Source organism: Paenibacillus sp. FSL L8-0644 (assembly GCF_038008165.1).
Lineage (GTDB): Bacteria > Bacillota > Bacilli > Paenibacillales > Paenibacillaceae > Paenibacillus > Paenibacillus polymyxa_D.
The window spans coordinates 4,338,186-4,395,856 of sequence record NZ_JBBOYN010000001.1 but is presented as its reverse complement, the minus strand read 5'-3'; the positions used below and the strand labels follow the sequence as shown (position 1 = coordinate 4,395,856).

Annotated in this window: 56 protein-coding genes and 2 riboswitches (2 of these 58 cut by a window edge); of the genes, 41 read left to right on the top strand and 15 right to left on the bottom strand. The window is 46.8% G+C overall.

The genetic code is table 11. The annotated features are described in order from the left end of the window. From NSS94_RS19980 to NSS94_RS19960, 5 genes are all read left to right on the top strand, one after another. Positions 1–164, top strand: partial view of a peptidoglycan D,D-transpeptidase FtsI family protein gene (locus NSS94_RS19980; RefSeq protein ID WP_341039981.1) — the 3' end only. Its footprint begins 1,921 nt before the window's first position; only the last 164 of its 2,085 coding nucleotides appear in the window; the start codon falls outside the window, past its left edge; its stop codon occupies positions 162–164. Between the two features lie 180 nt (positions 165–344). Continuing rightward, positions 345–2,423 (top strand): peptidoglycan D,D-transpeptidase FtsI family protein, encoded by a 2,079-nt coding sequence (locus NSS94_RS19975; protein WP_341039980.1) that lies wholly within the window; start codon positions 345–347, stop codon positions 2,421–2,423. 82 nt (positions 2,424–2,505) lie between these two features. Beyond that, entirely contained in the window at positions 2,506–3,255 is a 750-nt protein-coding gene (locus NSS94_RS19970) for a Cof-type HAD-IIB family hydrolase (protein ID WP_029518213.1), read from the top strand. A 51-nt stretch (positions 3,256–3,306) separates the two neighbouring features. Next, on the top strand, positions 3,307–3,786 hold the full coding sequence (locus NSS94_RS19965; protein WP_318627993.1) for a DUF456 domain-containing protein: 480 nt from the start codon (positions 3,307–3,309) through the stop codon (positions 3,784–3,786). A gap of 138 nt (positions 3,787–3,924) precedes the next feature. Further along, a complete protein-coding gene (locus tag NSS94_RS19960) occupies positions 3,925–5,553 on the top strand; it encodes a putative polysaccharide biosynthesis protein (protein ID WP_341039979.1) in 1,629 nt (542 codons plus the stop codon). Between the two features lie 23 nt (positions 5,554–5,576). Here the strand turns inward: NSS94_RS19960 and NSS94_RS19955 are convergent, their stop codons facing one another. Next, positions 5,577–6,866, bottom strand: coding sequence for a DUF2515 family protein (locus tag NSS94_RS19955; RefSeq protein ID WP_341039977.1), 1,290 nt, complete (start codon positions 6,864–6,866; stop codon positions 5,577–5,579). Between the two features lie 239 nt (positions 6,867–7,105). Between NSS94_RS19955 and NSS94_RS19950 the strand changes: the two genes are divergently transcribed. The 8 genes from NSS94_RS19950 (at position 7,106) to NSS94_RS19915 (ending at position 15,186) form a co-directional block, all read left to right on the top strand. Further along, positions 7,106–7,450 (top strand): thioredoxin family protein, encoded by a 345-nt coding sequence (locus NSS94_RS19950; RefSeq protein ID WP_029518216.1) that lies wholly within the window; start codon positions 7,106–7,108, stop codon positions 7,448–7,450. Between the two features lie 219 nt (positions 7,451–7,669). Further along, positions 7,670–8,599, top strand: coding sequence for a COX15/CtaA family protein (locus NSS94_RS19945; protein ID WP_029518217.1), 930 nt, complete (start codon positions 7,670–7,672; stop codon positions 8,597–8,599). A gap of 130 nt (positions 8,600–8,729) precedes the next feature. Then, entirely contained in the window at positions 8,730–10,496 is a 1,767-nt protein-coding gene (locus NSS94_RS19940) for a UbiD family decarboxylase (RefSeq protein WP_341039976.1), read from the top strand. Positions 10,497–10,547: 51 nt separating this feature from the next. Continuing rightward, positions 10,548–11,273 carry a Cthe_2314 family HEPN domain-containing protein gene (locus NSS94_RS19935; RefSeq protein ID WP_029518219.1) on the top strand — a complete coding sequence of 242 codons (726 nt, stop codon included), beginning with the start codon at positions 10,548–10,550 and terminating at the stop codon, positions 11,271–11,273. Between the two features lie 125 nt (positions 11,274–11,398). Continuing rightward, positions 11,399–11,538, top strand: a riboswitch (SAM riboswitch). A 136-nt stretch (positions 11,539–11,674) separates the two neighbouring features. Continuing rightward, positions 11,675–12,697: a methionine ABC transporter ATP-binding protein gene (locus NSS94_RS19930; protein WP_029518220.1), complete on the top strand. Its 1,023-nt coding sequence runs from the start codon at positions 11,675–11,677 to the stop codon at positions 12,695–12,697. After that, positions 12,694–13,362, top strand: coding sequence for a methionine ABC transporter permease (locus tag NSS94_RS19925; protein ID WP_069012611.1), 669 nt, complete (start codon positions 12,694–12,696; stop codon positions 13,360–13,362). The genes NSS94_RS19930 and NSS94_RS19925 overlap by 4 nt, the downstream gene beginning before the upstream one ends. Before the next feature lie 74 nt (positions 13,363–13,436). Then, positions 13,437–14,279, top strand: a complete 843-nt coding sequence (locus tag NSS94_RS19920) for a MetQ/NlpA family ABC transporter substrate-binding protein (protein WP_029518221.1) — start codon at positions 13,437–13,439, stop codon at positions 14,277–14,279. 142 nt (positions 14,280–14,421) lie between these two features. Further along, a complete protein-coding gene (locus tag NSS94_RS19915) occupies positions 14,422–15,186 on the top strand; it encodes an SDR family oxidoreductase (protein WP_029518222.1) in 765 nt (254 codons plus the stop codon). Between the two features lie 91 nt (positions 15,187–15,277). On the opposite strand, the gene NSS94_RS19910 is transcribed toward NSS94_RS19915, so the two are convergent. Next, positions 15,278–15,523, bottom strand: coding sequence for a NifU family protein (locus NSS94_RS19910; protein WP_013311836.1), 246 nt, complete (start codon positions 15,521–15,523; stop codon positions 15,278–15,280). Between the two features lie 87 nt (positions 15,524–15,610). Here NSS94_RS19910 and NSS94_RS19905 point away from each other — a divergent pair, with 87 nt between their 5' ends. Beyond that, the gene (locus NSS94_RS19905; protein WP_341039973.1) at positions 15,611–15,868 is read left to right on the top strand and encodes a YuzB family protein; all 258 of its coding nucleotides are present in this window, start codon (positions 15,611–15,613) and stop codon (positions 15,866–15,868) included. Between the two features lie 84 nt (positions 15,869–15,952). On the opposite strand, the gene NSS94_RS19900 is transcribed toward NSS94_RS19905, so the two are convergent. Next, positions 15,953–17,020: an NAD(P)/FAD-dependent oxidoreductase gene (locus tag NSS94_RS19900; RefSeq protein WP_029518224.1), complete on the bottom strand. Its 1,068-nt coding sequence runs from the start codon at positions 17,018–17,020 to the stop codon at positions 15,953–15,955. A gap of 204 nt (positions 17,021–17,224) precedes the next feature. Continuing rightward, complete coding sequence (gene mqnE / locus NSS94_RS19895) at positions 17,225–18,331, bottom strand: aminofutalosine synthase MqnE (protein ID WP_029518225.1); 1,107 nt, start codon at positions 18,329–18,331, stop codon at positions 17,225–17,227. 371 nt (positions 18,332–18,702) lie between these two features. Between mqnE and NSS94_RS19890 the strand changes: the two genes are divergently transcribed. After that, positions 18,703–19,062: a HesB/IscA family protein gene (locus NSS94_RS19890; RefSeq protein ID WP_013311832.1), complete on the top strand. Its 360-nt coding sequence runs from the start codon at positions 18,703–18,705 to the stop codon at positions 19,060–19,062. 149 nt (positions 19,063–19,211) lie between these two features. Here NSS94_RS19890 and NSS94_RS19885 read toward each other — a convergent pair whose 3' ends face one another. Beyond that, a complete protein-coding gene (locus tag NSS94_RS19885) occupies positions 19,212–19,412 on the bottom strand; it encodes a hypothetical protein (RefSeq protein ID WP_029518226.1) in 201 nt (66 codons plus the stop codon). A 261-nt stretch (positions 19,413–19,673) separates the two neighbouring features. On the opposite strand from NSS94_RS19885, the gene NSS94_RS19880 reads away from it, so the two are divergent. The 3 genes from NSS94_RS19880 to NSS94_RS19870 all read left to right on the top strand — a co-directional run bounded on the left by NSS94_RS19880 (position 19,674) and on the right by NSS94_RS19870 (position 22,286). Further along, the gene (locus NSS94_RS19880; RefSeq protein WP_165148504.1) at positions 19,674–20,039 is read left to right on the top strand and encodes a hypothetical protein; all 366 of its coding nucleotides are present in this window, start codon (positions 19,674–19,676) and stop codon (positions 20,037–20,039) included. A 94-nt stretch (positions 20,040–20,133) separates the two neighbouring features. Then, the gene (locus NSS94_RS19875) at positions 20,134–21,708 is read left to right on the top strand and encodes a sigma-70 family RNA polymerase sigma factor (RefSeq protein WP_340933093.1); all 1,575 of its coding nucleotides are present in this window, start codon (positions 20,134–20,136) and stop codon (positions 21,706–21,708) included. 134 nt (positions 21,709–21,842) lie between these two features. Continuing rightward, entirely contained in the window at positions 21,843–22,286 is a 444-nt protein-coding gene (locus NSS94_RS19870) for a ferritin-like domain-containing protein (RefSeq protein WP_069012664.1), read from the top strand. Positions 22,287–22,306: 20 nt separating this feature from the next. On the opposite strand, the gene NSS94_RS19865 is transcribed toward NSS94_RS19870, so the two are convergent. Both NSS94_RS19865 and NSS94_RS19860 read right to left on the bottom strand, forming a co-directional pair. Next, a complete protein-coding gene (locus NSS94_RS19865; protein ID WP_069012613.1) occupies positions 22,307–23,014 on the bottom strand; it encodes a DUF421 domain-containing protein in 708 nt (235 codons plus the stop codon). Between the two features lie 193 nt (positions 23,015–23,207). Beyond that, positions 23,208–24,086, bottom strand: a complete 879-nt coding sequence (locus NSS94_RS19860) for a LysR family transcriptional regulator (RefSeq protein ID WP_029518230.1) — start codon at positions 24,084–24,086, stop codon at positions 23,208–23,210. Positions 24,087–24,235: 149 nt separating this feature from the next. Between NSS94_RS19860 and NSS94_RS19855 the strand changes: the two genes are divergently transcribed. From NSS94_RS19855 to NSS94_RS19835, 5 genes are all read left to right on the top strand, one after another. Then, positions 24,236–25,165: a DMT family transporter gene (locus tag NSS94_RS19855; RefSeq protein ID WP_341039972.1), complete on the top strand. Its 930-nt coding sequence runs from the start codon at positions 24,236–24,238 to the stop codon at positions 25,163–25,165. Between the two features lie 84 nt (positions 25,166–25,249). Continuing rightward, positions 25,250–25,864 carry a hypothetical protein gene (locus NSS94_RS19850; RefSeq protein WP_039272697.1) on the top strand — a complete coding sequence of 205 codons (615 nt, stop codon included), beginning with the start codon at positions 25,250–25,252 and terminating at the stop codon, positions 25,862–25,864. Positions 25,865–25,921: 57 nt separating this feature from the next. Beyond that, complete coding sequence (locus NSS94_RS19845; RefSeq protein ID WP_039272696.1) at positions 25,922–26,248, top strand: hypothetical protein; 327 nt, start codon at positions 25,922–25,924, stop codon at positions 26,246–26,248. An 18-nt stretch (positions 26,249–26,266) separates the two neighbouring features. After that, positions 26,267–26,557, top strand: a complete 291-nt coding sequence (locus NSS94_RS19840) for a hypothetical protein (RefSeq protein WP_069012616.1) — start codon at positions 26,267–26,269, stop codon at positions 26,555–26,557. 313 nt (positions 26,558–26,870) lie between these two features. After that, positions 26,871–27,191, top strand: coding sequence for a hypothetical protein (locus NSS94_RS19835; RefSeq protein WP_023990165.1), 321 nt, complete (start codon positions 26,871–26,873; stop codon positions 27,189–27,191). A 156-nt stretch (positions 27,192–27,347) separates the two neighbouring features. Here the strand turns inward: NSS94_RS19835 and NSS94_RS19830 are convergent, their stop codons facing one another. The 3 genes from NSS94_RS19830 to NSS94_RS19820 all read right to left on the bottom strand — a co-directional run bounded on the left by NSS94_RS19830 (position 27,348) and on the right by NSS94_RS19820 (position 29,314). Next, entirely contained in the window at positions 27,348–28,205 is an 858-nt protein-coding gene (locus tag NSS94_RS19830; RefSeq protein ID WP_029518234.1) for a 1,4-dihydroxy-6-naphthoate synthase, read from the bottom strand. Further along, complete coding sequence (locus NSS94_RS19825) at positions 28,206–28,868, bottom strand: futalosine hydrolase (RefSeq protein ID WP_341040424.1); 663 nt, start codon at positions 28,866–28,868, stop codon at positions 28,206–28,208. A 200-nt stretch (positions 28,869–29,068) separates the two neighbouring features. Further along, entirely contained in the window at positions 29,069–29,314 is a 246-nt protein-coding gene (locus NSS94_RS19820; protein ID WP_029518236.1) for a hypothetical protein, read from the bottom strand. Positions 29,315–29,621: 307 nt separating this feature from the next. On the opposite strand from NSS94_RS19820, the gene ppk1 reads away from it, so the two are divergent. Further along, a complete protein-coding gene (ppk1, locus tag NSS94_RS19815; protein ID WP_341039971.1) occupies positions 29,622–31,730 on the top strand; it encodes a polyphosphate kinase 1 in 2,109 nt (702 codons plus the stop codon). On the opposite strand, the gene NSS94_RS19810 is transcribed toward ppk1, so the two are convergent. Next, on the bottom strand, positions 31,690–33,225 hold the full coding sequence (locus NSS94_RS19810; protein ID WP_029518238.1) for a Ppx/GppA phosphatase family protein: 1,536 nt from the start codon (positions 33,223–33,225) through the stop codon (positions 31,690–31,692). The genes ppk1 and NSS94_RS19810 overlap by 41 nt on opposite strands. A gap of 216 nt (positions 33,226–33,441) precedes the next feature. Here NSS94_RS19810 and NSS94_RS19805 point away from each other — a divergent pair, with 216 nt between their 5' ends. Together NSS94_RS19805 and NSS94_RS19800 are read left to right on the top strand one after the other, a co-directional pair. Then, positions 33,442–34,098, top strand: coding sequence for a YheC/YheD family protein (locus tag NSS94_RS19805; protein WP_341039970.1), 657 nt, complete (start codon positions 33,442–33,444; stop codon positions 34,096–34,098). Between the two features lie 282 nt (positions 34,099–34,380). Then, positions 34,381–34,524, top strand: coding sequence for a sporulation histidine kinase inhibitor Sda (locus tag NSS94_RS19800; protein WP_007431918.1), 144 nt, complete (start codon positions 34,381–34,383; stop codon positions 34,522–34,524). Positions 34,525–34,684: 160 nt separating this feature from the next. On the opposite strand, the gene NSS94_RS19795 is transcribed toward NSS94_RS19800, so the two are convergent. Further along, positions 34,685–35,689: an NAD(P)/FAD-dependent oxidoreductase gene (locus NSS94_RS19795; protein ID WP_165148522.1), complete on the bottom strand. Its 1,005-nt coding sequence runs from the start codon at positions 35,687–35,689 to the stop codon at positions 34,685–34,687. A gap of 231 nt (positions 35,690–35,920) precedes the next feature. On the opposite strand from NSS94_RS19795, the gene NSS94_RS19790 reads away from it, so the two are divergent. The 4 genes from NSS94_RS19790 to NSS94_RS19775 all read left to right on the top strand — a co-directional run bounded on the left by NSS94_RS19790 (position 35,921) and on the right by NSS94_RS19775 (position 40,367). After that, positions 35,921–37,111, top strand: a complete 1,191-nt coding sequence (locus NSS94_RS19790) for an NAD(P)/FAD-dependent oxidoreductase (RefSeq protein WP_341039969.1) — start codon at positions 35,921–35,923, stop codon at positions 37,109–37,111. A 134-nt stretch (positions 37,112–37,245) separates the two neighbouring features. Then, positions 37,246–37,752, top strand: a complete 507-nt coding sequence (locus NSS94_RS19785; RefSeq protein WP_318628002.1) for a MarR family winged helix-turn-helix transcriptional regulator — start codon at positions 37,246–37,248, stop codon at positions 37,750–37,752. Positions 37,753–37,866: 114 nt separating this feature from the next. Beyond that, positions 37,867–39,204, top strand: coding sequence for an HlyD family secretion protein (locus NSS94_RS19780; RefSeq protein WP_039272689.1), 1,338 nt, complete (start codon positions 37,867–37,869; stop codon positions 39,202–39,204). Then, positions 39,201–40,367, top strand: a complete 1,167-nt coding sequence (locus NSS94_RS19775) for an ABC transporter permease (protein WP_341039968.1) — start codon at positions 39,201–39,203, stop codon at positions 40,365–40,367. Before NSS94_RS19780 ends, NSS94_RS19775 begins: the two co-directional genes overlap by 4 nt. An 81-nt stretch (positions 40,368–40,448) precedes the next feature. On the opposite strand, the gene hemQ is transcribed toward NSS94_RS19775, so the two are convergent. Further along, positions 40,449–41,228 carry a hydrogen peroxide-dependent heme synthase gene (hemQ, locus tag NSS94_RS19770; protein WP_051718004.1) on the bottom strand — a complete coding sequence of 260 codons (780 nt, stop codon included), beginning with the start codon at positions 41,226–41,228 and terminating at the stop codon, positions 40,449–40,451. Positions 41,229–41,573: 345 nt separating this feature from the next. Between hemQ and NSS94_RS19765 the strand changes: the two genes are divergently transcribed. The 4 genes from NSS94_RS19765 (at position 41,574) to uvrC (ending at position 46,780) form a co-directional block, all read left to right on the top strand. Next, positions 41,574–43,091, top strand: a complete 1,518-nt coding sequence (locus NSS94_RS19765) for a DnaD domain protein (RefSeq protein WP_069012623.1) — start codon at positions 41,574–41,576, stop codon at positions 43,089–43,091. Between the two features lie 53 nt (positions 43,092–43,144). Further along, a complete protein-coding gene (dnaI, locus tag NSS94_RS19760) occupies positions 43,145–44,092 on the top strand; it encodes a primosomal protein DnaI (RefSeq protein ID WP_341039967.1) in 948 nt (315 codons plus the stop codon). 125 nt (positions 44,093–44,217) lie between these two features. Beyond that, on the top strand, positions 44,218–44,535 hold the full coding sequence (gene trxA / locus NSS94_RS19755) for a thioredoxin (protein ID WP_010347861.1): 318 nt from the start codon (positions 44,218–44,220) through the stop codon (positions 44,533–44,535). 160 nt (positions 44,536–44,695) lie between these two features. Further along, a complete protein-coding gene (gene uvrC, locus NSS94_RS19750) occupies positions 44,696–46,780 on the top strand; it encodes an excinuclease ABC subunit UvrC (protein ID WP_318628006.1) in 2,085 nt (694 codons plus the stop codon). Here the strand turns inward: uvrC and NSS94_RS19745 are convergent. Then, on the bottom strand, positions 46,749–48,479 hold the full coding sequence (locus tag NSS94_RS19745) for a CPBP family intramembrane glutamic endopeptidase (RefSeq protein ID WP_318628007.1): 1,731 nt from the start codon (positions 48,477–48,479) through the stop codon (positions 46,749–46,751). The genes uvrC and NSS94_RS19745 overlap by 32 nt on opposite strands. A gap of 261 nt (positions 48,480–48,740) precedes the next feature. Next, a riboswitch (cyclic di-AMP (ydaO/yuaA leader) is annotated at positions 48,741–48,894 on the top strand. Positions 48,895–49,307: 413 nt separating this feature from the next. Between NSS94_RS19745 and NSS94_RS19740 the strand changes: the two genes are divergently transcribed. Beyond that, positions 49,308–50,648, top strand: a complete 1,341-nt coding sequence (locus NSS94_RS19740; protein WP_029518249.1) for a TrkH family potassium uptake protein — start codon at positions 49,308–49,310, stop codon at positions 50,646–50,648. A gap of 18 nt (positions 50,649–50,666) precedes the next feature. Continuing rightward, a complete protein-coding gene (locus NSS94_RS19735) occupies positions 50,667–51,344 on the top strand; it encodes a potassium channel family protein (protein ID WP_023990146.1) in 678 nt (225 codons plus the stop codon). 5 nt (positions 51,345–51,349) lie between these two features. On the opposite strand, the gene NSS94_RS19730 is transcribed toward NSS94_RS19735, so the two are convergent. Continuing rightward, complete coding sequence (locus tag NSS94_RS19730) at positions 51,350–52,255, bottom strand: LysR family transcriptional regulator (RefSeq protein ID WP_341039966.1); 906 nt, start codon at positions 52,253–52,255, stop codon at positions 51,350–51,352. A gap of 226 nt (positions 52,256–52,481) precedes the next feature. On the opposite strand from NSS94_RS19730, the gene NSS94_RS19725 reads away from it, so the two are divergent. The 5 genes from NSS94_RS19725 to NSS94_RS19705 all read left to right on the top strand — a co-directional run. Continuing rightward, a complete protein-coding gene (locus NSS94_RS19725) occupies positions 52,482–53,156 on the top strand; it encodes a succinate dehydrogenase cytochrome b558 subunit (protein ID WP_069012627.1) in 675 nt (224 codons plus the stop codon). 94 nt (positions 53,157–53,250) lie between these two features. Next, positions 53,251–54,996, top strand: coding sequence for a succinate dehydrogenase flavoprotein subunit (gene sdhA / locus NSS94_RS19720; protein WP_039272682.1), 1,746 nt, complete (start codon positions 53,251–53,253; stop codon positions 54,994–54,996). A gap of 18 nt (positions 54,997–55,014) precedes the next feature. After that, entirely contained in the window at positions 55,015–55,782 is a 768-nt protein-coding gene (sdhB, locus tag NSS94_RS19715) for a succinate dehydrogenase iron-sulfur subunit (RefSeq protein ID WP_013311795.1), read from the top strand. 171 nt (positions 55,783–55,953) lie between these two features. After that, positions 55,954–56,763 (top strand): aminoglycoside N(3)-acetyltransferase, encoded by an 810-nt coding sequence (locus tag NSS94_RS19710; protein ID WP_069012665.1) that lies wholly within the window; start codon positions 55,954–55,956, stop codon positions 56,761–56,763. A gap of 64 nt (positions 56,764–56,827) precedes the next feature. Further along, positions 56,828–57,671: the 5' portion of a metallophosphoesterase gene (locus NSS94_RS19705; protein WP_069012628.1), read on the top strand. It continues 101 nt past the right edge of the window; 844 of the gene's 945 nt are visible here — the first part of the coding sequence; the start codon lies at positions 56,828–56,830; its stop codon lies off the right edge, out of view.

The following is a 57,671-nucleotide window of genomic DNA, read 5'->3' as shown; positions in this document are numbered from 1 at the left end:
TTGCAGTAGCGGTTGTTATTCCTGAGGGGGGCTTCGGGGCATGGAGCGCCGGACCTGTGGCACGTAAAATCTTTGATGCCTACGACGAAGTTTATGGATTGGACGGGGTGCCTAAGAAAAAGGATGCCACAGCAACCGATCCTAACACTACCAAACAGCCATAATCATTTTATACGATATCATTTCATAAAAGCTTCTCTTAGCCTTTGGGCTGCGGGAAGCTTTTTATGCTTTTTCTACGTTTTCTTACAAAATTGTCATCTGGGAATTCATCGTTTATGGCTTTGGATATGGTAGGATCAGGAATATAAAAACCTAACTGAAAGGAGTAATGACCAGCTAATATGGACAGAGGAAGTTTGGATAAAAAGTTTTCATTTAAAAAGAAAAATGTTGAAGAGAATGAAGGGTCGCGAAAAAAACAGACGGTTTTACGAACCAACCTACTGTTTTTTGGTGCTTTTGTGCTGTTTGCCCTGATCATTACCAGACTAGCTGTATTGCAGTTTGTACAATCGGAGGAGCTGAAAGGGCAGCAGCAATCCGTAAATACGAAAAATGTCCCGTTAGCCCCGAGTCGCGGCACGATTTATGACTCTACAGGTACGGTTAAGCTGGCGTATTCGACTTCAGTACAGTCCTTGTATGTAACTTTATCTAAGGATTATAGCAAACGTACGGAGAAAGATCGCAAGCCGGGGGAAAAGCTGCTCCCTGAGCTCGATGCTTTTGCTACCAGACTTGCTGCCAAATTAAACGAACTGGGGCATACCGAAGGGGAGCAGCTTAATGCAGAGAAAATAAAAAAGCGACTGGACCCGGACTATAATCAATATAGGGGATTTACCCCGCGATTGGTCAAATCCGACTTGAGTCGGGAGGAAATCGCTTATTTTCTGGAACATCGGACAGAGTTCCCTGGTGTAGAGGTTGTAGAAGAAAGTGTACGCCATTATGACCCGGATCGGGTGGCGGTACAAACGATTGGATATATGTACAAGTTCAAAGGAGCTCGAACGAACCGGCCCAAATATAAAGAGCTCTATGAAGCGAATTCAGAGGTTTTAAAACCGGCACAGGTTTATTCGGAAAGTGAAACGGTCGGATATGATGGCTTGGAGCTTCAGTACCAGGACGAGCTGAGAGGGAAAAACGGATATAAAACGGTAGAGGTCAATCCTCGCAGCATGCCGGAGGGCATTGAATCCATTACTCCTCCTGAAAAAGGACATCATTTATATTCCACCATCAACAAGGAAATTCAGCAGAAAACCGAACAGGCCATTATGGATCAGCTTCGCTGGCTTCATACTCATGCCGTATCGGGGAAGCTTCATCAAGACGCAACCACTGGCTTCGCTGTAGCGATGGAGGTAGAGACCGGAAATATCGTGGCAATGGCCAGTATGCCGGATTATGACTCTAATGTATGGAAAAGTGGGAGTACCCCACCTTCGGTATATGACGAAATTCAGCATAAAATGGGAAACGGAACCATTAAATCCGTCCCTAGCGGTAAAGCAGGTCCACATCCAGAATCCTCGGTACTTCTGGGTTCAACCATTAAACCACTGACCGTGCTGATCGGGTTGAAGGAAAACTTTTTTTCTCCCGGACAAACTTATCTGGATACGGGAAGTGCGTACTACGGCAAAAATCGCTCCAGCCGGGTTGGGAACTCTAGCGGACATGTGTATGGTTCTTTGACACCTAGCAGGGCAATTGAGGTCTCGTCAAATACGTTTATGGTGGATATGATCGGCAAGCCGCTATATGGCAAATACGGAAGTAATGCAGGGGTGCATCAGGGAATTGACGTATGGGACAAGTATATGAAGGAATTTGGATTAGGCGTACCGACTGAAGTTGATCTGCCGGGCGAGTGGGCAGGCAGACTCGAGTATACGAGCAAAAAGGAAAGTGCGTTGACACGTTTGGTACAGGCATCCTTTGGTCAGCAGGGAAAGTATACAGCCATGCAACTAGCCCAGTATACGACTGTACTGGCAACAAAGGGCAAGCGTATGCAACCTCATTTGGTCAGCAAAATTGTAGATGATCAGGGGAATCTTGTACGTGAATTTAAGCCGAAGGTGCTGAATGAGGTCGCTTTTTCAGATACGCACTGGAATACAGTGATTCGAGGTATGGCTACGGATGTTAAAGCCTTTAATGGATTTCCTTATGATTATGCCCGTAAAACGGGGACTTCCGAGCAGGTGGTGGGACGTACGGTTAAAGATAACGGGGTGTTCATCGCTTTTGCTCCACGTCAAAATCCGAAGCTGGCAGTAGCGGTCATCATTCCTGAAGGGGGCTTTGGTGCGACGAGCGCGGGACCGGTTGCGCGTAAAATATTTGATGCGTATGACGAAGTATATGGGCTAGATGGTACTCCTAAAAAGCCTCTGGCAGCAAAGTGAGGACTTGAATTTTTTTGTGGGCTTCTCTTTTTCATGGTAAAATGTCGTTGGACATAAGGGACATACAGGAGGAAGAGACACTATGGGAGAGAACCAATATAAATACAAACTGCTTGCGCTCGACATGGATGGAACTTTACTGAATGATAATCATGAAATTTCCTTGGAAACGATTAACTGGATTAACAAGGCGATACAGGAAGGGATCCATGTATGCTTGTCCACCGGACGTGCAGCGATGCATGCTCTGCCTTACGGTCAGCAACTCGGCCTGGAGACGCCAATGGTAACCGTAAACGGCAGTGAGGTGTGGAAATCACCCCACGAGTTGTGGCGTCGTTATTTACTTGATAAGGAGCTCGTTCGTAAGATGCACCAGATTGCTGTAGAAACAGGCTCCTGGTTCTGGGCTTACTCAACGGAGGAATTATATAACAGAGATCGTTGGCCGAATACATTGGACACACAGGAATGGCTTAAATTCGGTTATAATACGGAAAATGACGAAATTCGCCACCAAATTTTGCTGAAGCTTCAGGACATGGGTGGACTTGAAATCTCCAATTCTTCAATGACGAATCTGGAAATTAACCCAGCTGGTATATCCAAGGCCAGTGGAATCGCTGAAGTGTGCGACCTGCTTGGCATTACTCTGGAGCAGGTGGTTGCCGTTGGCGACAGTCTGAATGACCTGGCTGTGATTCAAGCGGTTGGACTGGGCGTAGCAATGGGGAATGCTCAGGATACAGTAAAAGAAGCCGCTGATGTGGTCGTGGCTTCGAACAATGACGACGGCATTGTAGAAGTGATCCGCGATTATGTGCTTGTGTAATAAAACGAATGATGCAGCAAGCAGAATAAATGGACGAGAAGGAGGAGGCCCATGGACATTGTAGGCTGGATTGTTGTCATTGTGCTGTTCATTGTGGGCATGGCGGGGGCGGTATATCCCGTATTGCCGGGGGCGCTCGCCATCTATTTTGCGTTTTTTGTGTACGGCTGGTTTTTCTCGTTTGCTTCATATAATAAATTGTTCTGGATCATTCAGACGCTAATCGTCGTTGCCCTTTTTATCGCGGATTACGCTGTGAATGCCTGGGGAGTCAAACGATTTGGTGGCTCGCGCCTGTCAGCGATACTGAGTACTATCGGGATTATTATTGGCCCCTTTGTTATTCCGGCATTTGGCCTGATTTTGGGACCATTTATTGGCGCTGTGCTAGGTGAGCTGATAAGCAAAGCCCCGCTGGACCGAGCTATTAAAGTGGGCTTTGGCTCTGTGTTAGGCCTTTTTACCAGCACCGTGATGAAAGTGATTTTGCAGCTTGCCATGATTATTGTATTCTTAATTTGGGTGTTATAACCCGAGATTCATTTTCGTTTATTATGATTTGCAGAGACAGAATCGACATGCGGCTCCGCACCGGTGATGGCTCAGGCCATGACAGTTTGTGCGGGGCTTTTGCATGCGTGTGAACAGCAAGAAAGAAGGGAACGCATTTTGTCCAATAAAGAAACATTCCTTAAAGGTACGCTTATTTTAGCCGCTGCCGCCTTGGTGGCCAGAGTGCTTGGTCTGGTACAGCGTGTTCCACTGGAGCATCTGCTCGGTTCCGTCGGGAACGCCTCGTTTACCATTGCGAACAACGCTTACTTGATGCTGCTCACGGTGGCTACGGCCGGCATTCCAAGCACATTGAGCAAAATGGTTTCAGAACGTTATGCACTGGACCGACCTTCGGAAGCGCGACGTGTGTATCATGCGGCTTTGATATTCGCGGCTGCGGCAGGCATTATCATTACAGCGCTGCTGTATTTTGGAGCGCCTTATTTTGCCGAGCATGTAGCAGGGGTTCCGCAATCCGCTTTGGCCATTCAGGCTTTGGCGCCAGCATTACTGCTGTTCCCTGCCATTGCTATGATGCGTGGATACTTCCAAGGGCGCGGTAATATGACCGCAGGCGGTATTTCACAAATTGTGGAGCAGGTTGCACGGGTAGCGACCGCTATTATACTCGCTTTTATTATTTTGAAGCTGGGTTATGGAGATCGCGAGGTTGCAGCTGGGGCCTCCTTTGGGGGTGTCATGGGAAGTCTTGGCGCTCTGGCGGTCATGTTGTACTACACGGTAAAATTGCGTCGTCAGGATCGACAGGATCGTCAAGATCAATTCCAAGAGGAAAGCTCCGCGCTACCGATGATGCGCATTTACAAAGATATTTTCAAGCTTTCCATTCCAATTGTATTGTCGTCTCTGACGGTTCCGGCGGTCAACTTTATTGATACGTCGATTGTGGTGAGACTGCTATCTGGTCAAGTGGGATTGGATCAGGCGACTACTCAGTTGGGTTATCTAGGCTCTCGGGCACAGAGTGTGGCGGGAATTCCGCCGATTTTGGCCATTGCGCTCAGTCAATCGCTTATTCCGATCATTTCAGCGGCATTTGCCCGTAAGGATGAGCAGCATTTACAAAATCAGATGACGCTGGCTTTGCGTATCTCTATTTTGACTGGAATGCCGATTGTGCTGGCTTTATGTGTGACCGCTTATTCTATTAATGGTTTACTGTTCAGCTCGCTTGGAGGCAGTGGTATCATCGCTGTTCTGACACTCGGAACGATATTCCAGATTACGATGATGACTTCTAATTCAATACTGATCGGTATGGGCAAGCCGCGTATTTCAATGGTTAATGTCATGGTCGGTATCGTCGTTAAGTTTGCAGCGAGCTGGCTGCTGGCTGGTTGGCTTGGGATTTACGGGATCATTGCCGCAACCGGATTATGTTTCCTCGTGATCACATTGCTGAATTTGCGTGTGCTTAAAGGGATCGTCTCCTTTTCCATCATGGGCCGTCGCTGGGCAGGGTTCTTAACCGCAGTCGTCGTCTCGGGAGCTGTCGGATACGGTGTAAATGAAGCCTGTATTCTGCTGGTGCATCTGATGCCTGCGCGTGTGGCCTTCTTGATCGCGTGCTGTATTGCCGGGGCAGCTGTACTGGTATGCTACTTGGTGTTGCTGGTTGTATTGCGCGTATTGCGCAGGGACGAGCTGGGCAACTACCCACGTATGTTGCAAAAGGTACTACGTCCGTTAATGCGCCTACAGCGTGAGTCCACAGGACAGTGAGGCTAAAAGAGCTCTCCAGTCTTTCAGTGGAAAGGTTGCAAGCTGTTATGGGCAACGTGGGCCATTGCTGTTTTTTGTATGCCATGGCGATGCTCGTGGCGCATGGCAAATAACAGCGGTCGCCTTGGTTCGCTGAGATGCCCAAGTGTGGAGCCGTCCTGAAACCAGTCATACCGGGGGATTGGATCATAAGTTGTATCGGACCAGACGGCGTTCAGCTCCGGGCTGTACAGACGTTGTCCTGGCGGTAGCCATTCATGTGCTAAAAGCGTTGCACTTTCATCTGGAGAGTGCAACGCTTTTTGTTCATTCGGGGTGAATAGTCCAGGCCAATAGTCGCTGCGTGAACCCGTATGCGGCACACTGTTAGCGAATGCTGATGCCTGGTCCAGCACCTGCTGATGGCCGAAGAGCATAGCATAGAGACTTTTGCCAAAGCCGATCCGCTCGTCCAAATGGCCGAAACGCTCCATCACTAGTCCAGCAAGCCCACCGTTTAGCCCAAGTGGAAATATAACCTGATTAAGCTGGAGCCAGTCATGCAAATAAAAGCCCGGCTTGTGTGTCACAAATTTTTGAAAATACGGATCTTTTACCACACGTCCTTCAATATAGTTTTGTTCATTAATGATGAGCGCCACAGTCAACAGAGAGCTATCACGCCATGCCCAGAAACGTTCCCAAAAGGGCTTCATGAATGGCGAAACGTGAAAATAAGGCAACAAATGAAAGCAACTCCGACCTAAATGACGGCTGTGCATGTAAAGTTGCAACTGCGGATAAGCGTCTTGAAAAATAAGGGCGTTACAGCGCTCCAGTAGCCGATACAGCCATTCCTTTTCCTGTTCGCCGAACAGCTTGCCAATCAGCCCCCCTTTCAGATCGGTCATATGATAGCCGCCATTACGAGAAACCAGGTGGGCCAGTAATGCCCAGTGTAACTCCGGGTAGCCACGATAGCATTCAAGGTAAGCGGCAGTGCGGGTGACGTTGCTGCGATTCTCCTGTGCTGTATCATTCTTGATCCGCTCCAGCAGCTCACAGTCTGTTTCGCATAAGGGCATATTCAGAGAAGAGGGACGCGTAGCGGGTCCGTTCACCAACATTAACGCTTCAGCTTCATTCATAGCGGCCTGTGCCGTATGATAATCCCACGCTAGTTCACGCAAGGGGTAGCGTAATTTGCGGGATTCGGTCCAGGCTGCCCGTTTGCCTTCCCAAGCTTCCTCAGCAACACGGGGAACGGAACCCAGTAACTTTAGCCCTCCCTGAAGCTGTCGAGATGCCGTATGGAGCCATTCGGTAAGAGACATGACTAAATAACCTCCTTTCCAACTGCAAGCATCCCCGTATCCTGCCAAGTAAGTTGGGTATGCTGTTAGGATGTCGTCGTTTATGTGGTGGATTCTTAAGTATATCTTTAGTATGCCTCAATGAGAGGGCTTCCAATCGGCATGTGAGCAGAATGGGGGAGTGTGCAAAAGCTTCACTTGGCGTTACAATAGAAAGTGCAATCTTTTCAGTATAAAAAGAATTTAAGGAGGAATCATCCATGCAAAAAATCGTCTCTCATGAAGACTTTAATAAGGCAATATCCACTCCGGGCGTAACGGTGGCTGTATTTAAGGCGGACTGGTGTGGGGATTGTCATTTCATTGATCCGTTCATGCCTGATGTGGAACAACAATATGCAGATAAGCTTACATTAATTGAGATTGATGTAGAACAGGCCGAAAGCGTCAGTCAAGAGCAGAATGTATTGGGGATTCCTAGCTTTATCGCTTACAGTGAAGGGCGAGAACTGGTACGTCTGGTGAACAGACTGCGCAAATCCCGCGAGGAGATTGAGCAATTTTTGGATCGGGCTGTTGAAGTCCATACGAGCTTGGCAAAATAATGAATGCTGTACATGCATACATGAAGGTTCCAAATTGAATTTTAAACATCAAGACATTCAGAAAGCCGCTTCCTTTCAAGGGGGCGGCTTTCTCACGAACACGTTCACATTTTGTCAACAAAGCTCGTATGTCAAGGAACGATATATCAGTTATAATTACTATAAGTGATCATTTCACAACATATAAAGTGAATAAATATTATATTTGGAAGGATACGGGTGAATTTGAATAACAAAATTAGAATATTAAAATGGCTGGCACTCGTAACATGTATTGTCATGTTTTTGGCTACCTTCGGTGGAGGTGTTGTGACGCGGACGGATTCGGGTCTGGGCTGTGGCCGGGAATTCCCGCTATGCAATGGTAAGCTGGTTCCGGCACATACGATCGCATCCCTTATTGAGTTCTCTCACCGCTCCGTCAGTGCCATGGCCGGGATTCTTTCTATCGCCTCATTTGTTGGCTTTTTGCTGTTTATGAAGCATCGAAAGGATTTACAGCTATTCTCGCTGCTCACGCTCTTGTTTGTGATCATACAAGGTGCAATGGGGGCGTTGGCTGTCATATTCTCCCAATCAGCTGCGGTCATGGGACTGCATTTTGGCTTTGCGCTTATCGCTTTTGCCAGTGCGACTATGATGACGCTGGGGGCCTGGCAGGAGCATGCGGACTCACGCCACACTCCGCGTCTGATTCCTGGGCCTGTCAGTCGGGGCTTTCGTAATTTTATATGGCTATCGACGATCTATACCTATATTGCTGTCTATTCAGGGGCGTTGCTTAGTCACTCGGTCATCCAGAAGGTTGTAAATATTGGAGGCTTCATATCTCCACTGTTGCTTCATCAGATTTCAGCCGGTCTGCTGTTCGTCATTATCTTGGCTGTGGGTCACTACGCATACCGTTATCACCCGAATCACCGGGACATCCGTATATTGGGTGTTGTATCGGTCTTGTTAATCCTGCTTCAAGTGGTGATTGGAATTATCTTGCTGTACGTCAACAGACCTGAAATCTACATGTTTATCGTGCTGGGGCATATGCTGGTGATTGCATCGTTGTTCTCCATCTTGGCTTATCTGAGCTATCGTGTATGGCAATTGTCACCGGATCGCAAGCTTGTTCCGACCCAAGCACAACGTACCTAAGCATTTCATAGATCATAGTGAAGCGGATTTTTTGCCCAAGTGGCGTTTAAACACGTATAATAGCATATAAGAAACAAACCAGGCCCACGAGTTTCTCGAGGGCTTGATTTGCTTAGGAGGAATCGTCCAGTTGATCTACCAGAATTTGCGCCAATTTATTGAAGCACTGCGTAAAGAAAATCATCTTAAAATTATAGAGGCACCTGTCGATCCTTACTTGGAGCTGGCTGAGATTCATCGAAGAGTCATTGAGGAAGAAGGGCCGGCACTGCTGTTCACGAATGTAAAAGGAACTCCGTTTCCTGTAGCCAGTAATCTGTTTGGCACGAATCGCCGTGTGGACATGGCTTTTGGCCCGCGCCCAGAGCAACTGATGGATGCGATTGTAGGAGCAACCAAAACATTGTTTCCACCTACACCCAAAGCATTGTGGAATGAACGTGGCCTGATTAAGGACATGCTAAAAGTAGGCCTAAAAACAGTATCTCATAGCGAGGCTCCTGTATTGGGAGTTCGCCGTACAGAGGCTCCGCTGGCACCACTGCCTAAAGTGACCAGTTGGCATGAGGATGGAGGACCGTTTATTACCCTTCCACTCGTGTATACCGAGAAGCCAGGTCAGCCCAAGGATCATAATCTGGGGATGTACCGCATTCAGATTTATGATGATCAGACGACGGGCATTCACTGGCAAATTCATAAAGGCGGCGGTTTCCATTATCATGAAGCGGAGCTGCGTAATGAGCCGTTGCCTACGACGATTATCATCGGTGGCCCGCCTGCTCTGATTGCGTCTGCCATTGCTCCAGCACCGGAAAACTTGCCTGAGCTGTTGCTGGCTTCGCTTATTATGGGAGGCAAGCTGCCCATGACAGAGGACCCGCTTGGGGGTCATCGGATTCCAGCAGAAGCAGAATTTGCAATCAGCGGTTATGTGCCACCTCATGAACGCCGTCCGGAAGGCCCGTTTGGCGATCATTTTGGATATTATTCATTACAGCATGATTTCCCTGTATTTCATGTCAAACATATGCATCACCGCAAGGATGCCATTTATCCGGCAACCATTGTAGGTAAGCCTCGGCAAGAAGACTACTACCTCGGTGAGTTTTTGCAACGTCTGCTGTCGCCTGCCTATCCGCTTGTGATGCCTTCCGTCAAGTCCCTGTGGGCGTATGCGGAAACGGGCGTACATGCGCTGGCAGCGGCAGTCGTACGTGAAAGCTACTCCCGTGAAGCGCTTGTATCCGGTTTTACCATTTTGGGTCAAGGTCAATTGTCATTGACCAAGTTCCTGATGCTGACAGATCGAGTCATTGATTTATCTGACTTTAACCTGCTGTTAGAAACCATTCTGGAGCGATTTAATCCAGCAAGGGATTTATTTATTTTCAATCACACGTCACACGATACACTCGATTACACAGGCCGCAAGCTGAATCATGGCAGTAAGGCGATCCTGATGGGAATAGGTGAGCCTGTACGTGAATTGCCTCGTGCTTATGAGGGAGGCGATCTGCCGGGCATTCGTGAAATTGAGCCCTATTGCGGAGGGTGCCTCGTTGTGTCCGGCTCTTCCTTTGAGCAGGAGCCTGAACTCGCTGCGCGTGTATTGGAGCGATTAGCTGCGGGTGAGCAAGAGTGGCCGCTCGTTTTCATTGTGGACGATGCCAAGGAAGTCGTTCGCTCTCAAGCCTCGTTCCTGTGGACGGTATTCACTCGCTTTAACCCGGCTACGGATATGTACGCGGACAGCGAAGTGCGTTTGCATCATCTGAACTATAAGCTGCCGATTGTAGTGGATGCGCGTATGAAGCCGGGGTATCCGGATGAGGTGTTACCGCGTGGGGATATTGTTAAGCTTGTAGATCAACGATGGACAAGTTATTTCGCTTGACGCCCTAATTAAACCTACAGCCGGATTTTATATTTATAAGGAGGCGTAAGCATGATACGCAAGCTACTGGGTGAGCCGCCGCGTGTGAACAAGGGCATCCTGCTAGATGCCATGAATAGCATGTCAGATATGTTGAACCTGCTGGAACGGCAAATTCAGGCTGGTGGAGATCCGACCCACGATTTTCGGAAGGCGGATATTTTGACACGCGGTCTAATGTCATCTCTGGATGAACTGGAGCAGAGCCATCATGCTGCCGCCTTTTTCCGTATGAAAGTGAAAGCCGGATATGCTGAAGATATGAGTGAGGATGAAAAATCCGACTATGCATTGTATGTTTTCTTTTATAAAGATGGGTTTGTGAGGGTATTTTCCATTCTGGATAAGCTGGGCAACTGGCTGAATGATCTGTATGATTTAAAAACAGGACAGTATAAGGCGCATTATTCGTATTTTACCGTGTTGCGGCAGCTCAAGTATCTCAAAATGCATCCTGTATTGACCGATAATTTATATGATATCAAGGATACATACAACGATGCGATCAATCGGCTGCGTAAGCGGCGAAATACGGAGATACACTATATGAATACAGAAATGCAGGATGATCTCTGGCAACGACACCGAGCTTTGTATGGAAAAATCCAACTGGAGGACCTTGATCACCATTTGGAAGATTTGCAGCAGGGCTTGGAAATGGTGTGTCGGTCGTTGTCAATCGCCTTTACTTATACTGCGAAACAATGGAAGAACCGGGCAGTACGCCCAAAAATATGATAGAAAATATCCTTTGACAAAGCAATGTAAACTATCTATACTGAAACCTAGTTTCAGAAAAATGCTTGAATTATGTTTTTTTATATAAACTTAACGGACAGCTAAAGCTGGAGTTTAACATATTTTTCTTATCCAGAGAGGTGGAGGGACTGGCCCGATGAAGCCCGGCAACCCGTTTTTTCCCGGTGTAATACACTGGGAGGGAACATGATGGTGCTAATTCCTACAAAACCGCTAGAGTTATAGCGATTTTGGCAGATGAGAAAAGGATCGCAAGGTGGGGCCCTTTTCATTCTGTGAAAGGGGCTCTTTTTTGTATAAATAAATAGCGATTTTATACAATCCTGAGAGATGACAACTGGTAAAAAGGGTAAGGAAGAAGTGAAGGGGGTCGCAGCACGTTGATAGAGCTTAAGCAGTTAACCAAGCATTATGGCAAAGGCAACCGACGCGTAAATGCGCTGTCTGGGTTGAATCTTTCTATAAAGCGTGGAGAAATATTCGGAGTGATTGGTCACTCCGGGGCAGGGAAAAGTACATTGATCCGCTGTATTAATTTATTGGAACGCCCTACTTCAGGTGAAGTATGGGTAGACGGGGTAAACCTCACTACTGTGAGTCAATCCCAGTTACAAATGCAGCGCCGAAAAATCGGAATGATTTTTCAGCATTTTAATTTGTTGTCTTCGGCGACGGTATATGACAATATTGCATTTCCGTTGCGGCTGGTAAACACGCCCAAGCAGAAGTTGGACCAGAAGGTCCGTGAACTGCTGGAACTGGTGGGTCTCGAAGAGCACAGTGGAAAATATCCGTCACAGCTCTCAGGTGGACAGAAACAGCGGGTAGGAATTGCGCGGGCGTTGGCTAGTGATCCTCATGTATTGCTGTGTGACGAAGCGACTTCTGCGCTTGATCCGCAGACGACGGGGTCTATCCTGAAATTGCTGCTGGATATTAATCAGCGATTTAATTTAACCATCGTGCTGATTACACATGAAATGCATGTCATTCAAAGCATCTGTGATAAAGTTGGCGTCATTCATCAGGGTGACATCGTGGAGCAAGGTCCGGTGGCGGAAGTATTTTTGAAGCCACAGCACCAGGTAACCAAGGACTTTATCCAGCGGGAGTCAGAACATCCCGAGGAGTTGCAAGCAGCGATTGCGGCAGCAGGTGAGGGCGAGTCGGCACAGGTGGTGCGTATCTCCTTTTTGGGCAGCAAAACATATGATGCGATTCTGTCGCGTACGGCTCGAAGCACTGGGGTTGATTTTGCGATCTTGCAGGGAACCATATCTACGATTAAAAATGTACCCTATGGTCAGCTAATCGTTCGTTTTGAAGGAAATCATGAGGATATAGAGCATACGCTGCGCGAAGTGTCTGGGCAAGGACTTGATGTGGAGGTGATCGGACAATGAGCGAACTTGATTTTTCACAAGTGAGTTGGGAAGAGCTAGGGAATTCTACTATGGAAACCCTTCAGATGCTCGGTGCATCCGCATTGTTCACCCTCATTATTGGTTTGCCGCTCGGCATATTATTGTTTCTGGCGAGCCGCTCCTCGTTGACTCTGATGAAGGTGATATACATTGTATTATCATTCATCGTTAACATTTTACGTTCCGTGCCATTTATCATTTTGATCGTTGCACTTATTCCTTTTACACGATCGCTGGTAGGTACCTCGACCGGGGTGTTGGGAACCATCCCACCATTGGTTATCGGGGCTGCCCCATTCTTCGCACGTCTTGTCGAAACGTCTCTGCGTGAAGTGGACAAGGGTGTCATTGAAGCCGCACAAGCAATGGGGGCCTCGACAGGACAAATTATCCGGCGTGTGCTGTTACGTGAGGCACTTCCGGGACTGCTAGCCGCATTAACCATTACCGTCGTTACACTCGTATCCTACACGGCAATGTCCGGGATGATCGGGGGCGGTGGACTGGGTACACTGGCTATCAACTACGGCTATTATCGTTATGAAACGGCTGTAATGATCGTTGCGGTCGTGCTGATGGTCGTATTGGTTCAATTGCTGCAAATGGCGGGAGACCGTCTCGTGCGGCATTATACTCGAAAATAGGGAAAACATATAGATATCCTTATTGATCAGGACGTCTGCTCCTGAATATTACAAATTATTGGAGGGGTAATAACATGAAGAAATGGGTATTGGCTGTATTAAGCTTGACATTAATTGCGGTGCTGGCTGCTTGCGGCACAAAGAGCACAACATCGGATACAAATAATGCGGCCGAAAATACAGGCGGATCACCACGTGAAGTGGAGCTGAAAGTTGGAGCTTCTCCTGTGCCGCATGCGGAAATTTTGGAAGCAATCAAACCTCAGTTGGAAAAAGAAGGGGTTCGTCTTCAAGTCGTTCAGTTTAACGACTATGTACAGCCGAACGTTCAATTGTTTGACAAGCAGTTGGATGCTAACTTCTATCAACATGTACCTTACTTGAATGTTATGAACAAAGAGCGCAAAATGAATTTGGTTTCTGTGGGCGCGGTTCACCTGGAGCCTTTCGGCATCTACTCCCAAAAATATAAAAAGCTTGATGAACTCCCAGATGGCGCAACGGTAGCCATTCCGAACGATGCAACAAACGGAGGCCGTGCATTGTTGTTGTTGGAAAAACAAGGTCTGATCAAGCTGAAAGACGCAAGCAACATTGAAGCTACGGTAAAAGATATTACTGAAAACAAGAAAAACCTGAAATTCAAGGAGCTGGAAGCGGCTATGCTGCCACGTCAGTTGCCTGAAGTGGACATTGCGTTGATCAACACGAACTACGCTCTGGAAGCTAAGCTGAACCCGACGAAGGATGCACTGGCACTGGAAGATAAAGATTCTCCATATGCTAACGTTCTGGTAGCTCGTCCTGATAATAAAGATTCTGAAGCGATTCAGAAGCTGCTTAAAGCTTTGCAATCCCCAGAAACTAAAAAATTCATTGAAGATAAATACCAAGGCGCAATTATCCCGGCATTTTAAGTAGGGAACGAGAACACATTGCACGCAAACCCCAGATTCTCTTGAACAAGAGGACTGGGGTTTCTTTTGGATAGAGTTGTAGGGGAAGCTTAAATATTTTATACTTGGGGGTGACCGTTCTCTGTGAACAGGAGGAAAATTGTTGAGAGATAAAGTCGCATTCATAACGGGTAGTGCCAAAGGTTTAGGTAAAACGACCGCTCTGCGTCTGGCGAATGAAGGCTGTAATATTGCGCTGAATTATGTGCATAGCCAAGCAGAAGCCGAAGCGCTTAAGCGGGTGATTGAGTCTAAGGGAGTACGCTGCCTGTCTTTACAAGGGGATATCACTGTTCAGAAAGATATCACGAGGCTGATTGGTGAAGTCCAGGATCGGCTAGGCGGAGTCGATATTATGGTGAACAATGCTGGACCGTTCATCCGGGAACGCCGCCTGTTTGCGGATTACAGTGTAGCTGAGATTCATACCATGATACAAGGGAATCTGGTCGGTACCATGTTGCTGGATCATTTGGTATTGCCTCACATGCGTAGCCAGCAATGGGGACGTATTATTCATTTTGGCTTTGGTCATGCTGGAGAAGCGAGGGCTTGGCCGCATCGCGCCGTCTACGCAGCCGCCAAGGTGGGGCTGGTATCTTTTACGAAGTCACTGGCTGTGGAGGAGGCTCCTTATGGCATCACGGTCAATATGATCTGTCCAGGGGATATTCGAGGAGCAAATAAGGAAATGTCAATCGCCGATGTCATCGGCATGCAGGATAAAGAGACACCGCGTGGGCGTCCGGGGAGCGGAGAGGACATTGCGCGAGTGATCGCCTATTTGTGTGAGGAGCATTCGGATTTTATAACAGGCAATATTATGGATGTATCGGGAGGATTGGACCCCATTCGGCCAACCATATAAGCTTGAGTGATCCCTCAGACGCTGTAACACAAAAAAGAGTCTTGAGCTTCGTTACCGAAGTCAAGACTCTCATGATCTTATGCATCAAGCATTAGAATACTTGTACCACTTCTTGGACGCCGTCGACTTCTTCGAGAAGAGCGCGTTCAATCCCTGCTTTCAGCGTGATTGTGGAACTTGGGCAACTGCCGCAAGCGCCTACCAGCTTCAGCTTAACGATGCCGTCTTCTACGTCAACCAGCTCAACGTCGCCGCCATCGCGTTGCAGGAACGGACGGAGCTTATCCAGTACATCTGCTACTTCATCATACATTTGAACGCTTTGTGTTTCGCTCATTAGAATTCAACTCCTTTCCTATACCTTTATTATTATATTACAAAGCGGGCCAAATTAAAATGCCCGTCATCCAAAGCAGGTGAAAAAATGTTAAGAACTATTATTGAGTTTTGCACCAGTAATATGCATTGGGGCACTGATGAAATCATGTCCAAGCTGGAACAGAATCCAGATTATGATGTGATTGAATACGGCTGCCTAAGCAATTGCGGTCAGTGTAACGCGGAACCCTATGCGATGGTCAATGGTGAGATTGTATCCGCAGATTCAGCAGAGCTTCTGTACGAAGTGATTATGAACAAAATTAAGGAAGCTGAAGCATGGGATAACCTAGACTTGGATTGAAATATAATGCTCTGTTAGCCCATACACGCAATATACAAAGAAGACCTGCTTTGGGAGCGGGTCTTCTTTGTTTGTTTAGCATGATCAGCCAAAATGGCGTTTGGACTTCCAGAGCACACCGCTTTTAAGCAGGCGTGGTACACGGCCGCGCAATGAAGTGCTGCCCATAAAGCCATAGCCGAACCCGGCCTTCTTGCCAAGTGCGCCTAATGTACCGCGCAGCTTTAAAGGATGCGGGTGAGGCGTTTGACCTTTCCATAGATCACGTACAATATGTGCGATTTGTTCCCCTTGCACCTCTGCTGCCTGAGCGCTTGGAGAGTAGGGAAGGCTCGCACAGTCTCCGACCACATATACCTCTGGATGATCTGGTATTTGGTAGTAATCGTTGAGCACGATACGACCCTGAGGGTCTTTAGGGACAGCTAAATCCTGCACGATTTTTACTGGCTGAATCCCGGCCGTCCATACCACTGCATCCGTTACAATTTGCTCGTCACGGTTATAAATAGCCCCCGGCTCAATACGAGAAACCGCAACATGGTTCAGGGCATTAACCTGATGCTCCTTGAACCAAGCATGTACATAGGCAGACAAACGTTGCGGGAATGCTGACAGCACCCGCTCGCCCCGATCCATAATGGTAATATTCAAATCCGTGCGGCTTTCACGTAACTCCGCTGCAATCTCAACACCGCTAAGACCGCCGCCTACAATATGGACATGTCCATATGGCTTGATTTCGTTCAAGCGCAGATAGGTTTGGCGGGTATGGTTAAACGACTGGATCGTACAGCTGTGTTCTTCAGCCCCCGGTGTATTGTGAAAGCGGTCGGTACAACCCAACGCAATGACAAGCTGATCATAGGGCAAGGGTTCACCGTCTTGAAAATGGACCATTTTATTCTCCAGATCCATCGAGGTGACCTCTCCGTATTTGCGAATAAGACGTTGCTCATCTGGAAAATGCACCCGCAAATCAAAATCAGAAACCGTACCTGCTGCGAGGGCATAGTACTCTGTTTTCAAGCCCTGAAAGGGCATTCGATCCACTAAAATAACTTGAACATCGTCGGGAATGTGTTTATCCAGCAATTCTTTGGCAATGGTAAGGCCGCCATAGCCGCCCCCCAGAATAACGAAATTTTTCATCAAAATCCGCCTTCCTTTCGCTACCGTGTCCCCGGCAAATGGTCTGGTGTCTCGTCGATCTAACACAAGTTTTTGTTGTTATAAAACCCGAGAATCGGGCCTGCCTGTGGCAGACAGACCAGCGTATTCCGGGGCAGCATGATGCTGCATGATGTGAGTAATGGGGATGATATGCTCGCGGGAAATCTGAATCCGATATTACATTTATTCGAAAACTTCAATTTCGTTATAGAAGGTGTCTCGTTCTACAGGTATGCGTCCTGCACCTTTGACCAGCCAGATCAGCTCTTTACGGGTCAATCCGGCAGGGGTCAACGCACCTGCGGCATGGCTGATCTGCTCGCGCACAATCGTGCCATGGACGTCTGATGCGCCAAAGGTGAGAGCGACCTGCGTCAATTGCGGGCCAATATTAATGAAGTAAGCTTTGACATGGTCGATATTGTCCAGCATCAGGCGGCTGATCGCAATGGTTTTGAGATCTTCGTAAGCGGAGTTACGACGCATAATGTTGGCGTTTTTGCTTTTCGGCTGCATGGACAGTGGAATAAATACCATAAATCCGTTCGTTTCGTCCTGCAATTCGCGAATTTGCAGCATATGTTCAATACGATCCTGATACGATTCGACCGAACCGTACAGCATAGTCGTATGAGTTTTCATGCCGAGATTGTGGGCCGTGCGATGTACTTCGAGATAGCGGTCCACGTTGGCTTTGGTAACACGCATCTTCTTGCGATATTCGTCGGACAAGATTTCTGCGCCACCACCAGTCAGGGATTGAAGTCCAGCCTTTTGCAGCTCCTCAAGCACTTCTTTAATACTCAAGCCGCTTATGCGTGTGAAAAAGTCAATTTCCGCTGCTGTGTAGGCTTTCAGTGTAACGTGGGGATATTTTTCATTCAGCGCCTTCAATGAGTCTACATAGTATTGGAAAGGCACATGATTATTATGACCACCGACGATATGAAATTCTCTTACCCCCGGATGGATGTGTTGCTCTACATAATCAATCATTTCCTGCCCGGACAACGTATAAGAGCCGTCCTCCCCCTGATCCTTGCGGAAATTGCAGAACGCGCAGCGCGCTTCGCATACATTGGTGAAGTACAGGCTCATGTTTTCGATAAAATAAACCTTTTTTCCGTTCTTGCGTAAATTAGCTTCGTTAGCCAACTGACCCAGTGTGAGGATATCGTCAGTTTCATACAAATATATACCATCTTCGAGGTTCAAACGAATCCCGTTCTGTACCTTTTCTACAATTTCCGCCATTCTGCGGTCTGTAAAAGGTGTAACTAATGTGGACATGCCTATTCCTCCTTCAAGTTGCTCTGTGCGAGGCTGTCCGCCAAATCAGCGGCACAAGCGCTTGATGCGCACAGGATGTCCCGTTCCGTCGGTAAAATCCGGCAGCGCGGATATACGATATGTGAAAAATGTTACAATGCCAGGCTACAATGATGAATATCTCAAAATATCGCCTTTGAAATGACAAATTTCCGACAGTTTCTTTTACACACTCTTCACCTATTATAAACCTCACACCACCGGTGTTCAATACAAACGAATAGAAAAACAGGTCTTGAAGCCTGTAAGGGAAGGACATTCCATGACTTGAGCACCTGCAAATAGTGGAGTATACTGAAGGAGAACATGAAGTAAAAGAGGAGGATGGAGCTATGATTAACATCACCGATTCCGCTGCTGAGCGTTTGAAGGATATGCTGGAGCAGCAGGAAACGCCGAATATGTTTTTACGTCTGGGTGTTACGCCAGGTGGTTGCACCGGATTCTCGTATGCAATGGGCTTTGACGACAACGAGACGGATCAGGATATATATATGAACGTACAGGATATGAAGATTGTAGTGGAAAAGGAAAGCATCCGCTACCTGGACGGTCTGGAAATCGACTTTGAAGAGTCTGGAATGTCAGGCGGCTTCACGATTCATAACCCGAATGCTGTAGCTACATGCGGCTGTGGTTCAAGCTTCCGTACGGCTACGGATGCCGGGAAACCGAACGAAGAGCCTTGTTAAGGTAGTTTAAAAGGGTACAATGAAATGAATTGTCTGCAAACCTGCATGATGGGGTGTTAACAATTCGAAAATGTAAATCAAGACCTCCAGAACGGTATAGTCACGTACTATATTCGTCCTGGAGGTCTTTTTTAATATGTAGAGATTACTTACTTAGGATCATTATCACTACGTGTGGATTGGACAAATTTACTCAGGGCATTAAAAAAGGCAAATGCAACTGTAAAAAGCAAAAGAGCTACGGGTTTAATTTCAATCTTAGAAAAAACACTATATAAAACTAAAAATGCAAAAAAGAGTACTGAGCTATTTACGTTTTGTTTTGTATAAATAGATTTTATAAAATTCATTGTATCACTCTCCAATTTGATTATAAGAATTCAAAACATATAGTATAAGTACCTCATTAACAAAATAGAAGTTAACTTGGTATATATACCATATTGCGAATGTATTCAATGAACGACTTCTTATACATAAATTACAGTATTGCATACAAACATTCAGGACTTATCAAATAAAAAATTCACATTATTTTAATTAGAGTTTTACTTCACTAGAATTTCAGTATAGGAACTTACAATTTGAATTCTGAGGGAGTGAAAGAATATATGAGCAATCCAGTTAGTTTAAAAATGGCTACCATGACATATGGACTTGATGATGATCCTCATATGTATGAATTATTTGAGGGAGTTCTGTATGATCGTAGTTATTTCTTTTATCTTGAACATGGGATACTGTGTCTGCGACATGTAAGAAAGGTAGAACAACCGGACCATCCACATCTTTATGTGGATGGGGAAAGTGGGGGCCTCCAACTAGCGAAGAATGTACAGCGTGGGATTATGGAAGTCGTTACAGAACTGATCGAGCGTTTGCGTAGTAAGGATGGATTGACGTTTTTACTGGACGAACTGCTATGGCTACATGGTCGAAGTCATATTGAACTTAACCTCGTAAAAAATAAAGGATGATATATTTCTGTTGAGAAACTAGCTGATTTGTAACCTTCCTCCACGGAGTTGGCACTTAAGACTAAGAACACGAGAGAAAAGAGGCTAGGGATGTATGAAGGAGTGGGTTGAAAAGGCACGGCAGGGGGATGAAGAAGCGTTCGGGCAGCTAATGCTGCATTTTCGCGGGATGGCCTATGCGGTGTCCTATGACATGCTGAAGGATGTTCATCTCGCGGAAGATGCCGTGCAGGATGCGCTCATAGAAGCTTATCAGAATCTGGAGAAGCTGCAGAACGCGTCCGCTTTTCCAGGCTGGTTCAAGACCATTGTCGTAAGACAGTGCCAGCGAATGCTGCGGCGCAAGCATCATTCGATGCTTCCTCTGGATGAGGCTATGCAGATATCGGGAGGAGTACCGGGTGTAGCAGAAATTGCGGAGCGTAGGGAGGAGAGCCAAGTTCTGCAACAATCGGTGAAGGCACTGTCTGCCAAGCTGCGCGTGCCTCTGCGGCTGTTTTATTTTTACGGCTATTCTCTTCAGGAAATTTCCGATTATCTGGGCACTCCGGTCCCGACGCTTAAGAAGCGGTTGCACGATGCTCGCCGAAAGCTGAAAGGTACACTCCCGGTAGCTGATCTCGTTTCTGTGTTCAATCATTTGTATGAGGGAGGGCAAAACATGCTACATATTGTTAACGGTGATGTTGTAGGCGAGATGTTGAAGCAGGGTGTTGTACAGGGTGATGTGCTTGTATGGAGAGAGGTATATCCGGCAGGACCGATATTTTTAAATCCAGCGGGGGCGGAAGAACGGGCATTGCGGGCCAGGGTCCTAGAAGAATCGATGGGTATTCCGACCAGCGAATATATTACGGGTTGTGAGGAACAGGAGCAGAAACTTCGTGAGTTTATTAAGTATGATGAAGTCGTATTGTGGTTTGAGCATGACCTGTTTGATCAGAGCATGCTCGCCTATCTGCTCCACTGGTTCAAAAGACAGAAACTGGGCCGCACGAAGCTGAGCCTGCTCTGCATTGGGGAGTTTCCGGGAATCGAACGCTTTCATGGCTTGGGACAGCTCACTCCGGCACAGCTTCAGACATTATCCGGTACCTGGCGGACTATTGGGCGGCAAGAAATGGAACTCGGAAGCGAGCTTTGGCAGGCGTATGCTTCTCCTGATCCTGTACAAATGGCTAATCTGCTGGAAAACAAGAAGACAGAATTGGCAGCATCCGGCCTGACTTTTGCCTATGAAGCTTTCACAGCGCATCTCAAGCGGCTGCCCTCGGAGCAGAATGGTCTTGGCATTGTGGAACAGACCACGCTTCAGGCCGTTCATAATGAAGTGAATACGGCATTGGAATTGTTTCGTCAGGTAACTGACGTTCTGCATGTGCTTGGCATGGGTGATCTCGAATACTGGAAATTTATTCGTGCTTTGGCGCAAGGCGAACATCCTTTGCTGATCATTGACGGGATTGAGGCGGGCTTGGATTTCAGACAAATTCCGGATTTTCTGAACCGAAAGGTAATTCTGACAGAGTTGGGTAAAGAGGTACTGAATGGATCAGCGGACCGCATTGCAGTTCAAGGGATCGATGAGTGGTTTGGGGGGCTGCATCTCCATGGACATGAGGTTTCTTGGCGCTGGGATGATGTAGCTGGAGGTTTGATCCGACATTGAAGGATAGCTATCATCAGTATATTCTCCTAATGTTAGGAACCGACATGGGCAGATGCGCATATACTTTCTAAAAACTAACATTAGGAGGAATAAACTTGTATCAAGTACCTTCTTACTGGGGAAATTCATACTATATGCGGGCCGATTTTGTACCGATCTGGAACACAGGATTTCCGAAAGCAGTACAAATGATAAAGGAAGCGGTACAAGGGGAGCGTAACGATGAGTTGTTCTACGATGAATTGATCAATTTGGCACCCTCACAAGAGCAGGTGGCTATTATTGAAAGCATCCGTAATGATGAGCGCGGTCACAATAAAATGTTCAGAGAGATGTATCGGGCTTTGACAGGACAGGAAATTGCAGGCATCAGTAGTGAGCAATATGAGAGGGTGCAATCTTATACAGAAGGTCTACAGCGCGCCTTGATGGGAGAGTTGGGGGCGGTGGAACGATATCGCAACATCTGGTTTGGTTTGCCTGCCGGTATCTATAAGGACACGGTGTACGGTATCATTTTGGATGAGCTTAAGCACGCTGCCAAATACAATTATCTGATTACGTTGAATCTCAGGTAACTATTGACCGAAAGTCAATACTACTCCACATCAATTGGATGCTGGATTTTATCCTTATATTCATCCACATAGAGTTGGCCGTTGCTGCCTTTAACGGCATAGAATACGTCCTCTAACTTTTTGTCGCGGGCCTTCAGTTGAGACAGCAGCCATGATTCGGGAATATGATTGGAGTTTAAATTGCCATGCAAAAGCTGTCCGTCGATTACAAGCTCAATTGGGAACTGTGTGGCATTACCTGCATTCAACTGCAGGTCTTTTAATGTCACGGCTTGCAGTTCCTTTTTCTTTTGAACAGATAGTTTTCCGTTAATCTCAAGGAGGGCGTACTGCACTTCTTCTATATTAAAAATTTCTTTCTGGCGAAGTTGTTGGTTTAAAGAATCCAATGTCATATTATTTTTTTTTAGGTTATCTTCGAGAATGAACCCTCCTTCTATGAGAACGGTGGGTGCTCCCTCTGTCCACATCTTAAAGTTTCTGAATTTCAAAAAAAACTTGGATAAAACATAAGAAGTAATTGTAAAAACAGACAGGGCTATTAATAGGTGGACAACTTCTATTTTTTGGTTAAATGCAAAATTAGCAGCCATAGCTCCTAATATAACTGCCGTTACGAATTCGTGAAAGTTCATATTGGAAAGGGTTTGCTTCCCCAATATTCTCCCAATTAGCATGAGGATAACGAATGCAGAAAAACTTCTGATCAAAATAACGAGATGATCCATGCAAAACCCTCCTAGTTTGAAAATTGCAGGTATTCAGCATATAGGTTACCCGCTGGGATGGGATAATATACCAATGTAATTAATGCATTATATGTGATGTATAAGCTTATAGGTTAGAAATTTAGCTATTTGGTCGAATGATTTGATTTCTCTGCATATGAATAGACCTCCTTATGTTCATAATCCAATGCTTCTACTGCTTCATATCCGTAAACAGCTCCTGCGCAGTACGCACAAATAACTGTACAGCCAGAGAAGCATTGTGCAGGGATGGTACAGCGATACCGATTTGACGTGTGATCAGAGGTGAAGTCTCCTTGACGGTCAGATCATGGGGGAACGTGGACAAGGCGAGTGAAGAAACAATGCCCATACCCAGTCCTTGTCGAACCATGCTGACCAAGGTGCTGACATTGTGAGTAATGAATTGTGCCTGCAACTGACTTTGTTCGCGTTCAAAACCTTCCATAATGGCGACCTCATGTCCACCTTTACAAAAGATCATATCCTGCTCATTCAAGTCACGGATGGCAATTTTATTGTGCGATTGTAGAGGGTGACCGTCTGGCAGGAGAATAACCATGTCATCCTGACATAATGGGATGATATCTACCTGAGGGTCTGGTAACAGGATGATACCGACTTCGATTTCTCTGGTATGCACCCACTCCTTGACTTCATTCGTGGAGCCTTCATGTAGATCGAAAACAAGGTTCGGATAATGCTGACGAATATGATGAATAATCGGGGGCAGAAAATAGGCTGAGGCAGAAGGAAAGGCACCGATCGTGATCGTGCCCACGTCTAGACCTTTTTCAGCAGCCACCTGCTGCTGTACCTTTTCCATGCTTTGCAGCATCATACGGAATTGCAGCAGTACCTTGTGCCCGATATTTGTCAGCAGCACTCCTTTTTTTCGGTCGCGCAGCAATAGCTGGACACCCAGCTCGTTTTCGATGCTGGCGATGGCATGGCTGACCGCGGGCTGCGTCATATGCAGCTCATGGGCAGTTTGGGTGAAGTTTAGCGTTTCAGCTACACGAACGAAGATCATAATCTGAGTAATGGTCATAAGTGAAAAGTTATCTCCCTTATTGAAAACATTCATTTTATTTATTAGTGACCACAGTATACGCTAGTAAAGCAAAACTTTGCAAACGGCTATTCAGATTTTAGTCGGTAGCAATGAGCGATGAAAAATCTAAGGGAGAGAAGACATCTATGAAAAAATTAACACCTAAAGCTACGTTGTGGCTTGTCTTGATATTAGTGATGGTATGGGGGATCAACTGGCCGTTGACCAAGCTGGCTTTGCCAGATACGCCGCCGATATTTTTTTCAGGAATCCGTACCCTGCTGGGTGGTGTGATTCTGCTATTGTTCGCTATACGTCACCGGGAAACCTTGCGTTTTAGACAGAATGCGTGGACTTATCTTGTGCTGTCCATATTTAATATTGCAGGCTACTATGGCTTGCAGACGGTAGGGCTGCGTTATTTGTCTGCTGGGTTATTTTCCACTTTAGTATTCCTTCAGCCGATCCTGTTGGGATTATTCTCCTGGATGTGGTTAGGGGAGCGCATGTTTCCCCTGAAGGTCATTGGACTGGTACTGGGTTTTGGCGGGGTGATCGTGATTAGCTCTGGTGGAATGGCAGGGCATTTATCGGTACTGGGTATTGTGTTGGGGCTAGCTTCAGGATTGTGCTGGGCGCTCGGAACGATTTATATGAAGAAAAAAAGTCAGCGGCTGGACTCCATTTGGGCGGTGACGATGCAGCTCGTATTGGGAGGGATTATACTCAATGGGATTGGATTTACGACCGAGAAATGGAGCGATATTCACTGGACGACCTCCTTTGTCGCAATTCTATTGTTTATTTCGATATTCGTGATTGCGATGGGCTGGATAATTTATTTTAAACTGATCGACAATGGAGATGCAGGAACCGTCGGCTCATATACGTTTATGATTCCGGTGTTGTCCACAGTCTTTAGTATGGTAATGCTCAAGGAATCGCTTACTTTGACGTTTGTTGTGGGGCTGGTGCTGATTGCAGGCAGTGTGTATCTGGTAAATACAGCATCTCCTAGAAAACGAAAGAACCGAAACTCCAGGGCTGATGAAACGAATTCCTGTACAAATGCATAGAAATATGGAATTAGGAAAAATATACTAGATTATCAGAGGAGGGAATAGTAAAATATGACTATATAAGTAGAGAGGAAGTTTGGTATGGGAGAATTAAGCAGTCATGCTCAGTCTGTGGAGCCGCAAGCACATTCTGTTCGTAAGCTCGCAGTTGTAGCAACAGTCATTTCAGGAGTAGCTGTACTAGGATGTATAGCCTTGGCGGTGTGGAATTATAATCTGAATACGAAGGTCAATACTTTAACTAGTGCGAACGCTTCACTAAATAAAACAACACAAGCGTTAACGAAGCAACACAACGATACAGAGGCGCTACTGGGACGAGTTAGATTAACAGCTAACCTGTCAGCCATAACGCATATGTTAGAGCAGACATCTGTCGTTACCGATGATTTTGTATTGGAAAAAGTGACTTTTGATGTAACAGAGGATGGCACGTTGAAGGGTGTGCTACTGAATGTGAACAATCAACCTAATCTTGGTTTTGGCGGTGCTTATCAAGGTTATGGTAAATATAATATGTCCTCAGCTGTATTGACGAAGAAGGCGGAGGAAGTCATAAACATAGCTATGAAAGAGTACGGTACATCTGACAAGCTTCCGGTATGGGATAAGAATACGAGGGTGGAAATGACGGTTCAAAATTATCCGCTTGGGAAGCGGGAAGGCGGCACTTTTAAACTCACCGGTCAGCAGTAGGAGGAACCTAATGTATTCCGATGTTGGGTTTTGCAGATGAAGCGGGGGAGTTAAGGAATGGACAGATATACACCTACAGCGAGGGAACGCTGGCAGATGAAACAGAGCGAGCCGCAGCAGCAGGGATGGCTGCTCGCTTTCTTTGGCTGGATTTTTGCAGGTTTGGGGTTCATATTTAGTTTTTTTGTCTTTGGAGGATTGTTGGGTGTCTTAGGTTTGGTTTTTGGAATTTTGACGAAACGAATGGAACAAAGAAACACGCAGGGCATCTTCATTATTGTAATCAGCTCCGTTGCTATTGGCATCGGTCTATTGATTTTTATGATTTTTTTTACGCAAGGTTTTGTAGAGGGTCTGAGAGAAGGGTATAATGAGCATTATTAGGTCAGGGAGGTAACAGCATTGAGCGTCATTATTTCGCAGCAAATCTCGGCAACGGGCGTGAAGGAATATACGAAGGTGATGAAAACATTTGATTCTCCGTTTACACCTTTAGTTGGACAGAAGATCAGGGACACGGCATTTGGCGATATGCAATATTACGATGTCGAGGACGTATTTATTGATCTAGCGGAGAATGAATATTGGGTTATTCTACCTGCCGTTTTGCTGCATACTGATGATATTGAGGATATACGAGACGCTGTGCGTGAGTATCGTTCACATGGTTGGGAATGTACGAAACCTCTGTAAATGCATACCACTTAGGCATCTATACGGAAACGTCTTTCTTTTGCGAGATAGGCGTTTTTTTGTGTATTTGTGTAGGGGATATTCCTAATGATTGGCATGAAAGGAAAGAATTTATGCTGAAAATGCGCAAATTTTATCATTTTTTATCATAAAACGACAAGTTGGGAAATGAAAACGGCCTTAATGTGTTATACTTAGTATATCAAAGGACAAGAGTCTAAAACGACCGGTAAGGCCCTTTCTTTGAAGAGCCTCTGAAAGGTTCAACGTTTATCCAAAATAAATGGTCAAAAGGAAAAGGGGAAATGCTAACGTGAGAGTGAATTTGAAATTTACCAACAAAGGGCAAGTTGCAGTTGAGAAGTTCAACAATGAGGAGCTTATCGAAATCTTTACCCGCTACATTAAAACGTTAAGCAAGAAGTATGATATCTCGGTTACCGTACCGGAGGATCTGAATGAGCAGATCTTGGAGGAGGGTACCGTGAAGGTCGTGTTGGATAAGATTAATTGTGACATGGACGCTTTTTTCAAGGAGCTGAGCCGGGATATCAAGGTGCCGCTGGTCAAAAGATTGGGTACCAAACTGGATAACGTATTTAAGACCGAGGTTGTGGAGCAGGAACAGAACTAAGTATAGGGATCAAGCGAGTCGAATGAAGATTCGCCATATGAAATGATAAAACCTCCCGAATGGGGCGCATGGCTAGGCCATGTGCTCGTTCGGGAGGTTTTATATGTTTAAACTACTCTATTCAGTAGGAAAACATGCAAGGCATGTCTCTCCCTTTTAACGTATTGTTGTGGATGTAGGGCGCAGTTGGGCTAAATCAAACGAAGGTACCAGCCCTTCCTGCGCGGCACGACCGAGCAAAGCTTCGATGGCGGCATATCCACTGTCGCCCAGATTGGCGGTAAAATCGTTAACGTACAGGTCGATATGCGATTGGGCGACATCAGGTGAAAGCTCCTGCGCATGAGACAATACATATTCACGCGAAGCTTCGGGATGCTGCCAAGCGTATTCGACAGAGGCGCGTATCCAGTTTGTGATCGCATCCAGATCCAGCGTACGGCGGGCAATAATAGCTCCGAGCGGGATCGGCAGTCCTGTATCTTCTTCCCACCAGTTCCCCAGATCGACTTGCTTACTAAGCCCGTAGGACGGATACGTGAACCGTGCTTCATGAATAACTAGTCCGGCATCTATCTTCCCGTCACGGACAGCAGGCATAATTTGGTCGAACGGCATCACGACGATCTCGCCGACACCCCCAGGCACATGCTTGGCCGCCCACAGGCGGAACAGCAGATAGGCAGTGGAACGTTCACTCGGAACGGCTACACGCTTGCCGGACAGGGCTTCCGGGCCTTTGACGGTGGAACCTTCCTTGGTCAGCACGAGTGGCCCACAACCCCGGCCCAGTGCGCCCCCACAAGGCAGCAGGGCATATTCATCCAGTACCCAAGGGAGTGCAGCATACGAAATTTTCATGATATCCAGTCCGTCTGGTGTGATCGCCAGATTGTTGGTGATGTCGATATCGGCGAATGTAATGTCCAGCGCGGGTGCGCCCGGAATCAAACCATGCGCCAGAGCATGGAAGACAAAAGTGTCGTTGGGACAAGGTGAAAAAGCAATTTGCATCTATATAACCTCCGTTAATGTAGAAAATGCGGCTTCCAATGCTTGCAAAGCCTCTTTGATTCGCCAGGCTGCACGGTCACGTGGACCGACAGCATTGGAAATCGTGCGGATTTCCATCGTCGGCAGTTCTAGCCTATTTGCAGCCACGGCCACGCCGTAGCCTTCCATCGCTTCGGCAGCAGCTCCAGGAACGCGTTTGGCCAGCCGTTCCGCTGTTGCCGCCGTACCGGTGGCCGTAGAGACGGTCAGGATCGGCCCCGCGACAGCCGTCTGTCCGGCGGCACGCAACGCCTGAACCAATCGCTGCGCGATGGCAACGTTCACGGCAATTCGGCTTGAGCCGAAACCTAGCTCGTCCACGCTGCTGAAGCCCTCTGCCGTCTCGGCCCCCAGGTCGGCGGCAATGATCGCGTCAGCAACAACGACGCTCTCCAATGCAGCGACCTCCGCGAAGCCGCCACCAATTCCGGCGCTGATGACCAGACGGTAGTCACCAGCCGCCGCCAGTGCTAGCGCGGTTGAAGCCGCCGCGGACGGTGCGCCCACGCCAGCTAGCTCGACCACAAAACGGGTGTCGCCTTTCAGGCCCCGCAGTACAGCTTCCCGTTCGCCTTCAACCGCGGTCATAACCAGGATGCGCTCATCTGATGTTGTATGCTCCATCGGTTGATTCCCCTTTAAATTTAGGTAATATGCTCCCTTATCATACTGCTTTTCGAAACGATGTTCAAAAAAGGTCGACAAAAAAAGCGCTCTGAGGCGCTTTTTGAAAAACTGCAAGATTCAGCAGATATGAAAATCGGTAGTTGTAAACATAAAGCAATTCTAATCTGGAAGAACAGCGCAGGCATAGCATATAATAATTATATCGGCTGATCCTTTGTGATTAGCTGAAACATGGTAATATTGCGGTCATAATGGCTTGGGGTTCCATCTTGATTGCGCACCCGAATCATCTCGCTACTGAATAACTCGATATATCCACAGCCAATCTCACAGTATACACCTGTAGGGTCCTCTTGCCAGACCGTAACGAGGTGTTGAGACAGCGCTGCGGTGAAAAATTCGATGTTTTTTTGCAGTACGCGTGGCGTTTTCTTGGGTTCCATAACGTAAATCCTCCCTATATCATGCCATTTGAAAATCAGCAATTGAATGTGGCTTCTAAGTGGTTACTACACATCATAACGAACATAAACAACTGAAAAAGAAACGGTTCTTCAATCTACTCTATGAAACAGACGTAAACACTGTACCGCTTAATGCTATTTTTGTAAAGCATCCGAATGACCTTTTCAAATATCCAGTTTGTGTTTACACACATTTTACATTGCGTTTACACTACTGTGATGCTAGTGCGTTTCATCTAATAGTACAATAAAGGGTAACTATACTGCATGAATTGATGGAGGCCATATGTTGATAGAGAGTCAGAATAAGGATAAAGCCGGGTCAGAACGTTACTTTAACCGAGATTTAAGCTGGATTGAATTTAATCGCCGTGTGCTTCAGGAAGCTCAGGATGCAGATACACCGTTGCTGGAGAGAGCCAAATTTTTGGCGATTGTATCTAGCAATTTGGATGAGTTTATGGCTGTTCGTGTTGCAGAGACGCGCGAGAAAATCAAGGCGGGTTTTATGCAAAAGGATTTTACGGGATATACCCCCTCCGGTTTGTACAAACGCCTGATCAAGCGTACTGTCTCGATGGTATCGGAACAATACCGGACCTATCGTGATATTTCCCGCCTCTTGACGAAAAAAGGTCTTTTACTGCTCGAATATGAAGACTTAAATACGACACAGCGCAAGTCGCTGGATGCATATTTTCATGAAATTATATTTCCGGTGCTCACGCCGATGGCGGTCGATCAGAGCCGTCCTTTTCCACTCGTTCACAATAAATACGTATATTTAGCGGTCGTTTTGAGACGTCCGGCGGATACGGAGGAGGATAAACCGCTTTTTGCCATTGTGCAGGTGCCTTCGAATATTCCACGTGTGGTTACAGTGCCGTTACGTTCCAATAGCAAGAAGAAATCATTTATTTTAATTGAGGAACTGATCAAGCATCATATCCAAACGCTGTTCACTGGGTATATCCCAGAGGCCGTTCATGCTTTTCGTGTGACACGTAACTCCGATTTATCCATTAATGAAGAAGAAATCGAAGATTTGCTCGAAGAGATTGAAAAAGAGCTGCGTCGAAGACGACGGGGCGCGCCAGTAAGATTGGAAGTAGAAAAAGGGATTCATCCCTATGCCCTGATGGAGCTTCAACGCGAATTCAAGCTGTTCGACCATGTTTTTGAGGTGGACGGGCCGTTGGATCTGACATTTTTATCGTCTTTTGCCGATCATTTGGAAGGGTATTCGCATTTGAAATTCCCGGCAATCAAACCACTGTATCCGGAAGAACTGCCCCCGCAGGAGGATATTTTCAACGTACTTCGCAAACGGGACGTGCTCGTGTATCATCCGTATGAATCATTCGATGCGGTAACTGATTTTATCATTGAGGCATCAGAGGACCCGGATGTGATGGCAATCAAAATGACCCTGTACCGTGTCAACGGGGAATCGAAGCTGATTCCGGCATTGGCACGTGCGGCCGAATCGGGCAAGCAGGTAACAGTGGTGGTGGAGCTGAAAGCCCGTTTTGACGAGGAACGTAATATTGCCTGGGCGCGTACGCTTGAAAAAGCAGGCTGTCACGTAGTGTATGGGTTGGTTGGCTTGAAGACGCACGCCAAAATCATTCTTGTCATACGCCATGAGCGCAACGCACTCAAACGATATGTGCATGTAGGCACAGGCAATTATAATGAAAGCACGGCGCGCGTGTATACGGATATCGGATTGTTTACGTCAGACCCTGTACTTGGTGAGGATGCCTCCGAACTGTTTAATGAAATCACGGGATTCTCCGCGCTCAAGACTTTGCAGGCTTTTACCGTGGCTCCAACAGGAATGAAGAACAAGCTGTTTGAACTCATCCGTAGGGAAGCAGAGCAAGCATTGGCAGGTAAGCCCGCCCGGATTATTGCCAAGATCAACTCCTTATCCAATCAGGAGATGATCGATGAACTATATGCGGCTTCCCAAGCAGGTGTGAAGATTGATCTTATCATCAGAGGGGTCTGCTGTTTGCGTCCCGGTGTGGAAGGATTCAGCGAGAATATACGTGTCATCAGTATTGTAGACCGCTTTCTGGAGCATTCCAGATTGTTTTATTTTGAAAATGGAGGGAAATCCGAGTTATTTCTGTCCAGTGCGGATTGGATGACGCGCAATTTGACCCGCCGAATTGAACTGATGTGCCCGATTTATGATGACGGGATCAAAGAAATGCTGGCAGATATTCTGCATTTATCGTTAAGGGATAATGTGAAGGCGCGCCAGCTTTTGCCTAATGGCAGCTATCAATTTGTGTCCAGAAACGACAAAGAGGCTCCCATCAGGAGCCAATCTGAAGCGATGAAGGTTAGAAATTGGAAGAAGGTAGAATGGACCACGACAATGTGAGGTTCCACGCCTTTTGGAAATCTTTCGCAACGGATTCTAGTTCTCGTTGTTCTAATATGGGTTCACTCTTGCTTTCCAAACGAAGATGCATTGCGTCATCCCCTGTAGTAGGATTGATGCTGGTAATCATTCCGGACTCACTCCGATCCATGCCAATCGCGAGCTGGAGCAGCGAGCCGAGCCGATGTACACGTTCCTCGTCGGAAGGCTCCAAAATATCCGCATGTGTGCGTAGCAAACGGGGGGTCCGGTTCTTGGGATGGTAATCCGCGATCAACGCGGCTAGTACCGTTTCCCTATGGGATAGACCGCCAATGCCTGCATGTAAGATCCAGAACACGGAATTCTGGCGAAAATGATAGTAATTCAAGGCAGCTCCCGTTTTGTAAAGAGTTGCTGCGGTCAGTAACAAACGTTTGTCCATAGCAGCTGAGGTTCCGCTAGCTAATGTGTCATAGAGCCGGACGGCGTACTCGTTAACCCGCTTGACATGCGCTTCGCTAACCGGGACAGCAAACGAAAGGATATTGCGAATGGATGTGATAAGCGGATTAGCTACCACGGGCTGTTCAGCGTTGACCAGCTCATGAAATAGGCCGTCTCGCAGACCCGCTCCACTGACCAGATACGCGGAGCCTTGAGCAGCTTCAAATATCGTTTTCAATATAATAAGACCGGGTACAATGATGTCGGCTCTGTCCTTGGACAGGCCGGCTGTTTTTTTGCGTTTTTCATAGGGAAGATGGGGCAGACTGCCATAGAAGTAATCGACATCTTCTATCGTCATTTCGTAATGGTGCGTCACAGGAAGTGAGTAATCCTGCCGCTTCTGATTGATTTTAGCCAAAGTACGCAGGGTCCCACCTAGCCCGATGAATGGCAGATCCGGATTGGAGAAGATCCAATCATGATTTTGCAGTGAAGAACGGACAAAGCTCTCCATTTCCTCAATCTGCTGAGGAGACCATTCGCCATTCTTGACCTCACGTCCAAAGCGCCAGTTCATATTGACGGCGCCAAAGGGAAATGACACCGTATGCAGTCGCTTTCGATCGCGGAACAGCGTAATTTCGGTACTGCCACCCCCGATGTCAATGATGATTCCATCACTCACATTCATAGTGTTCACTACACCCAGAAAACCGGCATAGCCTTCTTGCTCTCCGCTCAGTATTTCCAGTGTTAAATTTGTCTCCTCCGCAATCCATTGGACGATTTCGTCCGAATTCGTGGCATTGCGGATGGCTGCTGTTGCTGCTGCACGCATACGGACAACCCCGTGCATATGACATACCGCCATAAATTGGCGCAGCAACGGAGCGATGCTTCGAATCGCCTCCCGTTCCATACGGCCGTTGGCCCCAACCTTTTCGCTCAGTCGGGCAGCTTCTTTGCATTCCTGCACAATGCGATAGGCTCCTGTCTCTGTCATTTCATAGATCACCAGACGTATGGAGTTTGAGCCAATGTCCATGATGCCAATTTTGCTATTCATGAGTTGACCTCCTTGTTGAAAAACGATTTGGCGGTAATTTCCGCTGTTCCGTGCAAATGGTAGTAGATTATTGTCATTGTACCAGTGATATTCGGTGCATGCTACCGTTCGCCATGATCTTGTCGAAATAGACACATGCCGCGGACAATCATCCAAGAATAGAACATTCCTGTTGAGTATGTATAAGTATACCTGACGGCGAAAGGAGAGGGTTAGATGAGACAACTTGCAAGCAAATGGCTAAAGACGAAGGCGCTGCTCCACCATCCACATACCGCCGTTTATATACCGGAAACCTGTCTATATAGTGAAGATCAATTGCGCATGATGCTGCGGCGGCATGCTTTTGTGTTTATAAAACCTGTAAAAGGAGGCGGAGGAATCGGAGTCATGCGTGTGGCAAAGGAGCGTAGGGGATACACCTGCACGCGTATGGAGCACACGCACCGGTTCAGTCATTTTAGAGCACTTGTAATCGGAATCCATAAGCTCCGAATCCAACGCCCATATCTCATTCAACAAGGGATCCAACTGGCAAGTATTCAAGGTAGACCTGTCGACTATCGAGTCAAAGTTGTGAAGGAAGGGCAGAGATGGGATTTTCATGCGGTAGTTGCACGTCATGCTCGTCCCGGACTGGTCATTACGAATCTGTGCAGAGGGGGAACTTTGCTGAAGGGAACAGATGCGCTTCGAATGATATATCCCCGGCGGCTTGCTACGCGAAAGCGGCGAGAGATCATTGAACTTACACAGCGCTGTATTCCTGTGCTGGAAAAAAGGTTTCCTGGGATTGGACAACTAGGATTTGATTACGGGCTTGATCAGAATGGAAGGGTATGGATTTTAGAGGTTAATACAAGACCTCAATAAATTTCTGTTTTCTTCAATAAAATCCCAATTTAATCTATTAACAAGACGCTAAATATAATATATTTGTATAAATAATAAAAATATTTTTTTTGTGTTCAAGCTTCAAAATTCTGTGTATAAATATTGTCCACATTATCCCCTGTCACATATAAGGGTTAACGACACTTACCAACAATTTATACACAGGATTTCCACAATTGGCTGTGGATAACAGAACGCTTGTTCCGTTTTTGGTATTTTGATAGAATAGATTTTGAAATAAAAGGAAAGGTTGTGTCGAGGATGGCTATGCTGACGGATGAGATGCTTTTGGATTCCTATCAGATGGCAATCGAGCTTAAACTTGAATGTGACTTCATTGCACTGTTGCTGGCTGAAATTCACAAAAGAAATCTAGAGATGAATACAGCCGTAGTCCTTCATTAGACCGGACAAGCTCTCGTACTGCGACTGTAAAGTCATTCAGGGTTCGAATGGCTTTACGGACAATCACTGCAACGAATAGGCACACCGTAAAAAAGGGTATTTCACTCCAAACATTCAAATTTGGAGTAAAATACCCTTTTTTGTCATAGTCTAAACTAAACTACATTTTCATGTTACTGCTGTGACCAGGAGACAACTTGGCATCTGGATCTACATAGACCTTGGCGTTGTTGACTGCCGTAGGGGCTTCACCAAAGCCGACCGCAATCAGCTTGAGCTTGCCTGGATAGGTTGTAATATCCCCTGCGGCGAAAATGCCGGGAATATTGGTTTCCTGGCGAGAATCGACCACGATGGAATTACTTTCGATTTCAATTCCCCATTCAGCAATCGGGCCAAGTGTGGATACAAATCCAAAGTTAACGATCACATCGTCCACTTCGATTTCCTGTGTTTCTTTGGTTTTTACATGAGCAAGAGTGACTTTCGTAATCGTGTCTTCTCCATGCAATTCTGTAATTTCCGTTGGTGTAATAACATTTACTTTGGATGCGAGGAGGTTTTCGACACTGTGTTCATGCGCACGGAATTTGTCGCGGCGGTGAATCAATGTAACCTGTTCTGCAATTGGTTCCAGCATGAGTGCCCAGTCTACGGCAGAGTCACCGCCACCACTGATTAGCACTTTTCGGCCTGCAAATTTGCTCAGGTCGCTAACAAAGTAATGCAGGTTCGTTTTTTCAAAATGTTCGGCACCTGGAAGCTCCAGTCTGCGCGGCTCGAAAGCACCAACACCAGCGGTAATAATAACCGCCTTACCATGATACTCGCCACCTTTGTCTGTTTTTACAATGAAGTGGCGTTCTTCTTTTTTCTCTAACGATACGACTTTCTCTTCTAGCTGCACTTCTGGATTAAAGTGGTTCATTTGTTGAACCAAATTGTTGACCAGTTCCTGTGCAGTTACTTTAGGAAAGCCAGCAACGTCATAAATATATTTTTCAGGATAAAGGGCTGCAAGCTGGCCGCCCAGTTGGGGCATACTTTCAATTAAGGTGACGGATGCCTGACGCATTCCTCCGTAAAAAGCGGCGAAAATACCGGCTGGACCGCCTCCAATAATGATCAGATCGCGGATCTCCGCGCCTGTGGATTGAGTTGTCACTCTAAAAACACCTCCGAAAGGGATAGTATGGAATTTGTAATTATTGAATCAGCCGCATAGAGGTTCAGATAGCCGCCGAACGCATGATTCACTGTTTATCATTATAAACTGCCAGGTTCCGCTTGCAAAGTTAAAGCTATTAATATTTGATGAAGACTTTTTTGTGAGTGTAAATTAACCGTTTTGAGAGAACAGCTTCGAATAATTATGTATATCGGAAGGGGTAAAAGCATGAGCAGTATTCCCAAAATTGTCATTGTGGGCGCCGGATATGGCGGTATATTGACGGCTCAGCAATTGCAAAAGGAGCTCAAGCACAATGAGGCGGATGTCACGCTGATCAACCGTCATGATTACCACTATATTACGACACATCTTCATATGCCTGCGGCAGGTACGGATACGATTGAGCATTCAAGGATTCCGATTGCGCAGCTAATCGATGAGTTCAAGGTGGATTTAGTCAAAGGAACGGTTAAGGAAATCATACCAAAGGAGAAAAAAATCGTGCTGGAGGACGGCTCGCTGTCCTATGATTATTTGGTCATTGGACTAGGCGGGGAGCCAGAAACATTTGGCATTCCGGGGATGGATAAGTTTGCGCTGACGATTCGCAGTATTAACTCCGTTCGCCTGATTCGGGAGCATATTGAATACCAGCTGGCCCTGTATAAAAATGATGGTAAACCAGGTCGCCTCAATTTCGTCGTAGGGGGCGCTGGTTTTAGCGGCATTGAGTTTGTAGCGGAGTTGGCGGATCGTTTGCCACAGCTGGCTAGAGCTTATGACATCGACTTTAACCGGATTCAAATCATTAACGTCGAGGCAGCTCCTACGGCACTGCCGGGGTTTGATCCTGAACTGGTGGAGTATGCGATGGATGTCCTTAAGCGTAAAGGGGTCACCTTCCGCATTGGAATTCCGATTAAGGAATGCTTGCAGGATGGTGTAATCGTTGGTGAGGGTGAGAAAATCGAAGCCTGCACGGTGGTCTGGACGGGAGGGATTCGTGGAAACGGATTAATTGAGAAAGCTGGATTCGAAGTGATGCGTGGAAGGGTGAAAATCGACGATTTTCTGCGTGCACCGGGCCACGATGATATTTTTATTATCGGGGACAGCTCCTTGATGTTTAATCCCGAAGGACGCCCTTATCCACCGACTGCCCAAATTGCGATGCAGCAAGGGGTGCTCTGTGCCAAGAATATAGCCGCTACTCTCCGCAAAAAGGAGTTGCACAAGTTCGTATTTTCCAACAAAGGGACGGTTGCTTCTCTTGGAAAAGGCGAAGCCGTCGCCGTGGTGGGCAAGCGCAAAATAAAAGGTTGGGTGGCCGCACAATTGAAAAAAATTGTCGATCTCCGCTATCTGTTCATCATAGGCGGAATTCCACTGGTACTGAAAAAAGGACGGTTTTTCTAAGGCCAGAAGGTTTCCATGACTCCTTGAAAGGAGCTTGGAGGCCTTTTTTATTTCAATGAACAAAAAAAGATATTGACTCATAACTATTTGACGTCGTATAGTATGATTACTAATTACAGAGGGGGAGCTTCACATTGAATTCTGATTTTAAAATCAATGCCGATCCCAAGAGAATACATTTATTGACTGAAAAGTTTCCAAATGTGGACTCCCAATCGTTGAATACGTGGGTACTTTTCGTGCAGGCAGCACATGAAGTGTACAATGGAGTGTCTTCCAGACTCTCGGAATATGGGCTATCTGTAGGCAACCTGAAAATTTTAATGCCATTGTTTTTACATGAACGTGCATTGACTCCATCAGAGCTGGCTGAATATTCAGGGGTTACTCGTTCAACAGTAACCAGCGTAATTGATAAGCTGGAACGGGACGGCATCATCCGAAGAAGTACGCTGACGGATCGACGTATGACCGCGATCTCCTTGACTGATGAAGGAAAACAGTTAATGACGGAAAAAATTCCGATGTTCATCCAGCTTTTTTCGGATTTAATGAATGAATTTACAAAGGAAGATCATATTCTATTTGCTACGTTATTAAATAAGTTTTCCTCAGGACTTGAACGGATAAAACGGGAGTAATCAAATTTCCCGGCTTAAATAGTTAGACGTCGTACTATCAGATTCCTTATTTGTTTTTGACTATTATTTTTTAACTATCATTGGCTAAATCATCATGAAGGAGAGTTTATTGCAATGAATAAAAAGATCATTGTGTACGTGCTACTTGTTGTTGCATTAGGTACCGGAGGTACGCTGATGGCAATGAGCGGCAAGGATGCTGTGAGTATGGCAGCCCAACAAAAAAACACACTGCTTACGGCAGATACCGTAAATGTTGCTTTTCAGGGCGTAGGGGGAAGAGTAAACACGATTGAGGTGAAGGAAGAACAACAGGTGAAAAAAGGGGATGTGCTCATGACCCTCGATCCTGTAGACCTTGATTTGCAAATTGAGAAATTAAAAACGGATATCGCACAGGCTGATGTGAAAATAAAACAGGCTAAAGACGGGCTGCAAAATCAGTCGGAGAAAATTTCAACTTCAGAAAAACAGGGACAATTGGACATTCAAGCCGCGCAAGCAGGAGAGTCCTTATTAAATCAAGGAACACGTGCGGAGGATATTCTAAGACAAAAGCTGGCTATTGAAGCAGCACAGCAATCGTTGGACGCAGCTCTGACAGGAGTAGAGACAGCCAAAAGGAATGCGGAAATCGCGCAAAAAACAGTATCATCCAGACAACAGGCTCTGGACTTGGCTAATGTGAATTACAACCGTATCAAAGCGTTATATGATGCTGGAGCTGGAACTAAAGCAGAACTGGATAACGCCAAAAACCAACTGGATAATGCCCAAATCGCGTTAGATACAGCTACAGATCAGGTTGAAATTGCCAAAAACCAGATTATAGCGGCTAGCAAACAATCGGACATTGCTAAAAATGGGATCGCTCAGCAGCAAACCGCTTTGGATAAAATGGAGGCAGGCGCAACTGCTGAGGAACGCCAGCAGGCTCGTATCAAAACAGAAAAAGCAAAGGAAGCCTTGACTCAAACCTCGCAAACACGAAAAGATGTTAAGAATAGCGAATACAATGTGGATCTTCTGGCTCAACAAAAGCAGGCATTAAGTGTTCAACTCAAAACTTTGGAATTGCAGCGCGGACGTATGGTGCTGAAGGCATCCGCAGATGGTAAGGTGTCGCGTATTGTACCTAAAATGGGAGAGATCGTTTCTACGGGGGCAACGGGCGTCGTTATTGAAACCAATCAGCTATACTACGATATTTATGTGGGCGAGGATTCCATGTCACAGTTTAAAGCTGGGGGAAATGTGAATACGCACGTCGTAGCTTTAGATAAAGATGTCCAAGGCAAGGTGAGGTACATTACTTCTGCCCCTCAGTATACCAACATGAGAATGAGTCGGGACAAAGGTCTGTCGGATATAAGCTCCTTCCAAGTGCGGGTGGATGTCCAGCGAACATCTGAATTATTACCTGGAATGACGGTAGAGGTTGTGACGAAATGAAGGCGTTTATAGAAGAATGGAAGCTGATGATCAGTGGTAAGATGGTTTTTATCATGCTGCTCGTTCCTATCGTAGTAGCTGTAGCCTTTGGATTTGTTTTTAAAAATAATCAGCTTAACGATGCCTCTGTAGCTGTAGTCGATTTAGATCATAGCAGTTATAGCCGACAGCTTATTAATAAATTGGATGCATCGCAGTATATTGATGTACGCCATGTGCAAGAGAATGAAGCCGATCCGAATTTACTTTTATATAATGAAAAGTTTTTTGCGGTGATTTACCTTCCAGCTGGGTTGGAGGAAAATAGGATCAAAGGAGTTCAGAGCAACATCGGTTTCTATGTAGATAATACGGTAGGTCAGGCTACTGGAAATCTACGCTCGGCAGTCACAGAGATCATGGCGACGGAAAATGCGATGCTGGCTGGTGGTGGATTAAAGGGTATGGGAATGAGTGACAGCCAGGTTACAGGGCTTACTTCCAATATGCTGCTTCAGCAGCGCCTGTTATATAATCCTACCAATGCTACTTTGATGACCTCAGTTATGGGGTTCATTAATACGGTCATGATTTCACTGATTGGTGCTACTGTACTGACAATTGTCCCGCGATTGCGGGAGCAAGGAAGATTAAAAGAGGAGCTTCAGTTTTCGTATGGTTTGATTCTTAGGGTGTTGCCGTATGCGTTAGTAGGATGTGTTTCCTTTTACCTGTCCATTGGTTTACTTAAGCAAATTGGCGGACTGCGCTTTGAAGCGAATGTATGGCAGCTCAGTATCCCATTTCTCCTGTACACGATTACGTTGAGTTTGTTTGCGATGGCTTTAGGGTGGAATGCGGCGAATCCGGGAAAAGCTTCCCCACGCCTCATGCTAATTATACTGCCTTCGTTTTTACTGAGCGGCGCTCAATTGCCAGTAGCTATGCTGCCTACATCGCTGCAATATATTAGTAATATTCTTCCATTGACCTGGCATTTCAAGTTTTTGAGAGGGATGGGCTTCAAAGGTGGGAGCCTGAAGTATTTTATTCCTGAGCTTGGCGGCTTTTTGATCCTATTAAGTGGTCTAATGCTTGTTATCTTTATTCAGATCGCTTTGGAGAAAAGAAAGCTGGCGAAAAGTGAGGATACATCCGTAGGGGTCGAGCCTGTGCTGCAATAAAAAAAGGATTCCGCCGTCTCGAAAGTGGGAGTTCGCGGAATCCTTAATTGTATGCTGCGATATGGTACTGACGGTTGTGCTTTACAGCTTCAACATGTCTTCAAATGATTCCTCATTCAACACGCTGCCGACATAGAAGGAGCCAAATTCACCGTAACGGGCACTGACTTCATCAAAACGCATTTCGTAGATTAGCTTCTTGAACTGAAGTGCGTCATCGGAGAACAGTGTTACGCCCCACTCCCAATCGTCAAAGCCGACAGAACCGGAAATGATTTGCTTTACTTTGCCAGCATAGCTGCGTCCAATTAAACCGTGGCTGCGCATCAAGGTGCGACGCTCGTCCATTGAAAGCATGTACCAGTTGTCATCTAGATCACGTTTTTTGTTCATTGGATAGAAACAAATATAACGGGCCTTGTTTAATACAGGCTTCAAGCGTGCGACAATTTGTGGATTTTGCATAGGATCTTCATCTTTGCTCAAATAATTGCTCAGTTCCACCACACTCACATAAGAGTAGGTTTTAGTTGTATATTTGGCGAAGGTTGTTTTGTTAAAATCATTTTCCAGTTTATTGAGGTCTTCCAGCGTTTCGCGCAGGTGCATCATGACAAAATCAGCCTTTTGTCCGACTACAGTATAGACGGCTGAGCTGCCCAGACCCGCTTCCTCGGTAACGTTCCATTCCTTCATAAACTCTTGAAGCTCGTCCAGTGCTCCGGCGCGCTCTTCATCGTCTGCGGTCTTCCATGCTGTCCAGTTGATGGACCGAAAATCGTGAAGCGCATACCAGCCTTCCAGTGTGGAGGCTACTTCGTTAGGTGTTGCTGGGGTTTGTTGAGGTTGATGTTGACTCACGATCTACACTCCTTTACGATCTGTAAATGATAATCGGCTTAGCCGAAATATGTGTACTTCCTTATATCTTTCCTGTATCCAATACGTGATGCTTAACCATTATATTGTAGCTCAAAATAAAGCTTTTCACCAATGAAAGAAGTGTGAAGAATTTTATCTTTACCATGATACAGGTCACAAAGTCATAAAATAGTTAGTATTCTCGAAAAAAGTAGAACTCAGACGAATACGGCTGCCAAAAAGGAGAACAATTGCCCTTATTTTGTTGGTCCCACGAGAAGGCAAGTATGATAGAATAGAAAAACATCTTGGAGACCGTTATGTCAGGAAAGGAAGAATGTTGGAATGCGGATGAAAAACCTGCTGCACTATACTGAGAACCACCGCTACTGCGTTTATCGGGAATTTGGCTTGAGCGCACTGGATGAATTGATGCTGGGAAGCGTCTATCAGCCGATGGTAGGCGCATTTGCGGTCAGTCTGTATCGACTGTTGTTCCAGCATGTGCCAGTCGGACAAATCGGTTATTCGCCGTTGGAACAGCAGCGTCGCCTTTTTCTGACACTGGGACTGGAGCCGAGTGAGAAGGGACGCAAGTATTTGATTGAACAGACCTCCAAACTGGAGGCCGTCGGTCTGTTACAGACGTCCAGGCTGTATGCACCCGAAACGGACGACTATATGTATGAATATGAGATGCAGCCGCCGCTCGCACCTGCTGAATTTTTCAGAACACAGCATCTCACCCTTTTGTTGAGAGACAAAATCGGTAAGTTTGCAGTGCTTTCTCTGAGAGAATCATTGTGGAGCAGAGAATCTAGCGAATGGTCGCAATCTTCCTATAATAAAGAGAATATTTCGATTCCATTTTATGAGTTATTTGAACTGAATACCCATGTTATAGATTATGAATTGGAGCAGGCGTTGTCCGAGGTGTCTACTAGCCGTCAGACTGGACCACTTGCGTCAGAATCGGAGGAAGCATTGAATTATGCAGATATTATTCTCCGTTTTCCGCGTGAATCTGCCAATCGTAAGCACGTGGAGCGTCTTCGGTTTGAGCACGAGCAGTTAGGCATGGTCAATTACGTTGTTCGCAAATTTGATCTTTCTGTACAGGATATTAGCCGATTGCTGGATGAGGATGGTATTTTTACCGAAGCAGGCGACTTGTTGCTCGACGAGCTTCAGCTTCGGGCTAGCCAGCACTCCAGACAGGATCGCAAGCGTCAGGAGGAGCAGCAGGTTCAAGCCGCCAAGGTAGTTGCTTTGCGCCAAAGGGAAGCTTCCACATCTGAAGAGCCGCCTGCAGAGCAAGCTGTGGAAATGGAATTTTATGTGGAGGTTCCCCCACAATTCACAGCCAAGTGTGACATTCACCAATATAATATGATGTTGCGCAACGAGCCTTATCGCCGTTTGCTGCAAACCTTTTTCCCCGGCACGGTTCCCGGTAACCTGCTGGATATATTCGAGAAAATTGATATCAGCTATAAGCTGCCAGGCGAAGTCATCAACGTGCTGATCCATTATTTGATGTCACTGCTCGTATCCGGGAGCGATCAGCGGATTAACCGCAACTTTGTCGAGGCCGTTGCTTCCAATATGCTGCTTAAGCAGGTAAACACTTACGAGAAAGCCGTTCAATATATAAGGGATCAAGCCAAGGTAAAAGGAAAACAGTCCTCTGCTTCTCCTTCCGGCGGCCGATCCCGCGCGTATGCCAAAAATAACGGGCCAGCCAAGCCATCCATTCCAATCGTTCAAGATCAACCTTCCGAGGAGTCTGTATCTGAGGAAGAATTGGATGAACTGCTGCGTCTGGCTGAACGAATGCAATCCGGTAAACAGAAAAAGGTGTAGGTAGATTTTAAGGTATCCATAACTCTGCACTTTTTAAGAAAGGAGGAGCGTTCTTGGAATCACTGGGCGATTTGCTGCAGCAGATGCAGAACCCTTCGTTTCGCCAGCGCACCCGCAATGTAGCCGATCAGGTTCTAAAAGATCCGCTCGTGCAGGAGTTTTGTGCTGCGCATCCTGATGTGGACGAAACACAATTGCGACTCAACATGAGCATGCTCTTTCAGTATGCCCGAGATCGTCGAAATTGCGACAATTGTCCGGGATTGGAACGGTGTCCTAACGATTTTCAGGGCCACTTTTGCAAGCTGGGCGTGGAATACCCGAATGGAACTGCTGAAATTGTAGACATTCGGACCCCATGTGCGAAGCAGATTGCTTCCCAACATGAGCAACGGGTGCGTGAGCGAATTAAAAGCTTCTATGTGGATGAACGCGCACTTCTGGAGGGATATAACGCCCTTGAAATTGCGCGTAAAGATTCACAACGCATGCCTGCCGTCACACAGCTATTCCGTTACATTGAAGAAACGAAAAGTCAGGGTCTATCCAAAAAAGGACTGTATCTGGAAGGTACGTTTGGTACGGGTAAAACTTTTTTAATGGGCTATTTATTGCACGAGTTGGCCCTGTCGGGTCTGAACGGTGTGATCGTGTATATGCCTGATTTTGTGGAGGACTTAAAGTCCATGATCCAGGATGGGCAGAAGCTGAAGGAAACGACCGAAATGCTCAAAAATTGTGATCTGCTTGTATTTGACGATATTGGTGCCGAAAATTTAAGCCCGTGGGTACGGGACCACGTGATGGGCTCTATTTTGAATTACCGAATGAACCGCAAACCTACTTTTTATACTTCCAATTATTCTTTGCAGGGACTGGAGAAGCATCTCAGCTTTACGAGCAAGGATGGAGAGGAAATGTATAAAGGACAACGCTTGATGGACCGGATTCGTCCTTTTGTAGATGTCATTACCGTAAAGGGAAAAAATCAGCGGGGGTAAGCGTTTATCCGTCTGCTATTTCGATATCTTACAATTAAAAGACTATTGTGATATAATTAAAAGGTGTCGAAACAGACATTACAGGTTATAATAATCTTGACTTTTCTATAAAGGAGGAACATACAATGGCAATTGTTAACGTGTCCGATCAATCCTTCAACGCAGAAGTCGAAGGCACAGGAACCGTTTTGGTTGATTTTTGGGCGCCATGGTGCGGTCCTTGCAAAATGATCGCTCCTATTCTGGAGGATCTGTCCACAGAAGTTGGCGACAGCGTCAAAATCGCGAAGGTGAACGTGGATGAAAATCCAGAGTCTGCTTCCCGTTTCGGCGTGATGAGTATTCCGACCCTGATCGTTTTCAAAGACGGACAGCCTGTTGATAAAGTGGTAGGTCTGAACTCCAAAGAAGCGCTGAAAAGCATGCTTACTAAACACCAATAATCATTGCATGTGACCCATGCTCCCGCGGGGGCTTGGTGGAGCGGCCATGAAAGGTCAATGCCTCCGGTTGTAAATACCGGGGGCGTTTTTGTGTATTATTCCTATATATTATAAGTAGTTAGTTGAGTAGTCATTAAGAATGGAAGGAGGAACCGGGCAAATGAAACCTTATGCGGAGGACTTGCAGAATCAGGAGAAGGCGCTGGAGAACATACGGCACAAATTAGCGTTACTGCCGGATGCATCAGGCTGTTACCTGATGAAGAATAGCGAAGGCACCATTATTTATGTCGGCAAGGCCAAAGTGTTGAAAAACCGGGTCCGTTCCTATTTTACAGGTAGCCATAACGGCAAGACGCAGCGACTGGTTTCCGATATTCGTGATTTTGAATATATCGTTACAGGCAGTAATATGGAGGCACTCATTTTGGAGTGCAATCTCATTAAAAAGTACCAGCCACGCTATAACGTGCTATTGAAGGATGATAAAACCTTTCCGTATTTGAAAATTACGAACGAGGCACACCCCAAGCTGGAGGTGACCCGTCGCGTTCTGAAAGATAAAGCAAAATATTTTGGACCGTACCCCAATTCCTACGCGGCACATCAGACGAAGAAGTTGCTGGACCGTATGTATCCGTTACGCAAGTGTGGTGTGATGCCCAAGGAAGTGTGTCTGTATTATCACATGCATCAATGTTTGGGGCCTTGTGTGAAAGAGGTCGAGAAGGAAACGTATGACCAGATTGGTCAGGAAATTGGTTCCTTTTTGAGCGGGGGACATGAGGAAATTAAAAAGGATCTTCAGCGTAAAATGCAGGAGGCCGCAGAGGAATTGTACTTTGAGCGGGCCAAGGAGTTGCGAGATCAGATTATCAGCATCGACGCGATGATGGAAAAGCAGAAAATCACCACATCGGATGCGAAAGATCGAGATGTATTCGGTTTTTCAGTAGATAAGGGCTGGATGTGTGTACAGATCCTATATGTCCGCAAAGGTAAAATGATCGAGCGCCATATGTCGACTTTTCCTTTCTACGGTGAGGCTTACAGTGATTTTATGTCCTATGTGACGCAATATTATAGTGACAACCCAGCAGTGCCGCAGGAAATATTGCTGCCGGATTCTCCTAAGCTGATGCAGGCGGAACAGGCTAATGTCGATCAACCGGTTGCGGCAGAAACTGCACTCTACAGTGCACCTACAGCCGATGTTACCGGACAGACAGATGAGAAAGCGATACAAACGGAGACAGAGCGTTCTGCTGACTCACTACTGGTGGCTGAAGAACAGGCAACTTATGCAGCGGCAACGAATCAAGATCAAGCTGGTGACCAAGATGCCGAGATAAAGGAAACAGAAACTCAACTATCCGGTGGACTGGAGGACCCAAGTACGGCGGCTCTCGCTCTGGCTGAATGGTTGGATGTAAAGGTACTTGTACCGCAGCGTGGACTGAAAAAGCAAATGACAGGCATGGCGACGGAAAATGCACGTGTAGCTTTGGATGAGAAGTTTAAGCTGATCGAGCGGGATGAGGAACGAACATCCAAAGCTGCAAGCAATCTCGGACGTGCCATTGGGCTGGATAGCTTGCACCGGGTGGAGGCGTTTGATAACTCCAACATCCAGGGTTCCGATCCAGTCTCAGCCATGATCGTGTTTATTGATGGCAAACCTGCCAAGAAGGAGTATCGAAAATATAAAATCCGTTCTGTGCAGGGACCCGATGATTATGAAACAATGCGTGAGGTTATCCGGCGTCGATATGAACGTGTGCTTAAGGAAAATTTGGAACGTCCCGACTTGATCGTTGTCGATGGTGGACGTGGACAAATTAAGGCGGCGACCGATGTATTGCAAAATGAGCTGGGTTTGTTCATTCCTGTATGTGGTTTGGTGAAGGATGCCAAACATAGAACATCCCAACTATTGGTGGGAGAATCCTCTGAGGCCGTGACACTTGCACGTAATAGCGAAGAATTTTACCTGCTGCAACGGATTCAGGACGAGGTTCACCGTTTCGCCATCACGTTCCACCGCGAGCAACGCGGCAAATCTATGGTAACTTCCCGGCTGGACTCTATTCCAGGCATTGGCGAGAAACGGCGTAAGTTACTGCTTAAGCATTTTGGATCGCTCAAAAAAATAAGAGAGGCCAGTGTCGAAGACTTCCGGCCTCTCTCTATTGGGGATAAGCTTGCGCGTCAGATTATAGCTGCCCTTCGGGAGGAGGAGTCGTAGAATGCGACTCCTCTTTTTGTATAGGTTCAAACATCATTCGATTCGGCTTTTTAGGACTAAACCAATAAATGATGTAACCCACAATGGCTGGAAGTAAGATCCAGAATAGGCCCGCGCTCACGTTCACAGTATCTCCCAGACTCATCACACTAAGTCCCATTAGAATGCTGTCAAAAATAACGTGGCTGAACATGGCGGCAATAAAGCCGTAACGCAGGAACACAAAACTGAACAGCAAACCAAGAAAAGTCAGCTCAATAGGTCTGGAAATCACTGGATAGATCGGATAAAGTGTATGTCCCAGTGCCCAAATCAGCGTGGTGATCAGACAAGCAACAAAAGTATTTTTCACTATTTTTTTGACCATCGGAATACCAAACAGACGGTAGACAGTCTCTTCTCCAATACCTGCCATCCAGGCCATAATTGGCAGCAGCCATGGATAAGCCATATTGTAAGGGGATTGCGTGGCATCTGTTGTGGAGAATGTATTAAATGTGCGCTCCAGTATAAAGAATAAAATGGATTGTACCCCGAGTAAAATAAAGGCCCACAAGTAGCCGACATACATACTGCGAAGCACATACAGCCCGTAGCCCGGCTCTTTCGCACGTGGCCATGCATTCAGTCCAACCTGACGCATAAGCCCGTCACCGCCGACCAAGGAGAAGTAGAGCGCTACAGCCATGAAGAAGGTAACACCAATCTGGAACACCATAAGAAATATAAGCATGCCCTTACCGCCTGCTTCTGCTTGCAATAAAGGCAGCATGTTCATTGTCCCGGCTATACTAGCAATAAAGTATATGACGGACAGTACAATGCCGCGTACAAATGAAGTATGTCGTCGGGTGAGTGAGGCATACACAATGGCAAGTACACCGAGCACAAAGCTAAATAGGGCATAACCCGCATAGGTCATCCAATTCGCCCAAAATGTTTGCTTTTCGATATAATCGGTATAGGATGACGGGGCCGAAAAGCTTTGAGTGAAGGAGCGAACATCACCGTCTTCAAAAGTAAAAGCCAGTGTAAGTACCGAGGCGCCAATTTTTTTATCGTCTACGGTATACTTTAATCCGCCTTCTTGTTCAGTGGTCGCGAGCTTTAAATCCGCCGGCTTAAAGCCAAAGCGCTTCACCCATACAGCGGCCGCCTGCTCCTTGGCTTCAAGCGTCATGCCGTCCTCAGCCACACGTACAAGCCTGTTACGTGCTTGTTCATCCGTAGAAATATCAGCCTGCGTGTAATTGGTGCTGGAGGTGATCCGTTTAAAACTAACGACCTTCCCAGTGGATAAATCTACATGAATTTGCAGCTTGCTCTTCGCTGAGGATTCAGGCAGATCGACCCGAAAGGTTTCGTAAGGGTAATTTTTCTTCCATGTACGGTCGTACTGTTGAAGCAGTTTTTCTCTAGATAAATAACCGTACAAATCTGTTTCGGCCTGATAGGTCACCAGAGGCTTCTCTGGCTGTGATTCAGTATATCCCAGCTCGGAGCGGGCGAAGTCCAATGCGTGTATAACCGCTTCTTGTTTGCTGATGACCTTTGCATTCATTACTGATTCTGGACTTGGATTGCTAAGCGAGGGAATAAGCAATTGAAAGATAAAAAAGCAAATCAGGCCAATCCCGCCCAGCAAGCCTAATTTTTTGAAGTTGGCCGTGAGCACGACCGGTTTCCCGATAGGATTCATGAGTTTCCTCCTTAATCTGTAAATAAGAACATCCATTAAAGATATCATACTGCACAGGTTCCCGCCAACAGACCAGCGATATTCATGAAAATAGAGTGAAAGCACTTTAAAGTTCCAATAAAATAAGATAAGCTGCGATTAAACGATGCCCATTCGCAAAATAAAGCCAATTTCACGTTTTTTCGACGAAATCGGTTTTGTGATCTGGATATAGAAGGATTATAATCTTGAGGCAATGCCTATAAAATACATAGGTAATGATATACAGTTGAGCCGAATTTCTATGGGAAAACGGGGGAACCATGTTACTGGGGTGAATTTTACAGCCGATCACTGGTGGATCGAAAGTGTAAATAGGGCATACTGTGCTGCCCGAATCCGTCAGCTAACCTCGTAGGCTATGAGCAGGAACCAAGTCAGGCACTCGGTTTTCCGGTGTCTTTTTTTGTGCGTATAAAAGTGTTTGGATTGGTTAGATAGACCGCTGCGGGTGCAGATTATTCTTCCGATTGCTGTTATCCCCGGATTTTTTGATTGTATACCCCCTTTAATGGTTAAAATCCGGAGATAAAGGCAAACGCTTCGCTTCTTCAGAACAATTCTGCCCCCTTCGCTACTGCCCGCCAATAGCACAGGGGGCCGAGTAGTGCTTGACATGCATTCTTCCTGTATTCAGGGAATGCTAATTATAGTTAACTAAGGTTTGGAAAAATCAAAAAATTCAGGGGCAACGACGATCGGAAGATCAAATGGAACGCGTAGCGAGCTTACACCGTATTAAATCACTGTTTTTATAGTTTTAAGGATTAGGAGAGAAGTGATGAATAGATGAATCCCAATGCAAGCTGGCTCCGGCTTTCTCCACCGCAGATATTCGTTGCGGGCTTTGCCATTATCATTCTAATAGGTAGTTTATTGTTAATGCTGCCGATCTCCAATACAACAGGAAAGCCACTTGCGTTTATAGACGCTTTGTTTACTGCCGCTTCCGCGACCTGTGTTACAGGGCTTGTCGTAAAGGATACGGGGACCTTTTTTACAACCTTTGGTCAAGTTGTTATCGTGGCGCTCATTCAGATCGGCGGCCTAGGCTTTATGACCATGGCTACCTTGATTGCACTGGTGTTCAAGCGTCGGATTTCCCTGCGGGAGCGTCTCATTTTGCAGGAAGCGATGAATCAGACTTCTGTAGAGGGAATTGTCGGGTTAATCCGTAAGGTATTACTGTACTCACTGGTTATTGAAGGCGTATGCGCTACGATATTCTCGGTTCGCTGGTCCTTTGATATGCCCGTAGGCAGGGCGATTTATTTTGGAATCTGGCATGCCATCTCCATGTTTAACAATGCTGGTTTTGATTTATTCGGTGAATTTCGCAGCTTGACAGGTTATGTATATGATCCGATTGTTAATTTTACAGCCATGTTTTTGATTATTTCAGGCGGCATTGGTTTTGTAGTGATGTCAGACCTGGCAGAATATCGCAAGCGCAAGAGACTGTCCTTGCATACCAAGGTGGTACTCAGCATGACGGGCGCTATGATTGTAGTCGGCACGCTCGTGATTTTTGTATTTGAGTTTACGAATCCGAAGACTCTCGGCTCGCTTGATTGGGGTGGTAAGCTATTGGGATCTTTATTCCAGTCCGTTACTCCCCGTACCGCAGGTGCCAATACCTTGGACATTGCAGGCTTGCGGCAGGCTACGCAGTTTTTTATCATCATACTCATGTTTATCGGGGCTTCTCCTGGCTCTACTGGAGGCGGGATTAAGACCACAACATTCGCCCTGCTCATTGGAGCGGTGATTTCGATGCTGCGGGGGCGGGAAGATATTGTACTGTTCAAGTACCGACTTGCGCAGGGACGAATTTACAAGGCTTTGACCATTACACTGCTGGGGTTGCTGTTCGTGATCGGGGTGACGATGATTTTGTCGGCAACCGAAGATCATCATTTTCTGATGATCTTGTTCGAGACGGTATCTGCGTTTGGTACGGTGGGGCTGTCGATGGGGCTTACACCTGATTTGACAGTCATAGGCAAGCTGGTGATTACCCTGACGATGTTTGCAGGTAGACTGGGGCCACTCACGCTAGCTTATGCACTGGGGCCGAAAAAGGGTAAAGAATTATATCGTCATCCGGAAGGTAAAATGATTATAGGATAAGGGAGTTTTCGAGTAGATATGAAGACGCAGCAGTTTGTAGTTATTGGCTTGGGGCGGTTTGGCTCAAGCCTGGCTTTGCAATTGGTGGATATGGGGTGCGAGGTGCTAGGCATTGACCGGAATGAGGATGTTGTGGACAGTATGAGTGAGATGTTGACACATACTGTCGTGGCGGACGCTACCGATGAAGACTCGTTGCGATCACTGGGCATCCGTAATTTCGATTGTGGCATTGTTGCTATTGGTGATGACATTCAGGTAAGCATCCTCACCGCCATTTTGCTGAAGGAGCTGGGTGTGAAAAAAGTCGTAGCCAAAGCCATATCTGTGCTGCACGGGCGTGCGTTAGAAAAGCTCGGTGTGGACCGGATTATTTATCCAGAACGGGATATGGGTATCCGGGTGGCTCACCAGCTAGTCACGCCTAATTTGCTCGATTATTTGGAGTTGTCTAAGGAATATAGTATTGTGGAACTCAATGTACCTGCATGTCTGAATGGCAAAACGCTAGCAGAGCTAAATGCCCGTACCCGCTTTGGTTGTAGCGTCGTGGCGCTTCATACGGCGAATGGTATCCTGATCGCACCGACGGCTATGGATCGATTAAAAGCCGACGATATTATGGTCATCATCGGCTCGAATGATAATATCGGCCGCTTTGAGGATGAGGTTGTTAATGTTAATGAAGAGGGCTAAACCCTTTACACCATACGGTAGCCTGCAAACGACGCACGTGTCTCGCTAATCCAGCGTCGTGCTGTCGGACCGAGATCGGTCGTCTCCGAGTAAATGAGGGAGGTCGTTCGGCGTGTCTCCTTCAAATCGGGCAAGTACAGTGCAGTGAGTCCATTATCCCGTAATAGTTCGCTGCGCAAATAGGATTTGGGTAGCAAGGCAGAAGCCTTACAGGTTGGAAGCAGGCGTACAATTGCCTCGAAGGAGTCGATTTCCATGCGGATATCCGGCATGATGCCGCTGCGCTGGAACAAGTCATCCGTCAGACTGCGATACCAGGTTCCTTTGGAGAAAATAATCATCGGCAGTCCTTGCAGATCTTTCATCGAGGCCGTTCCTGTCTTGACGGTTAATTCATGTCCAATGGAAACAACGAGCTCCAAATGATCATCAAATAGCGGAATGCAACGCAGTCCGACTTCATGAATGGCAGATCCGACAATACCGGCGTCTGCTTTTTTGTCACGTACAAAGGCGACGATTTCATGGGTTTTACCGGTGAGCAGCTTCAGCTCGGTTTGAGGATGCTTGCTCATAAAAGCTTCGACAAGGGTAGGCAGCGTTGTCTGGAGTGTCGTGAGACTTGCGCCGAGTGTAAGCATACTCTGGGCTTCATTTTTGTGCTGGGAGAGCTTTTGTAAGAAGCGAAGCTGTCGTTGCCGTTGCTCTAGTGCGAATGTATAAACAAATCGGCCAGTGGACGTAATTTCGAGCCGTTTGCCCCGACGATCAAAGAGATTCACACCCAGCTCTTCCTCCAGCTTGGCAATTTTGCGGGACAGGGCGGGTTGGGACAGATTCAGCAGTTTGGAGGCTTTATTCAGGCTGGACTGCTCGACAATGACGGCAAAAGCGTTCAAATCCTCAAACAAATCATCCACTTCCTCTCTATATGCAAAAAAGACATAATAATTAATACGTATATTGCAATTCCATTATAAGCCGAAAAGGAGTAACATGAAAGCGACACAAGATGTTCACACTTTTGTTTTTCCTAATAAGGGACACCTTGTTGGACATTTCCTGTCGGGAACTGTCATTTTATATGTTATATTACTATTGAAAACGCTATTATTGGGAGAAGGGAGCATGACCTAGATGAGAGGATTTTATTCCAGAAAGCTGCATTCGCTTCTTGGCGTCATTCCGTTGGCTCTATTTTTTGTTGAGCATTTGGTGACGAACTTCACAGCGGTGGAGGGCGGCAAGGAAGGATTTAATCGCAGCGTGGCCTTCCTGAATGGTTTGCCGCTGGTTATTGTGCTAGAAACTTTATTCATCTACTTGCCATTACTGTTCCACGGAATTTATGGCTTGTATATCGCTTATCAGGCTGACCCGAATGTAAAAAGGTTCGGCTATTCACGTAACTGGCGCTTTCTGTTCCAGCGTATTTCCGGCGTCATTACGTTTGTATTTATTATCTGGCACGTATACGACACACGCTTTCAGGTCGCTCTGGGTAATGTAACCCATGAGGAGCTAGGCGGCGTCATGCATGGCATCGTGACAAACCCGGTTTATTTTATTTTGTATTTAATCAGTGTCGTTTCGGCATCCTTTCACTTTGCTAACGGACTGTGGGCATTTATGGTCAGTTGGGGGATTACTGTGGGACCACGTGCGCAAAAAGTATCTTCTTATATCTGTATGACCCTATTCGTGGTGGTGTCTATCGGCTTCATCGCTTCCCTGCTTGCATTCCGCAGCGCGGAATTTCAGGAAACAGCAACTGCCTTGGTGCAATGCAGTACTTTTAAACAACTACTGTAAATGAGTCATATCCATTATACATTGTGTTGAAATTCTATTTTCAAACGTAAAAGGGGATTTGGTTAAAAATCCTGAAAAAAAGGAGTGAGCAGAAATGGCAGCATCCAACATTATTGTCGTGGGCGGCGGTCTGGCAGGTCTAATGGCTACGATCAAGGCGGCAGAGGCGGGAGTTCACGTTCATTTATTTTCTTTGGTTCCGGTCAAAAGGTCCCACTCCGTTTGTGCTCAAGGTGGCATCAATGGTGCGGTAAATACCAAGGGTGAGGGAGACTCCCCCTGGATTCACTTTGATGATTCGGTCTATGGCGGGGATTTTCTGGCCAACCAGCCTCCGGTAAAAGCGATGTGCGAAGCGGCTCCGGGGATCATTCATCTCATGGACCGCATGGGCGTCATGTTTAACCGGACACCGGAAGGACTGCTGGACTTCCGCCGCTTCGGCGGTACCCAGCATCATCGGACCGCCTTTGCTGGTGCGACGACAGGACAGCAGCTTCTGTACGCTCTCGATGAGCAGGTACGGCGCTGGGAATCTGCGGGTTTGGTGACCAAGTATGAAAACTGGGAGTTTTTACAGGCTGTACTGGATGATGAAGGCATCTGTCGAGGGATTTGCGGGCAGGATTTGCGTACGATGGAAGTGAAGACTTTTGCGGCGGATGCAGTTATTTTGGCATCTGGTGGGCCCGGGATTATTTTCGGTAAAACCACGAATTCCGTCATTAATACGGGCACAGCTGCCGGTGCGGTGTATCAGCAAGGCGTACGCTATGCGAACGGTGAGTTTATCCAGATTCATCCGACGGCTATACCAGGTGATGACAAGCTGCGTCTCATGTCCGAGTCGGCACGGGGAGAAGGCGGTCGTATTTGGACGTATAAGGACGGTAAGCCATGGTATTTTCTCGAAGAAAAGTATCCAGCTTACGGAAATCTGGTCCCTCGCGATATTGCGACACGTGAAATATTCAGTGTATGCGTTGATGATGGACTGGGTATTAATGGCGAGAACATGGTCTACCTCGATCTGTCCCACAAGGACCCGAAAGAGCTGGATGTAAAACTGGGCGGCATTATTGAAATTTATGAGAAATTCGTCGGTGATGATCCGCGCAAAATTCCGATGAAAATATTCCCGGCTGTTCATTATTCAATGGGCGGCATGTGGGTCGATTACAATCAGATGACCAATATACCAGGCCTGTTCGCGGCTGGTGAGTGTGAATTCCAATACCACGGAGCGAACCGTTTGGGTGCGAACTCGTTGCTCTCAGCCATTTACGGCGGGATGGTGGCTGGACCTAAGGCTGTGGAATATATCAAAGGCTTGAAAAAATCTGCACAGGATACAGCGTCCTCCGTATTTGATGCCGCAGTCAATCAGCAGACGGAGAAGTATGAGCGTATTTTGCATATGGACGGAAAAGAAAATGCCTATGTTCTTCATAAAGAGCTGGGCGAGTGGATGACGAACAACATGACTGTGGTTCGTTATAATGACAAGCTGGAAGCTACGATCCACAAGATCAAGGAGCTGAAGGAGCGTTATTCTAACATTAACATCAATGACGCTTCGCGCTGGAACAATGCGGGTGCGGCGTTTACACGGCAACTGTGGAATATGATGGAGCTGGCTGAAGCGATGACCAAAGGTGCGCTGCTGCGCAACGAAAGCCGTGGGGCCCATTACAAACCAGACTTTCCAGATCGCAACGATGAGGATTTCCTGAAAACGACGATTGCGGACTGGACACCGGAAGGACCACAAATCTCGTATGAAGCGGTGGATGTTTCGCTGATCAAGCCACGCATTCGGGATTATTCCAAGAACAAATAACGGAAGGGAGTGTATTAGATGTCGGAGCAAGCAGTGAAGTCGAATAAAACAGTGAAGTTCGTTGTGACCCGTCAAGCTGATCCTAAAGCCAGTCCCTATACGGAAGAATTCGAATTGGCTTATCGTCCGGGGATGAATGTGATTAGCGCGCTGATGGAAATTCAGCGTAATCCGGTGGACAGCCACGGTAAAGAGACGGCTCCGGTGTGCTGGGAGTCGAATTGCCTGGAGGAAGTATGCGGAGCATGCTCCATGGTGATTAACGGCAAGCCGCGTCAGGCTTGTGCGGCGCTTGTCGATAAGCTGGAGCAGCCGATTACGATTGCACCGATGAGCACGTTCCCGGTAGTTCGGGATTTGGTCATTGACCGCAGCCGGATGTTTAATGCGCTCAAGAAGGTCAAAGCGTGGATTCCGATTGACGGTACTTACGATCTGGGACCTGGTCCTAGGATGGCAGAGAAGAAGCGTCAGTGGGCGTATGAGCTGTCCAAGTGCATGACCTGTGGTGTCTGTCTGGAAGCTTGCCCGAACGTCAACGAGAAGACGACGTTCATCGGACCTGCGGCGATATCTCAGGTTCGCCTGTTTAACAGCCATCCGACAGGGGAAATGAATCAGGAAGAGCGGCTAGAGGCGTTGATGACAGACGACGGGCTGGAAGGGTGCGGGAACTCGCAAAACTGCGTACGCTCTTGTCCGAAAGGTATTCCGTTGACCACTTCTATTGCCGAAATGAACAAGGAAACGACCAAGCATATGTTCAAGCGCTGGCTGACTGTATAGCACTAGACAGCGAATAGGTTATGCCCAAACAGGCTTTTTCTCAAACTGGAGAAAGCCTGTTTTTTGCGCTCAGGAATGATGGAGGGTAACATGGAGGAAGGAGCGCGGGATAGCAGTTATGGTATAATTATGGTATTGTGTATCGTTTTTGGAGAAAAGGAGGCTGGACAGGTGACTGTGCAACCGATAACGAATCGACCTGTCACTAGGTCGGATGTATTGAAGGGATTAGAGGATCTGGGGGTTCGGAGCGGCATGACATTGCTTGCTCACTCGTCGATGCGCAGCTTTGGACGCTTTGTTCCAGGCGGGGCCTCGGTCATTCTTGCCGCACTAACCGAAGCAGTTGGCCCGGAAGGGACGCTGGTGATGCCGACACAGTCACATGACTTGACTGATCCCTCGACTTGGATGAACCCGCCTCTGGATGAGTCATGGTGGGAACTGGTACGCGAGGAAATGCCCGCTTATGATCCGGCCTGGACGCTGACCGGAGGGATGGGCGTCATTGTAGAAACGTTCCGTGGCCTGCCGGGAACCAAGCGCAGCGGGCATCCGCATGTTTCTCTGGCGGCACGTGGACCCACAGCTTCGGAATTACTGGCAGCTCATGAGCTCGACTTTGGACTGGGTGAGCATTCGCCCTTGGCGAAGCTGTACGAGGCAGATGCTTATGTAGTGCTGTTGGGCTGCGGACATGACAGCAACACGTCCCTGCATTTGGCGGAATATCGAACAGCCTACAATGGACGTGAAGTGATCACCCATCAAGCTCCTATGATGGTGGATGGAGCAAAAGCGTGGGTATCTTTTCAGGATTTTAATATTACCTCAGATGACTTTGAGAAGCTGGGACTTGATTTTGAACGGGACTGTCCCTCAGCTTTTACGCGGGTGAACATTGGGGAGGCTTCATGTTTTTTCGCGAGGCAACGTGATTTGGTAGACTATGCGGAGCAGTGGTTGTCCACCCATCGCTAAAGCTTCTGGACGGTAAGAATTCGAATAAGTGAGATCAAGGAATAGATCGCAAGGGGGAACGCATATGGAGAAGACGCCGCACACCCGCCGCGAGAGTCAGGATGGCCCGCATCAGGGGGCCGCTATCCCTCCCGGTTCTTCGCGGCGTTCCGTTTCAAATGAACCAGCCAATCCTTCGCGCCGCCATTTTTTGAAAAAAGCGGCTTTAGCCACAGCCGGAACCGCGCTTCTAGCTGGAGGATATGCTTCCTTATGGGAGCCTAATCATTTGGAAATTACACGCTTCAACTTGTCTATCCCTCGTCTTCCGTCTGCTTTTGACGGAATCAGGGTCGTACATTTTAGTGATGTGCACTTGGGTTTTCACATGGATGAGCAGGATTTACGCGAGCTTGCGGACCGGATAGCAGGTCTGAAGCCAGATTTGCTCTGTTTTACAGGCGATATTGTGGATGACTATGCAGTATCCATGAAGGCTGCTGTTCCAGTTATGGCTTCTATGCACGCCACACTTGGCAAATTTGCTATTCTGGGCAATCATGATTATAGAGGCTTACCCGCCGGAGTACAGGAATTGTATCCGAAAACCGGGTTTACGTTGCTGAGAAACGAGCATGCGATTGTAGAGCGCGCGGGGCAGCGTGTAGCCATGGTCGGTTTAGAGGATAACATTATGGGCAAGCCCAATCCGCAGCGTGCCATCCACGGACTACCTGATGAGATGTGCAAGCTCCTGCTGATGCATGAGCCGGACTATGCAGATGTGGCGGCGCAAATGTCCTTTGATCTTCAATTGTCGGGGCATACGCATGGAGGACAGGTACGCTTGCCGGTCATTGGAGCGCCAATGCCGCCTCCGGGTGGACGCAAGTACATCCAGGGATTATTTCATGTGGGAACGGAGAGAA

What these genes read in the sequence shown, in the direction of transcription:
- uvrC (WP_318628006.1), top strand. Translation starts at nt 44,696, where the DNA reads ATGAAACCTTATGCGGAGGACTTGCAGAATCAGGAGAAGGCGCTGGAG.
- NSS94_RS19830 (WP_029518234.1), bottom strand. Translation starts at nt 28,205, where the DNA reads ATGCAAATTGCTTTTTCACCTTGTCCCAACGACACTTTTGTCTTCCAT.
- NSS94_RS19970 (WP_029518213.1), top strand. Translation starts at nt 2,506, where the DNA reads ATGGGAGAGAACCAATATAAATACAAACTGCTTGCGCTCGACATGGAT.
- NSS94_RS19790 (WP_341039969.1), top strand. Translation starts at nt 35,921, where the DNA reads ATGAGCAGTATTCCCAAAATTGTCATTGTGGGCGCCGGATATGGCGGT.
- NSS94_RS19825 (WP_341040424.1), bottom strand. Translation starts at nt 28,868, where the DNA reads ATGGAGCATACAACATCAGATGAGCGCATCCTGGTTATGACCGCGGTT.
- NSS94_RS19745 (WP_318628007.1), bottom strand. Translation starts at nt 48,479, where the DNA reads ATGAATCCTATCGGGAAACCGGTCGTGCTCACGGCCAACTTCAAAAAA.
- NSS94_RS19950 (WP_029518216.1), top strand. Translation starts at nt 7,106, where the DNA reads ATGCAAAAAATCGTCTCTCATGAAGACTTTAATAAGGCAATATCCACT.
- NSS94_RS19765 (WP_069012623.1), top strand. Translation starts at nt 41,574, where the DNA reads ATGCGGATGAAAAACCTGCTGCACTATACTGAGAACCACCGCTACTGC.
- mqnE (WP_029518225.1), bottom strand. Translation starts at nt 18,331, where the DNA reads ATGTCCACATTAGTTACACCTTTTACAGACCGCAGAATGGCGGAAATT.
- trxA (WP_010347861.1), top strand. Translation starts at nt 44,218, where the DNA reads ATGGCAATTGTTAACGTGTCCGATCAATCCTTCAACGCAGAAGTCGAA.
- NSS94_RS19865 (WP_069012613.1), bottom strand. Translation starts at nt 23,014, where the DNA reads ATGGATCATCTCGTTATTTTGATCAGAAGTTTTTCTGCATTCGTTATC.
- NSS94_RS19780 (WP_039272689.1), top strand. Translation starts at nt 37,867, where the DNA reads ATGAATAAAAAGATCATTGTGTACGTGCTACTTGTTGTTGCATTAGGT.
- NSS94_RS19725 (WP_069012627.1), top strand. Translation starts at nt 52,482, where the DNA reads ATGAGAGGATTTTATTCCAGAAAGCTGCATTCGCTTCTTGGCGTCATT.
- NSS94_RS19890 (WP_013311832.1), top strand. Translation starts at nt 18,703, where the DNA reads ATGATTAACATCACCGATTCCGCTGCTGAGCGTTTGAAGGATATGCTG.
- NSS94_RS19975 (WP_341039980.1), top strand. Translation starts at nt 345, where the DNA reads ATGGACAGAGGAAGTTTGGATAAAAAGTTTTCATTTAAAAAGAAAAAT.
- NSS94_RS19925 (WP_069012611.1), top strand. Translation starts at nt 12,694, where the DNA reads ATGAGCGAACTTGATTTTTCACAAGTGAGTTGGGAAGAGCTAGGGAAT.
- NSS94_RS19905 (WP_341039973.1), top strand. Translation starts at nt 15,611, where the DNA reads ATGTTAAGAACTATTATTGAGTTTTGCACCAGTAATATGCATTGGGGC.
- NSS94_RS19845 (WP_039272696.1), top strand. Translation starts at nt 25,922, where the DNA reads ATGGACAGATATACACCTACAGCGAGGGAACGCTGGCAGATGAAACAG.
- NSS94_RS19735 (WP_023990146.1), top strand. Translation starts at nt 50,667, where the DNA reads ATGAAGACGCAGCAGTTTGTAGTTATTGGCTTGGGGCGGTTTGGCTCA.
- NSS94_RS19885 (WP_029518226.1), bottom strand. Translation starts at nt 19,412, where the DNA reads ATGAATTTTATAAAATCTATTTATACAAAACAAAACGTAAATAGCTCA.
- NSS94_RS19805 (WP_341039970.1), top strand. Translation starts at nt 33,442, where the DNA reads ATGAGACAACTTGCAAGCAAATGGCTAAAGACGAAGGCGCTGCTCCAC.
- NSS94_RS19900 (WP_029518224.1), bottom strand. Translation starts at nt 17,020, where the DNA reads ATGAAAAATTTCGTTATTCTGGGGGGCGGCTATGGCGGCCTTACCATT.
- NSS94_RS19955 (WP_341039977.1), bottom strand. Translation starts at nt 6,866, where the DNA reads ATGTCTCTTACCGAATGGCTCCATACGGCATCTCGACAGCTTCAGGGA.
- NSS94_RS19850 (WP_039272697.1), top strand. Translation starts at nt 25,250, where the DNA reads ATGGGAGAATTAAGCAGTCATGCTCAGTCTGTGGAGCCGCAAGCACAT.
- NSS94_RS19810 (WP_029518238.1), bottom strand. Translation starts at nt 33,225, where the DNA reads ATGAATAGCAAAATTGGCATCATGGACATTGGCTCAAACTCCATACGT.
- NSS94_RS19920 (WP_029518221.1), top strand. Translation starts at nt 13,437, where the DNA reads ATGAAGAAATGGGTATTGGCTGTATTAAGCTTGACATTAATTGCGGTG.
- NSS94_RS19870 (WP_069012664.1), top strand. Translation starts at nt 21,843, where the DNA reads ATGCGGGCCGATTTTGTACCGATCTGGAACACAGGATTTCCGAAAGCA.
- NSS94_RS19875 (WP_340933093.1), top strand. Translation starts at nt 20,134, where the DNA reads ATGAAGGAGTGGGTTGAAAAGGCACGGCAGGGGGATGAAGAAGCGTTC.
- NSS94_RS19855 (WP_341039972.1), top strand. Translation starts at nt 24,236, where the DNA reads ATGAAAAAATTAACACCTAAAGCTACGTTGTGGCTTGTCTTGATATTA.
- NSS94_RS19965 (WP_318627993.1), top strand. Translation starts at nt 3,307, where the DNA reads ATGGACATTGTAGGCTGGATTGTTGTCATTGTGCTGTTCATTGTGGGC.
- NSS94_RS19910 (WP_013311836.1), bottom strand. Translation starts at nt 15,523, where the DNA reads ATGAGCGAAACACAAAGCGTTCAAATGTATGATGAAGTAGCAGATGTA.
- ppk1 (WP_341039971.1), top strand. Translation starts at nt 29,622, where the DNA reads ATGTTGATAGAGAGTCAGAATAAGGATAAAGCCGGGTCAGAACGTTAC.
- NSS94_RS19775 (WP_341039968.1), top strand. Translation starts at nt 39,201, where the DNA reads ATGAAGGCGTTTATAGAAGAATGGAAGCTGATGATCAGTGGTAAGATG.
- sdhA (WP_039272682.1), top strand. Translation starts at nt 53,251, where the DNA reads ATGGCAGCATCCAACATTATTGTCGTGGGCGGCGGTCTGGCAGGTCTA.
- NSS94_RS19800 (WP_007431918.1), top strand. Translation starts at nt 34,381, where the DNA reads ATGGCTATGCTGACGGATGAGATGCTTTTGGATTCCTATCAGATGGCA.
- NSS94_RS19935 (WP_029518219.1), top strand. Translation starts at nt 10,548, where the DNA reads ATGATACGCAAGCTACTGGGTGAGCCGCCGCGTGTGAACAAGGGCATC.
- NSS94_RS19860 (WP_029518230.1), bottom strand. Translation starts at nt 24,086, where the DNA reads ATGACCATTACTCAGATTATGATCTTCGTTCGTGTAGCTGAAACGCTA.
- NSS94_RS19740 (WP_029518249.1), top strand. Translation starts at nt 49,308, where the DNA reads ATGAATCCCAATGCAAGCTGGCTCCGGCTTTCTCCACCGCAGATATTC.
- NSS94_RS19820 (WP_029518236.1), bottom strand. Translation starts at nt 29,314, where the DNA reads ATGGAACCCAAGAAAACGCCACGCGTACTGCAAAAAAACATCGAATTT.
- NSS94_RS19880 (WP_165148504.1), top strand. Translation starts at nt 19,674, where the DNA reads ATGAGCAATCCAGTTAGTTTAAAAATGGCTACCATGACATATGGACTT.
- sdhB (WP_013311795.1), top strand. Translation starts at nt 55,015, where the DNA reads ATGTCGGAGCAAGCAGTGAAGTCGAATAAAACAGTGAAGTTCGTTGTG.